Source organism: Bacillus cereus group sp. Bce019, assembly GCF_051781745.1.
GTDB lineage: Bacteria > Bacillota > Bacilli > Bacillales > Bacillaceae_G > Bacillus_A > Bacillus_A cereus.
Map to the genome: position 1 here is coordinate 1 of NZ_JBPWJX010000029.1, position 48,348 is coordinate 48,348.

Genomic DNA, 48,348 nt, shown 5'->3' on the forward strand with positions numbered 1-48,348 from the left:
CGGAAGTTAAGCTCTCTAGCGCCGATGGTAGTTGGGACCTTGTCCCTGTGAGAGTAGGACGTCGCCAAGCAACTAAAAACACAAGTCATTTGACTTGTGTTTTTTTGTATTGTTAAAAAGAATGGGAAAGAAGTAATGGAAATACAAACACGTTGCCCAAGAGTTAATCATATTATATAAAAGATGGGTGTATATTTTTCTGTAAATTGTTAAGGATTAGAAGTATAAAATAGGTTCACTTAAATAGGGAGGGAAGATTATGAAATTACAAAGTGAAGTTTGTATTGTTTGTGAGACAAAAAGAAAAGAAGGTATATATGTTTATAATAATTTAATATGCCATGAATGTGAAAAGGATATGGTGAATACAGAGACAGATGATCCGAAATATATATATTATTTAAAGCAGCTTCGAAAATTAGAAGTATCATATTTTTAAATAGGCATATGCCTATTATTTTTTTTGTTCTGTATAATAGATAGAGAATGAATAATAAGGAAGAGATGTAGATGAATCAAAATCGTATGCCTTTATATGAGGCGTTAATAGAGTTTAAAGAAAGAGGGCCGTTATCCTTTCATGTTCCTGGTCATAAGAATGGTTTAAACTTCCCTCAGGAGGCAATAAGAGAGTTTAAAGGTATTCTATCTATTGATGTAACTGAATTAGCAGGACTAGATGATTTGCATAGTCCGTTTGAATGTATAGATGAGGCACAACAATTATTGGCTGAAGTTTATAATACAAAGAGAAGTTATTTTTTAATTAATGGTTCAACAGTCGGGAACTTAGCAATGATTTTGTCTTGTTGCGGGGAACATGATATTGTTCTTGTACAAAGAAATTGTCATAAATCAATTATTAATGGTTTAAAACTTGCGGGAGCAAATCCCATTTTTTTAGATCCATGGATTGATGAAGCTTATAACGTACCAGTGGGAGTTCGTAATGAAATTATTAAGAACGCAATTGGAAAGTATCCAAATGCGAAAGCACTTATTTTAACGCATCCTAATTATTATGGTATGGGGATGGATCTAGAGGCAAGCATCGCTTTTGCACATGCACATAAAATCCCTGTTTTGGTAGATGAGGCACATGGGGCACATCTATGTTTGGGAGAACCATTTCCGAAGTCAGCATTAACATATGGTGCAGATATTGTAGTTCATTCTGCACATAAAACATTACCCGCAATGACAATGGGTTCCTATTTACATATAAATAGTCATTTAGTAGACGAAGATAAGGTTACTACTTATTTAAGTATGCTACAATCTAGTAGTCCATCGTATCCAATTATGGCTTCCTTGGATATAGCACGCTTTACAATGGCGCGTATAAAAGAAGAAGGTCACAGTGAAATTGTTGAGTTTTTACGAAGATTTAAGGAACAATTACGTTCTATTCCCCAAATCACCATTTTAGAATATCCGTTGCAAGATGAGTTAAAGGTCACCGTACAAACTCGTTGTCAGTTATCAGGGTACGAATTACAGTCTGTATTTGAAAAGGTCGGTATATATACAGAGATGGCTGATCCGTACAATGTCCTATTTATTTTACCCTTACAAGTAAATGAGGGATATATGAAGGTTATAGAGATGATCCGAGTAGCATTGCAACATTATGAGGTGAAAGACAACAGGGAATCTATTCGTTATACTTATAATGGTGAATTCTCTCTTTTACCGTATACGTATAAACAACTAGACGGATATGAAACAAAGATAGTATCTATAGAAGAGGCTGTTGGAATGATAGCGGCGGAAATGGTGATTCCGTATCCACCTGGAATTCCATTAATTATGTATGGAGAGAGAATTACTTCAGAGCATAAAGAGCAAATTATGTATTTAGAAAGAGCAGGAGCTCGTTTTCAAGGTAATACGAAATATATGAAAGTGTATGATATAGAAAGTAGGTTTTAGGATGAAGGGATTATTTGTAACAATTGAGGGCCCAGAAGGTTCAGGTAAAACAACGTTAATTAAAAGCTTATTGCCATATTTTGAACAAAAAGCACAGAAGGTAATGGCGACAAGGGAACCAGGCGGTATTGCAATTTCTGAGGATATTAGGACGATTTTACATAAACAAGAATATACGATGATGGAAGCACGTACAGAAGCGCTTCTTTATGCTGCTGCGCGCAGACAACATTTAGTAGAAAAAGTTATGCCAGCACTTAATGAGAACTACCTCGTGTTATGTGATCGTTTTATAGATAGCTCTTTAGCATACCAAGGCTATGCAAGAGGATTGGGTATGGATAAGGTATTTGAAATAAATCGTTTCGCAACAGAGGACTGTATGCCTAGTTTAACAATTTATCTAGACATTGAGCCTGAGGTTGGTTTGGCTCGGATTGAAAAAGATGCAGGACGTGAAGTAAATCGACTAGATATGGAAGATATCTCTTTCCATAAACGTGTGCGCGAAGGGTATTTACAAGTTGTAGAACGTTTCTCGGATCGTATTGTATTGGTAAATGCTGATCAACCGATGGAAAAACTTATAGAAGAAGTTGTTCAGATTATAGAAGATAAATTGTTATAATAGAAGGAAAGAATGAAATAAGTGAGGTATGCATTATGACGAAGACGTGGGAGCAGCTTTCTGCTATACAACCCATCGGTGTAAAAATGTTGATGAATAGCATTGCAAAAGAGCGTATATCCCACGCTTACTTGTTAGAGGGAGGGAAAGGGACAGGAAAGTTTGCGACAGCAATTCAAATGGCAAAGAGTTTCCTCTGTTCTGAGCGGAATGGAGTAGAGCCCTGCCATGTATGTACAAACTGTAAGCGAATTGATTCAGGTAACCACCCTAACTTACATATTGTAAAACCAGACGGATTATCTATTAAGAAGCAGCAAATTCATGATTTACAAGAAGAGTTTTCCAAAACAGGATTAGAGGCAAATAAAAAAATATATATTATTGAGCACGCAGATCGTATGACAGCAAATGCGGCAAATACACTTTTGAAATTTTTAGAAGAACCAAGTAGTGATACAACTGCTATTTTACTTACTGAACAAAGTCATCAAATTTTAAATACGATTTTATCTCGCTGCCAAGTTGTTACGTTTAGACCGTTACCTACGGAATCTTTAATTAGAAGATTACAGGATGAAGGGATTACAGCATCTTTATCGACACTTGCTGCTCAACTTACAAATAGTTTTGATGAAGCTTTAGCTTTATGTAGTGATGAATGGTTTGCACAAGCACGAGCTTTAGTGATAAAATTATGTGAAGCGCTCGAAAAAGATAAAACCTCTATTTTTTTTGTACAAGAAAAATGGGGAAAACACTTTGGAGAGAAAGAACAATTACAGCAAGGTTTAGATATGTTACTCCTTATTTATAAGGATTTATTATATGTTCAACTTGGAGAAGAAGATCGTCTTGTTTTTCATGAGCAGAAAGAGATGTTTGAATCGTTTTCCTATGCTCAGAAGCGCATTGTATCAGCTCTCTTTAATATATTAGAGGCAAAAAATAGAATCAACGCTAATGTAAATGCGCAGCTTGTGTTCGAACAGTTAGTGTTGCGGTTGCAGGAGGGATGACCGTTTTGTATGATGTAGTAGGTGTTCGCTTTAAGAAGGCCGGAAAGGTATATTACTTTGATCCAAACCAGTTCGATATCTCTGAAAATGAGTTTGTCATTGTAGAAACGGTAAGAGGTATTGAATACGGAAAAGTAGTTATTACCAAAAAACAAGTTGATGAAAACGATGTTGTATTACCGCTAAAAAAGGTTATTCGTATTGCAAATGAAAATGATCGTACCATTGTTGAAGAGAACAAACATGCTGCCAAAGAAGCATATCAAGTCTGTCAACAAAAGGTAGTAGAGCATAATCTTGATATGAAACTTGTAGATGTAGAGTATACATTCGATCGTAATAAGATTATTTTCTATTTTACTGCGGATGGTCGGATCGATTTCCGCGAACTAGTGAAGGACTTAGCCGCAATTTTTAGAACAAGAATTGAACTAAGACAAATTGGTGTTCGTGATGAAGCGAAGATGCTAGGTGGTATTGGTCCATGTGGTCGTATGCTTTGTTGTTCTACTTTTTTAGGGGATTTTGAACCTGTATCCATTAAAATGGCAAAGGATCAAAATTTATCATTAAATCCTGCAAAAATCTCTGGTTTATGTGGTCGCTTAATGTGTTGCTTAAAATATGAGAATGATGAATATGAGGCAGCAAAGGAACAACTTCCTGATTTAGATCAACGTATACAAACCCCGCATGGTACTGGCCGTGTTATCGGATTAAATATTTTAGAAAGATTAATTCAAGTGGAACTAGTAGACAAGGAACGGATAGTAGAATATACGTTAGATGAGTTAGTGAATAAAGGGGTCGTTTCGAGTCAAACCACAGATTAATGAGGTGGGTGCTTGTGGAGAAAAAAGATATTTTTGAATCGGTTTCTAGTATGGAAGAGCAAATTGGACATTTATATAAACAGTTGGGAGAGTTAAAACAGCATCTTGCAGAGTTGTTGGAAGAAAACCAGCATATAAAAATGGAAAATAACAATTTGCGACACCGTTTTGAAGAAGTGCAGAATAAAGAAAAACAAAAAACTCAAAAACGTAAAGAAGTGAAGCCGAAAACAGATATTGGTGAAGGCTATGACAATTTAGCGAGACTATATCAAGAAGGTTTTCATATTTGCAATCTACATTATGGAAGTGTACGTAAAGAGGGAGATTGTTTGTTCTGTCTTTCATTCTTAAATAAAAAGTGAAATTACCTTTCCAATTATAATTGGAAAGGTAATTTTTTATACATGAAATAGGGTAGGTTAAGGGTAAGAAAAGGAGCAGTATATGAATTTATATGAAGATGAACGTTTAGATTACTTATTAGCACAAGACATGAAGATTATACAAAGCCCATCAGTATTTAATTTTTCTTTAGATGCCGTTTTACTCGCAGATTTTGCATGGGTACCAATTCAAAAGGGAAATTTACTTGATTTGTGTACAGGTAACGCGGTTGTTCCCCTTCTATTAAGTACAAGAACAAAAGGAAATATTACTGGTGTGGAAATTCAAGAACGCTTATATGATATGGGAGTAAGAAGTGTTCAATACAATGGGTTGGAAGAAAGAATTCACCTCATACATGGAGATTTGAAAGATATGCCAGAGAAACTTGGGCGTCATCAATATGATGTTGTTACATGTAATCCACCATATTTTCAAACACCTCAAACTTCAGAGAAAAATATGAATGAACATTTAGCGATAGCTCGTCATGAAATTATGTGTACATTAGAAGATGTTGTATCTGCAAGTAGTCAGTTAGTAAAACAAGGTGGGAAAGTAGCGTTTGTACATCGTCCAGGGCGATTACTAGACATTGTCACATTAATGCGTAAATATAAAATTGAACCAAAGCGTGTGCAATTTGTTTATCCTAAGGTTGGAAAAGAAGCAAATACATTGTTAATTGAAGGAATTAAGGATGGAAATGCAGATTTGAAAATTTTACCGCCTCTCGTTGTATATGAGAACAATAACGAATATACAAAGGAGCTACGTTCAATTTTATATGGAGGAGAATAAGCACTTTTTTTATGTGGTAGAGTGCTCTGATGGAAGTTATTATGCTGGATATACAAACCATATAGAAAAGAGAATTCAGACTCATAATAGCGGCAAAGGGGCTAAGTATACACGCGTCAGGCTTCCTGTCGTTTTAAAATATGTAGAGGCCCACGATGATAAGCGTACAGCTATGCAAGCGGAGTATTACTTTAAGCAATTAACGAGAAAACAAAAAGAGGCATATATGCAAAAAGGAGAACGCTATGTGGCAACAAAAAAGCTTTCAACAAAATGAAAAGGGAGTTTTATATTTAGTACCAACTCCTATTGGAAATCTAGAAGATATGACATTTCGTGCAATCCGAATTTTAAAAGAAGTTGATTTAATTGCTGCTGAAGATACGAGACAAACGAAAAAACTTTGTAATTATTTTGAAATTGAAACACCTGTCACGAGTTATCATGAGCACAATAAAGAAGTAAGTGGGAAGAAACTATTAGAGAAATTAGAGGATGGAAAGAATGTAGCACTTGTTAGTGACGCTGGTATGCCGTGTATTTCTGATCCAGGTTACGATATTGTCGTTGAGGCAGTAGCTGAGCAATATCATGTAATTCCGCTTCCTGGAGCAAATGCAGCCCTTACAGCATTAATTGCATCCGGTCTTGAAACAAAGCAGTTTTATTTCTATGGTTTCTTGCAGAGAAACAAAAAGGAACGGAAGATGGAGTTAGAAAAGCTTCGTTATGTACAAACTACAATGATGTTTTATGAAGCACCTCATCGTTTAGATGATACTTTAATTTCGATGCAGGAAGTGTTGGGAAATAGAGAGATTGTATTATGTCGAGAGTTAACGAAAAAATTTGAGGAATTTATTCGAGGAACAATCGAAGAAGCAATTGAGTGGACGAAGCAAAATGAAGTACGTGGTGAGTTTTGTATTTTAGTAGCTGGTTCAACAGAAGAACCTGCTCCAGAAGAACAATGGTGGGAATCTCTTTCGGTATATGATCATATTGAATATTATATAAATGAAAAAAGTATGAATTCAAAAGAAGCGATTAAAACAGTCGCTAAAGATCGAGATTTGTCGAAAAGAGATGTATATCAAATCTATCATGTCGATAAAAAATAAGCTTCTCATAATTGAGAAGCTTATTTTGCTGTTTCGATATAATCTTGAAGTTCGTTTAAGATTTGCTCAGCGCCTTCTTTGCTTAAGATGATTTTACCTTCAGCTAAAGAAAGGTTACCGTCAGATACTTCACCAGTTACTTGGCAAGTCATGTTTGGTTTATATTTCTTTAAGATGATTTTTTCGTCATCAACATAGATTTCAAGAGCGTCCTTTTCTGCAATACCTAAAGTACGGCGTAATTCGATTGGAATTACTACACGACCTAATTCATCAACTTTACGAACAATACCAGTAGATTTCATAATTTTTTTCCTCCTAAATAAATAGTTTATAAGTTTCGAGTCTATTTTTAGATTCGTCATTTTTCGACAAAATACCCTATGGACATATGATACCAATCATTTACATTTCCGTCAATTCTTAAATTCTATATTTTTTAAAAAGATTTATAGATTTCTTATTTCTTATATATAATAGATTGAGAGGAAATTCCACTTTTAATTTATTATTTTCTGAAAAAATAATAAATTAAAAGTGGATATTGTATATTTTTTTGAAATATGAGCAATAGATGATAAAGATATTGAGCATTAAGACCTAAATTGAAAATTAGGTTGGCGTAAAGAAGATAAGTTAGATTTGGGCTGCTCGTAAAAGCCCAATTAACGTGGGCTAATAATTAGTGGGGAGGAACAAAAACCCTACTGATTAAAGTTTCACTTTATATATGAGTTTTTGATATACTGTTTATAAATACATATGAGGTTATTCGGGAGGTCCAAAACAATGACAGAGGAAAATAAGTCCTTTTATATTACTACCCCAATTTATTATCCAAGTGGAAAATTACACATTGGACATGCTTATACGACAGTAGCAGGAGATGCGATGGCACGATATAAGCGTATGCAAGGTTATAATGTGCATTATTTAACAGGAACTGATGAGCATGGACAGAAGATCCAAAAGAAAGCAGAAGAGTTAAATATTACGCCACAGGCATATGTTGATAACATTGTTGCAGGAATTAAAGAGCTTTGGGAGAAGATGGATATTTCTTATGATGATTTTATTCGTACAACTGAAGATCGTCATAAAGATGTTGTCGAAAAAATCTTTAAACAATTAGTAGATCAAGGTGACATTTATCTTGATGAATATGAAGGTTGGTATTCTGTACAAGATGAGACGTTCTATACAGAGCATCAATTAGTAGATCCAATTATGGAAGGCGACAAAGTAGTTGGAGGAAAAAGCCCAGATAGTGGTCATGATGTAGAACTTGTTCGTGAAGAATCTTATTTCTTTAGAATGGGTAAATATGTCGACAGACTATTAAAGTTCTATGAAGATAATCCACATTTCATTCAGCCGGAGTCTCGTAAAAATGAAATGATTAATAATTTTATTAAACCGGGATTAGAAGATTTAGCAGTTTCTCGTACTTCATTTGACTGGGGAGTTCGTGTTCCTGGTAACCCAAAACACGTTATTTACGTATGGGTTGACGCATTATCTAACTATATTACGGCGTTAGGTTATGGAACAGCAAATGAAGAGAAATATAAAAAATTCTGGCCTGCAGATGTGCATTTAGTTGGGAAAGAAATTGTTCGTTTCCATACAATTTATTGGCCGATAATTTTAATGGCATTAGATTTACCTCTTCCGAAGAAAGTCTTTGCTCATGGCTGGATTTTAATGAAGGATGGAAAGATGAGTAAGTCAAAAGGAAACGTAGTAGATCCAGTTACATTAATCGATCGTTACGGATTAGATGCATTACGTTATTACCTACTTCGTGAAGTTCCATTTGGATCTGATGGCGTATTTACACCAGAAGGATTTGTGGAGCGTATTAATTTCGACTTAGCAAATGACTTAGGTAATTTATTAAATCGTACAGTAGCTATGATTGATAAGTACTTTAACGGAGAAATCCCTGCATTTAAAGCAAATGTGACGGAATTTGATGAAACGTTAGTAGCGTTTGCACAAGATACTTTGAAAAAAGTAGAAGAAGCAATGGAGAATATGGAGTTCTCTGTAGCGTTAGGATCTATTTGGCAACTAGTTAGTCGTACGAATAAATATATTGATGAAACACAACCATGGGTATTAGCAAAAGATGAGAATGATCGTGAAAAGTTAGCCTCTGTAATGGCTCATTTAGCAGAAGTACTTCGTCAAACAGGTATTATGCTTATGCCATTCTTAACAGTAGCACCAAGCAAGATGTTTGCTCAGCTTGGCCTTACTGATGAAGCTCATAAATCTTGGGAAAGTCTATCTACAATTGGCTGCATTCCAGCTGGAACAAAAGTAGAAAAAGGAACCCCAATTTTCCCTCGTTTAGAAATGGAAGTGGAAGTAGAGTACATTAAAGAACAAATGAAAAGCTCTGTTCCTAAAGTAGAAGAGAAAAAAGAAGAAGAACCGAAGGCAGAAGAAATTACAATTGATGATTTCTTTAAAGTAGAATTACGCGTAGCTGAAGTACTATCTGCTGAACCTGTGAAAAAAGCAGACAAGCTGTTAAAAATTCAACTAGACTTAGGTACAGAAAAGCGTCAAGTTGTTTCTGGAATTGCAAAATTCTATTCGCCGGAAGACTTAAAAGGTAAAAAGGTTATTTGTGTAACAAACTTAAAACCTGTAAAATTACGCGGTGAATTATCGCAAGGTATGATTTTAGCGGGTGAAGAGAATGGCGTATTGTCATTAGCATCAATTGACCAGAATCTACCAAATGGTACAAAAATCAAGTAATTAAGACAAGAAAAGAGATGTTTCACGTGTAACATGTGTGAAGCGTCTTTTTTCTTTTTACACTCTCTATTTTTGCATTAAGATTGTAGTATTGTTATCGTTAAGTTATTAAAGAACTTATTTTTGTAGAATAAACTTGATTTCAATATAAAAGGAGTTATGTATTATGTTGTTTGATACACATTCACATTTGAATGCAGAGCAATTCGAAGGAGATTTGCAAGAGGTTATTGCCCGAATGAAAGAAGCGGGAGTTACTTATACAGTTGTTGTTGGTTTTGATGAAGTAACGATAAAAAAGGCGATGGAATTAGCTGAAGCTTATGATTTTATTTACGCTGCGGTTGGGTGGCACCCAGTTGATGCAATTGACATGACAGAAGAACATTTAGCTTGGTTAGAAGAACTTGCTTCTCATCCTAAAGTCGTTGCACTTGGAGAAATGGGCTTAGATTATCACTGGGATAAGTCTCCAAAAGAAATACAGAAAGAAGTATTCCGTAAACAAATTGCATTAGCGAAAAAAGTAAAATTGCCGATTATTATACATAACCGCGATGCAACTCAAGATATTGTTGATATTCTAGAAGAAGAGAATGCAGCTGAAGTAGGAGGCATTATGCATTGCTTTAGCGGCAGCGTAGAGGTAGCAGAGCGATGTGTTGATATGAACTTTTTAATTTCGTTAGGTGGACCAGTTACATTTAAAAACGCTAAGAAGCCGAAAGAGGTTGCTACGGAGATTCCATTAGAGAAATTGTTAATAGAGACGGATTGTCCGTATTTAACACCGCATCCATTTCGAGGGAAACGAAATGAACCGAGTTATGTAAAACTCGTAGCAGAAGAAATTGCGAATTTAAAAGGAATTTCTTATGAGGAAGTAGCAGAAATGACAACTAAAAATGCAAAAGTTTTATTTGGTGTTGAATAAAAAAGAATGGGGAAACCTGTTCTTTTTTATTTTGAGAAAAACTAGTAGAAGTGATGAAGAAAATAAATGTGAATGATGAAGTGTTACAATAAGGACAGAGAACAAAGATTTTTCTATTCTATTTTTTAAAATATAAGAATGGGGAAAATAATAATGGAAAAGTCGTCATTTTTTTGTTTTACTAAGTAGAGACGAAATGAGTGTGGAGGCAAGCATGAAAATAAAAGAGATTATCGTTGTAGAAGGTAAAGATGATACAGTTGCGATTAAGCGTGCTGTTGATGCGGATACAATTGAAACGAACGGTTCAGCAATCGGTGATCATGTTATTGAGCAAGTTAAATTAGCGCAGCAAAAAAGGGGCGTTATTATTTTCACAGATCCGGATTATCCTGGAGAGCGTATTCGAAAAATTATTTCTGACAAGGTTCCTGGCTGTAAGCATGCCTTTTTACCGAAGGAAGAAGCGCTTGCTAAAAGGAAAAAGGGTGTTGGGATCGAACACGCTTCTAATGAGTCGATTCGCCGCGCTCTAGAGAATATACATGAAGAAATGGAAGCTTACACAAGTGAAATTAGTTGGAGTGATTTAGTCGATGCAGGCTTAGTGGGCGGAGAAATGGCAAAGAGCCGCAGAGAAAGAATGGGTAAGCTATTAAAGATTGGTTATACAAATGCAAAACAGTTACATAAACGATTACAGATGTTTCAAGTTTCAAAGGAATCATTTGCAGAAGCTTATAAGCAAGTAATACAGGAGGAAAAAAAATGAAGGATATCGCAACGCCAAATCGTACAAAAGACATTGTTGAAAAGTATGGATTTTCATTCAAAAAAAGTTTAGGACAAAACTTTTTAATTGATACAAATGTATTAAATCGTATTGTCGATCATGCAGAAATTGGTTCAGAAAGTGGTGCAATTGAAATTGGACCAGGTATTGGTGCATTAACAGAGCAATTAGCAAAGCGTGCTAAAAAAGTAGTGGCTTTTGAAATTGATCAAAGACTATTACCAATTTTAGATGAGACGTTAGCGCCATATGGTAACGTTACAGTTATTAATAAAGACGTACTAAAAGCAGATGTACATGAAGTATTTAATGAGCAATTTGAAGAAGGGCAAGATGTAATGGTAGTAGCTAACTTACCATACTATATTACAACGCCAATTTTATTTAAATTGCTTGAAGAAAAGTTACCAGTTCGTGGATTTGTTGTTATGATGCAAAAAGAAGTTGGAGATCGTTTAGCTGCTAAACCTGGAACGAAAGAGTATGGTTCTTTATCGATTGCTATTCAGTATTATACAGAGGTTGAAACAGTTATGACTGTACCGCGTACAGTGTTTGTACCACAGCCAAATGTTGATTCTGCAATTATTCGCCTTCTAAAGCGTCCGAAACCGGTTGTAGAGGTAACAGATGAAACGTTCTTCTTTGAAGTAGTACGAGCAAGTTTCGCACAGCGCCGTAAAACTTTAATGAATAATTTATCAAATAATTTAAATGGTTTCCAAAAAGATAAGGAGTTATTGGATCGAATTTTAACAGAAGTAGGAATTGATCCAAAGCGAAGAGGTGAAACGCTATCTATTGAAGAGTTTGCAACATTAAGTAATGCATTAGTTCTTCATAAATTATCATAAGAATATGAAAGGGACAGTTCAAGTTGAACTGTCCCTTTTGTCACCTTTCTTCCCCTAAATTCATACTTTAAAAACAGGTAAGATGGCCTAATGAGTTTGGAGGTAGGAGAATGGTTTTGCATGTTGGAGAATTAGTGGAACGATATTCTCATAAGAGGGATATTCTTTTTCGTATTATAGAAATAAAAGGTGAGATAGCTATATTGTTTGGAGAGGAAATTAGACTGGTGGCGGATGCGCCGCTTGAAGATTTAATTAGTATAGATCAAAGAGAACATAAAAAAAGGGTGAAGCGTGAGAAAGAAACAATGGAGCGCACGTATCGTTTGTTTCAACAAGATTATGTACTGATGAAACAAAGACATGAACATACTTCAACTGGTGGATACACAAGTGAGGTGAATTATTTTCAAATGCCGGGACGTGTATTGCATATAGATGGAGACCCTTTATATTTGCGCAAGTGCTTAGATTTATATAATAAAATTGGCGTTCCTGTTCAAGGTATTCATTGTAAAGAAACGGAGATGCATGAAAAAGTAGTAGACTTAATAGATCACTTTCGCCCAGACATTCTCGTTATTACAGGGCATGATGCATATACAAAATCAAAAGGAGTGAAGGGAGATTTAGCGGCATATAGGCATTCAAGACATTTTGTACAGGCTGTTCGTGAAGTGCGAAAAAAATATCCATCATTGGATCAACTTGTTATTTTTGCTGGGGCATGTCAATCACATTTTGAGGCACTAATTCGTGCAGGGGCCAATTTCGCTAGTTCACCATCTAGAATTAATATTCATGCACTAGATCCTGTATATGTAGTTGGTAAAATTAGTTTTACTTCATTTATGGAGAGAGTCAATGTATGGGATGTCGTACGTAATACAATTACTGGTGAAAAGGGACTAGGTGGAATTGAAACGAGAGGGATTTTACGAACGGGATTACCTTTTCAACATTACGAAGAGTAAGCAGGATACATATGTATCTTGCTTTTTTGTATGGAAGGATTTAAATGAATTTGGATAAAAAGAGGTAAGAACGTGCAGACTACGTAATGATACTTTTACAATATAGTATTTCTTCTATCTATTCAAACGCAGGATGATATTAGCTGTGAATCGCGGTTAATAATTAGGATAGATATATCGTGCTTTAAGTGTTCAATCTAAATTACAGCGAGGTGTAGCGAAGTATATGTCAAAACGTTTAGATGAAATTAAAAGCGAATTAGATCACCATCTTGGACAGCGACTTATGTTAAAAGCAAATAGTGGAAGAAGAAAAACTGTGGAGCAATCAGGTGTACTAGCAGAAACATACCGTTCCGTTTTTGTTGTACAATTAGATCAACAAGAAGATGCGTTGCAACGTGTATCTTATAGTTATGCAGATGTTTTAACAGAGACAGTAGAGTTAACATTTTATGGAGACCCTCATAATGAGGTCATTTTATAATCCGTACATCATTACATATATTCCCATAAATGAAAAGCTATATTATTTTGCATACTAACTATACCGTAGCAAAATAAGGAGGGACTCTGCATTGAGTAGACGAAGAGGTGTCATGTCAAACCAATTTAAAGAAGAGCTAGCAAAAGAGCTTGGCTTTTATGATGTTGTTCAGAAAGAAGGATGGGGCGGAATTCGTGCGAAAGATGCTGGTAACATGGTGAAACGTGCTATAGAAATTGCAGAACAGCAATTAATGAAACGAAACCAGTAGTTGTAAGATACTTTCTATGCTACGGTAGCCGAGGAGACATTCCTCGGCTTTTTGTACTCTAAAAGGTGCCATCATTTTACATAAGTAGTTTCATTCTGAATGCTTTTCGTTATAATTAGGGAAGTGTCATCGTCTTACTATAAATTTATGGTAAAATAAACGATAAAAGATTGAGTACATAGAGTGGGTGAATAGATTGAAGCTACTAGTGAAAGCACCAGCAAAGATTAATCTGTCGTTAGATGTACTGGGAAAAAGACAAGACGGATATCATGAAGTGAAAATGATTATGACAACCATTGATTTAGCAGATCGTCTAGAACTAACGGAATTAGCAGAAGACCGTATTGAAATTTTATCCCATAATCGGTATGTCCCAGACGACCAACGAAATTTAGCTTATCAGGCAGCGAAATTATTAAAAGAGAAGTTTAATGTAAAAAAAGGTGTATCTATTACTATTGAAAAAACGATTCCAGTAGCAGCTGGATTAGCAGGTGGAAGTAGTGATGCAGCAGCGACATTACGTGGTCTTAATAAATTATGGAATTTAGGGCTTACAATTGATGAGTTAGCAGAGCTTGGCGCAGAAATTGGATCAGATGTATCGTTCTGTGTATACGGAGGCACAGCAATTGCCACTGGAAGAGGAGAGAAAATTGAGCATATAAAGACTCCGCCTTCTTGTTGGGTTATTTTAGCGAAACCACATATAGGTGTATCTACTGCTGATGTGTATGGAAATTTAAAGTTAAATCGAGTTACACATCCAAATGTAGATAAAATGGTTGATGTCATAAATTCTGGTGATTATAAAGGAATTTGTGATACTGTTGGTAACGTTTTAGAAGATGTAACATTTGGAATGCATCCTGAAGTTGCCCGTATTAAATCACAGATGAAGCGATTTGGAGCGGATGCTGTATTAATGAGTGGAAGTGGTCCAACTGTATTCGGACTTGTACACCATGATTCACGAATGCATCGCATTTATAACGGATTAAAAGGATTTTGTGAACAAGTCTATGCGGTACGTTTATTAGGAGAGCGAGAAACGCTTGAATAAAGACGTATAATAAGTTATGATTTGTTTAGAATATTCGTGATTTGAGGTGAGAGTATGAAAATTAGAAGAAGTACAAGATTAGTCGATATGACTTATTACTTGCTACAAAACCCTCGTCAGCTAGTATCTCTCACTTTTTTTGCTGAAAGGTATCAATCGGCTAAGTCTTCCATTAGTGAAGATTTAGTTATTATTAAGCAAACGTTTGAACAACAAGGGGTCGGCACATTGCAAACGATACCAGGAGCAGCAGGAGGAGTGAAATATATACCGTATATAAGTGAAGAAGAGGCAGATCTAATTATTGATGAGCTTTGTGGCTTATTTGAAAACCCAGATCGTATTTTGCCTGGCGGTTACTTATACATGACAGATTTATTGAGTAATCCTCGCCATATTAATGGCGCAGGTCGTTTGTTTGCTTCTGTTTTTGCTAGGCAACCAATTGATGCAGTTATGACGGTGGCAACGAAAGGGATTCCACTTGCTTATGCAGTGGCAAATTACTTAGATGTACCAGTTGTAATTGCAAGGAAAGATAATAAGGTAACAGAAGGTCCGACTGTTAGTATTAACTATGTGTCGGGTTCTTCTAAACGAATTCAAACAATGACGTTAGCAAAACGCAGTCTTCCAGAAGGGTCGAATGTTTTAATTATTGATGACTTCATGAAAGCTGGCGGAACAATTCAAGGTATGATGAGTATGTTAGAAGAGTTCAAGGCTAATGTTGTTGGTATTGGTGTATTAGTAGAATCCACAGATATTGAAGAACGATTAATTAATAATTTTGTATCATTAATTCGTCTATCGGAAGTTGATGTGAAAGAAAAAACGATTCAAGTGGAAAAAGGGAATTATTCTCTTGCGCCATTTGATGAAGGGCTTGTAGAGGCGGAATAAAAGATAGAGCAGATAGCTCTATCTTTTTTTATTTTATTTATAGATTATAAAATAGGTGGACAAACTGCCTTTCGTACACTATTTTTAAAGAGTAAAATAAATAATAAAAGGGTGAAAAGTATGAAAGTTGTTCAAACAAGCAAGGCACCACAAGCAATTGGACCTTATTCACAGGGGATTATTGTAAATAACATGTTCTATAGCTCAGGACAAATTCCATTGACGGCAAATGGGGAGCTTGTAACAGGAGATGTAACAGTACAAACAGAACAAGTATTTCAAAATTTACAAGCGGTATTAGAGGAAGCAGGTGCTTCATTTGATACAGTCGTAAAAACAACAGTATTTTTAAAGGACATGGATGATTTTAATGCTGTGAATGAAGTATATAGCTCTTATTTCTCTACTCATAAACCAGCTCGATCTTGTGTGCAAGTAGCAAAATTACCGAAAGATGTTTCCGTTGAAATTGAAGTAATCGCCCTAGTTAAGTAACCTTTTGTAAGCGATAACCTCTACTAATCTCTATATTCAACTACATTAAAAATTTTTATCTTAAAAATTTTTAAAAAATTAAAGGGAAAATAGAAAATTTGTGGAATTTATACAAATATATCGCTTATTTAGAAAAGGGTGGTGAACACAAGATGGAAGTGACTGACGTAAGATTACGCCGCGTAAACACAGAAGGCCGCATGAGAGCAATTGCCTCTATTACTCTAGACCATGAATTTGTTGTTCATGATATTCGTGTAATTGATGGTAATAATGGATTATTTGTAGCAATGCCAAGTAAACGTACTCCAGATGGAGAGTTCCGTGACATTGCACATCCAATTAATTCTGGTACACGCTCTAAAATTCAAGATGCGGTTTTAACAGAGTATCATCGTTTAGGCGAGTTAGAAGAGGTTGAGTTTGAAGAAGCAGGTGCTTCGTAAAATTCGAATGAAAAGGGCTTTTGACAAAAAGCCTTATAATTTTGTAGCAAACTCCTGTAAGCATTTACAGGAGTTTGTTTTTTTTGCTTTATATTTGGAAACTGCATAATTTATTAACATAAAAAGAAGAAACTACTAATTTTTTCAAAATCATTTTAAATAGTATAGCTTATTTCTTAAAAAAGATACTAAAGAGTAAAACATCTTATAAGAATTATGGTAAAATTTAATAGTTAAAATGTGTTTCTTGAAATATATGATGATTTAGGATAATATCTTTAATGGATAAATAGGTTGCGATGGAGGGTCTATATGTCAAACAGATTTGCAGTGATTCTAGCTGCAGGTAAAGGCACACGTATGAAGTCTAAGCTATACAAAGTGCTGCATCCTGTATGTGGAAAACCTATGGTACAACACGTAGTCGATCAAGTATCTCAATTAGGATTGCAGAAACTTGTAACGGTTGTTGGACATGGTGCTGAAATGGTACAAGAACAGCTAGGGAACGTAAGTGAATTTGCATTACAAGCAGAACAACTTGGTACAGCACATGCTGTAGATCAAGCTGCAAGTGTACTTGCAAATGAAGAAGGAACAACTTTAGTTATTTGTGGTGATACGCCTCTAATAACTGCTGAAACAATGGAAGCATTACTTCAGCAACATAAAGAAGCAGGAGCAATGGCGACGGTGCTAACAGCATACATAGAAGAGCCTGCTGGATATGGCCGTATTGTTCGTAATGAGAATGGTCATGTTGAAAAGATTGTTGAGCATAAAGATGCAAATGAGAAAGAATTAGCTATTAAAGAAATCAATACAGGTACGTATTGTTTTGATAATAAGGCTTTATTTGCTTCACTTTCTAAAGTTTCAAATGATAACGTGCAAGGTGAATATTACCTTCCAGATGTTATTGAGATTTTAAAAAATGAAGGTCATATCGTATCAGCTTATCAAACAGAGCAGTTCGATGAAACGTTAGGTGTTAACGACAGAGTCGCTCTATCGCAAGCGGAAATTATTATGAAAAATCGTATCAACCGAAAGAACATGGTAAATGGTGTTACAATTATTGATCCAAGTAACACTTATATTTCTGCTGATGCAATTATCGGTAGCGATACAGTTCTTCATCCAGGAACAATTATTGAGGGGAACACTGTAATTGGTTCTGATTGTGAAATTGGACCGCATACAGTAATTCGCGATAGTGAAATTGGAGATCGTACGACAATTCGACAATCTACTGTACATGATAGTAAGCTTGGTACAGAAGTATCGGTTGGTCCATTTGCACATATTCGCCCAGATTCAGTTATTGGAGACGAAGTACGCGTTGGAAACTTCGTGGAAATCAAAAAAACTGTCTTTGGTAATAGAAGTAAAGCTTCACACTTGAGTTATATCGGGGATGCACAAGTTGGAGAAGACGTGAATCTTGGTTGTGGTTCAATTACGGTGAACTATGACGGTAAGAATAAATTCAAAACTGTGATTGGTAATGGGGTATTTATTGGATGTAATTCAAACCTTGTTGCTCCAGTAACAGTTGAAGATGGTGCTTATGTGGCGGCAGGCTCTACAATTACAGAGAATGTTCCATCAAAAGCATTATCGGTAGCACGTGCACGTCAAGTTAACAAAGAAGACTATGTTGATCAATTGCTGAATAAGAAAAAATCATAATAATGTGGAGGGTTAATCTAGATGTCGACTCAATATCTAAATTCTAATTTGAAAGTATTCTCTTTAAACTCTAATAAGGAACTTGCTGAGCAGATTGCAAAGCATATTGGAGTAGGACTAGGAAAATGTTCTGTTGATCGTTTTAGTGATGGAGAAGTTCAAATTAACATTGAAGAAAGTATCCGTGGTTGCGATGTATTCATTATTCAATCTACAAGCTTCCCAGTAAACGAACATATCATGGAATTACTTATTATGATCGATGCATTAAAACGTGCATCTGCGAAAACAATTAATATTGTTATTCCTTACTATGGTTATGCGCGTCAAGACCGTAAAGCGCGTTCTCGTGAACCAATTACATCGAAACTTGTAGCAAACTTGCTTGAAACAGCAGGTGCAACTCGTGTAATCACTCTAGATTTACATGCTCCACAAATTCAAGGGTTCTTTGATATCCCAATCGACCACTTAATGGGTGTACCGATTCTTTCTGATTACTTTGAAACAAAAGGTCTTAAAGATATCGTAATCGTGTCTCCTGATCATGGTGGTGTAACTCGTGCGAGAAAAATGGCAGATCGTCTAAAAGCGCCAATCGCTATTATTGATAAGCGTCGTCCTCGCCCGAACGTTTCAGAGGTAATGAATATTATCGGTAATATTGAAGGCAAAACAGCGATTTTAATTGATGACATCATTGATACAGCTGGTACAATTACATTAGCAGCAAACGCTCTTGTTGAGAACGGTGCTTCTGAAGTATATGCTTGCTGTACACACCCAGTATTATCTGGTCCAGCAATTGAGCGTATTCAAAATTCAAATATTAAAGAGTTAGTTGTAACGAACTCTATCGTATTACCAGAAGAGAAGAAAATCGACAAAGTACATGAACTTTCAGTTGCTCCATTAATCGGAGAAGCAATCATTCGTGTATACGAAGAAGAATCTGTGAGTGTATTATTCAATTAATTGGATAGAATGAGACGTAACCAAAATTGGTTACGTCTTTTCGTATCGAAAAAAGAAAGTAGTGGTACAAGAATGAAATTGATAGTAGGACTTGGGAACCCAGGTAGAGAATATGAATTAACAAGGCATAATATTGGATTTATGGCCATTGATGAACTTGCAAAGCGTTGGAACATTTCTTTGAATGAACAAAAATTTAAAGGTGTATTTGGTGCAGGGTTTGTTAATGGAGAAAAGGTAATCTTATTAAAGCCGCTAACATACATGAATTTATCTGGGGAAAGTATTCGTCCACTCATGGATTATTATAAAATTGATGTTGAGGACTTCGTTGTTATGTATGACGATTTAGACATTCCTGTAGGTAAATTGCGTCTTCGCATGAAAGGTAGTGCCGGTGGACATAATGGTGTAAAGTCAACGATTTCGCACTTAGGAACACAAGAATTTCAACGTATCCGTATGGGAATTGATCGCCCGAAAAATGGAATGAAGGTAGTCGATTATGTATTAGGACGCTTTACATCTGAAGAGATTCCGGATGTTAACCATTCTATTGAAAAAGCAGCGGATGCATGTGAAGAGTGGCTAAATAAGCCTTTTCTTCAAATCATGAATACTTTCAATAGTTAAAAATGAGATTGGGAATATTTCTCTTTTGTTTTACCCATACTAGTAGTAATTGAATTTTTAGGAGGCTAGTATGGAAGGGTATTATTATTGCAGACACTGCGGAGGTAATGTAGGCTCCATTAACGCAGAAAAAGTATATAGCGACGTTTTATTTCAACTAACGGAGCAAGAAGTAGTAGAAATGATTCATTTTCATGAGAATGGAAATATATATATAAAAACGATTTGTGAATCGTGTCAAGAAACGCTCGCATCTTATCCTGAGTATTATGAGTATGAAAAATTTCTGCAATAAAATGTTGTCGCTTTGGCATGTCCAAAGCATTTTTCTGTTTTCTTTTTCCAAAATATTTGCATAAAATAGAATGACTTGCTCTTTATGTTGAGAGGAGTTTTAAAAATGATAGGTTTATTAGAGCAATTTTATAAAAATGAAGAGATACAATCGGTTATTAATGGGTTAGAAGATGGGTTAAAAGAACAACTTATATCAGGGATGGCAACGTCTTCTCGTTCATTATTAATGGCGGCTTTATATAAAAAAACAAAAAAATCACAATTAATCGTGACACATAACTTATACCAAGCACAAAAAGTACATGAAGATTTAGTGGCGTTACTTGGTGAAAAAGATGTGTGGTTATATCCAGTGAATGAACTGATAGCATCGGAAATTGGAGTTGCAAGTCCAGAATTGAAGGCGCAACGTATAGAAGTGTTAAATCGCTTGGCTGCGGGAGAGAATGGAATCATTGTAGCGCCAGTGGCAGGATTGCGTAGATTTTTACCAATAAAAGAATTGTGGAAGCAAAAGCAAGTTGAAATCAATCTAGGGCAAGAGGTTGATTTAGATGCGCTCTTGCATACTTTACATCATATTGGCTATGAACGTAAGTCGATGGTAGAAGCTCCAGGGGAGTTCAGTTTGCGTGGGGGAATATTAGATATTTATCCTTTAACTGAAGAACTACCATTTCGTATTGAATTCTTTGATACAGAAGTCGATTCTATTCGATTATTTGATGTGGATGAACAGCGTTCTCAAGGTAAAAAAGAAAGCGTTAGGTTTGGTCCGGCAACAGAGTTTTTATTTTCACAGGAAGAATTAAAATCAGGAATTCAGCATCTTGAAGAAGGCTTGACTAAGACGATGCAAAAACTTTCTGATGATAAACTAAAGACTAAAGTGCTTGAGACGGTAAGTCATGAAATTGAGGTGTTGAAAAACGGGCAAAGTATAGAACAGATGTTTAAATACTTATCTATTTTCTATAAAGAACCTGCTAGTCTGATAGATTATTTACCAGAAGATGGTGTTGTAATTTTAGATGAGATTTCCCGTATTCAAGAAACAGCATCACATCTTGAAACAGAAGAGGCGGAATGGTATATATCACTTCTTGGTGAAGGAACAATTATTCAAGATTTATCTTTCTCTCACCCATTCGAGGGGTTTCTTCATCATAAAAAAAGAAGTTTTGTATATTTAACGTTATTCTTGCGTCATATCGCACACACACATCCGCAAAATATTGTTAATGTAACATGTAAAACAATGCAAGATTTCCATGGACAGATGAATTTGTTAAAAACAGAAATTGATAGATGGAATGAAGGGCATTTTACGACTGTTGTACTCGGAACAGATGATGAACGTGTGAAAAAATTACAACATATTTTAAGTGATTATGATATTGAGGCAGATATTGTAGAAGGTACAGATATTTTATTGCCTGGAAGGTTACAAATTGCTGTAGGTGATTTACATGCAGGATTTGAAATGCCGATGCAAAAGCTTGTTGTCATTACTGAAAAGGAGCTTTTTCATAAGAAAGTTAAAAAATCACAACGTAAACAAAAGCTATCGAATGCTGAACGTATTAAAAGTTATTCGGAATTAAAAGTTGGAGATTATGTAGTTCATGTAAATCATGGTATAGGTAAATTTTTAGGTATTGAGACATTAGAGATTAATGGTGTTCATAAAGATTATTTAAATATTAAATATCAAGGTAATGATAAGCTATACGTTCCAATTGAACAAATTGATCAAGTTCAAAAATATGTAGGATCTGAAGGTAAGGATCCGAAAGTTTACAAATTAGGTGGGAATGATTGGAAAAAGGTTAAAACGAAAGTTGAAAAATCTGTACAAGACATTGCGGATGACCTAATTAAACTATATGCTGAGCGCGAAGCTTCAAAAGGCTATGCATATACGCCAGATACGGCAGAACAACAAGAGTTCGAATCATCTTTCCCATACCAAGAGACAGAGGATCAGTTACGTTCTATTGACGAGATTAAAAAAGATATGGAACGCGGACGCCCGATGGATAGGCTCCTTTGTGGTGATGTAGGGTATGGAAAGACTGAAGTGGCTATTCGTGCGGCATTTAAAGCGATTATGGATGAAAAACAAGTTGCAATTTTAGTACCGACAACGATTCTTGCGCAGCAACACTATGAAACAATTCGAGAGCGTTTTCAAGATTATCCAATCAATATAGGCTTATTAAGTAGATTCCGTACGAGGAAACAACAAAATGAAACAATTAAGGGCTTAAAGGATGGAACAGTAGATATTGTAATCGGAACACATCGTATTTTATCTAAAGATGTTACTTATAAAGATTTAGGGCTTCTTATTATTGATGAAGAACAAAGATTTGGTGTGACACATAAAGAAAAAATTAAACAATTGAAGGCGAATGTTGACGTATTAACATTAACGGCAACTCCGATTCCGCGGACGCTTCATATGTCTATGCTTGGTGTGCGCGACTTATCTGTTATTGAGACACCACCAGAAAATCGTTTCCCAGTCCAAACGTATGTAGTCGAGTATAATCCAGCGTTAATGCGAGAGGCGATAGAGCGAGAGCTTGCAAGAGGTGGTCAAGTTTACTTCCTATATAACCGTGTAGAGGATATTGAAAGAAAAGCAGATGAAATTTCGATGTTAGTTCCAGATGCCCGCGTAACGTACGCACATGGGAAAATGAACGAAAGCGAATTAGAGTCTGTTATGCTATCATTTTTAGAAGGACAGCATGATGTTCTTGTAAGTACAACAATTATTGAGACGGGTGTAGATATTCCGAATGTAAATACGTTAATTGTATTTGATGCAGATCGTATGGGATTATCACAGTTGTATCAGCTTCGTGGGCGTGTTGGACGTTCTAATCGTGTTGCATATGCATACTTTGCATATAAACGTGACAAAGTGCTGTCAGAGGTTGCAGAGAAGCGTCTACAAGCAATTAAAGAGTTCACGGAACTTGGATCTGGTTTCAAAATTGCGATGAGAGATTTATCTATTCGTGGAGCAGGTAATTTGTTAGGGGCAGAACAGCATGGATTTATTGATTCTGTCGGATTTGATCTATATTCTCAAATGTTAAAAGATGCAATTGAACAGCGTAGAGGAACAGATGGGGCTGAAAATATAGTTAATGTTGAAATTGACTTAGAGGTAGATGCATACTTACCAGATGCTTATATTTCAGATAGTAAGCAAAAAATTATGATGTATAAACAATTTAGAGGTGTTTCTGCAATTGAGGATATTGAAGAATTGCAGGAAGAAATGATCGATAGATTTGGCGATTATCCACAAGAAGTTGGTTATTTATTACAAATTGCAAATATTAAAGTGTTGGCAATGAAAGAACAAATTGAATTAATTAAGCAGAATAAATTTGAAGTAACATTCCTGTTTTCTGAACAAGCAAGTCAAAATATTGATGGTGGAAAATTATTCATGCTCGGAAATAGTTTTGGACGTATGATCGGTTTAGGAATGGAAGGATCACAATTGAAAATTGTTATGAAAACAAATGGCCTAGAGACATCGAAGTGGTTAACGATTGCTGAAAATTTATTAAAAGGCTTACCAGATGTAAAAAAAGAAGTAATAAATGCCTAAAATAAGATAAAAAAATACAATTCGACGTGCATAGAAGAACTAATGTGTAAAATACTATATCTAACAGTTGGTGATTTTTACATGAACAGGTAAATTCACCACTTTGATCATCAGTAGAAAGTGAGGCAGCATTAGAATGAAAGCAACTGGAATCGTACGTCGAATTGATGATTTAGGCAGGGTCGTAATCCCGAAGGAAATTCGTAGAACTTTACGTATTCGAGAAGGAGACCCACTAGAAATATTTGTTGATCGCGATGGAGAGGTAATTTTAAAGAAGTATTCTCCAATTAGTGAGCTAGGTGATTTTGCGAAAGAATATGCTGATGCTTTATATGACAGCTTAGGACATAATGTGCTTGTGTGTGATCGAGATTCTATCATCGCAGTATCAGGCGTATCGAAAAAAGAATACTTAAATAAAAGTGTTGGCGATCTAATTGAAAAAACGATGGAAGAACGAAAGTCTGTTATTATGACGGATGAAAGTGATATTTCCATTATTGATGGTGTAACAGAAAAGGTTCATTCTTATACAGTTGGACCGATTGTTGCAAACGGAGATCCGATTGGAGCCGTCATTATTTTTTCAAAAGAAGCCATTATAAGCGAGATCGAGCATAAAGCGGTTAATACTGCTGCCAGTTTCTTAGCGAAACAAATGGAACAGTAAGGGTATATTGATTTTAGAAGTAGCAATCTTTCCTAATTATGATCTTTCTTTTTGAGAAATCAATTATTTGGAGATATATGTATATTGAATGAAGGTAGCACTTTGCTACCTTTTTTCGTTGAATATTTTTAACATTTAGGAACTCATTATTACCCGTGTTGGTAAGGGAGTTTGTTCTTTTCTTTATGATATAATACGAGAGGTGAGAATAGAAAAAGGAGTTTTCTTGTATGGAAGCGAAGAAGTATCAAGCCTTTTGGCGTGGGGCTATTATATTAACGATTGCAAGTTTCGTTACAAAAGTATTAAGCGCTTTTTACCGTATTCCATATCAAAATATAGCGGGGGATATTGGGTTTTATATTTACCAACAAATTTACCCATTTTATGGATTTTGTTTAATTTTAGCTACTTATGGATTTCCTGTTATCATTTCGAAAATGGTTGCAGAACGACTAGAGCGGGGAAAACAAAAAGAAGCAGAAGAAATTATTTGTGTATCTTTTTGGTTCTTATTAGGAATTGGTTTTATAGGCTTCTTTACATTGTTTTTTGGGGCCGAAACAATTGCGGTAGCTATGGGCGATATACACTTAGATAAGTTACTACGTGTTATTTCATTTTCATTCTTATTGATGCCATTTTTGTCTGTAGCAAGAGGGTATTTTCAAGGATTTAATAATATGATGCCAACGGCTGTTTCGCAAGTAATAGAACAAACAATTCGAGTTTCTATTATTGTGTTTTTATCACTATTCCTAATTGCTCACGGATTTGATTTATATACAGTTGGTGCAGGGGCTATGTTAGGCTCAATTGCGGGTGGACTTATTGGGATTATTGTACTTATATTGTATATGCGTCAAGATTTTCGTTCTATATTCTTCAAAAGTGCAGCGAGAATTAAGGGTAAAAGGAAGATAGTTAAAATCCTTTTTTGGCAGGGGTTAGCGATTTGTGTTAGTAATTTAGTGCTTATTTTTATACAGATGGCTGATTCAGTGTCCTTTTACAGCTTACTTATTGGTGCGGGAGAACAGGCTGAAAATGCAAAGGTATTAAAGGGTGTTTATGATAGAAGTATTCCGCTAATGCAATTAGGTACTGTTGTGACGACTTCTTTCTCGTTGTCACTTATTCCGATTATTACAGCGGCGAAGGAAAGAGGAGATCTTTCCTTTATTCAAGAAAAGGTAAAGTTAGCAATGAAAATAACATTTGTTATTGGACTTGCAGCAGCTATTGGACTAACTTGTATTATTCAACCTACCAATATTATGTTGTTTGAAAACAGTGATGGATCAGATGTTTTATCTATTTTATCGTTATCTATTTTATTTAGTTCATTGTCAATTACGACAGCTTCTATTTTACAAGGATTAGGGCAAACGTTTAAGCCAGCGTTATTTGTTGTATTTGGAGGTTGCTTAAAGTTAGCGTTAAATTATATATTCATGCCTTATTTTGGTGTGAAAGGTGCAGCTTTTGCGACTTTATGTGCGTTAATTATAATCTCTGGATTAAATAGTTTGTTGCTTACGAGAGCTGTATCAGGGGCACTTATCAATAAGCGAAATATGTTAGGGATAGTAATTAGTGGTATCTGTATGGGGTTTGTATTAATGATGTTCACACGTGTGTTACAGATGTCTGGATTAGTAATTAATACGGAACATAGAGGAAGCGCGACGCTTGAAGCGTTGTTAGGTGTAGCCATCGGCGGATTGACATATATGTTTTTTATTTTGAAATTACGTGTATTTACAAAAAAAGAATTAGGAACCGTTATGAAACAAGAGAAAAAAGAAGGTTCATTGAAGAAGAGTGGATAGAGGTGACTGGTTGTGAGTGGAATCATTACTATTTTAGGTTTAGGAGCTGGTGAATTAGATCAGCTAACGATGGGTGTATATCGAAAAATAAAAGAAGCAGACCATCTGTTTGTTAGAACGAAGGAACATCCAGTTATAGAAGAATTGGAGAAAGAAGGCGTACAATATACGTCTTTTGATGCTGTATATGAAGCGCATGATACGTTTGAAATTGTATATGAAACAATTGCGAATAAATTGCTAGAACAAGCTGAAGGTACAGAAATTATCTATGCTGTTCCCGGGCATCCACTTGTAGCAGAAAGAACAGTTCAGCTGCTGTTAGAAAAAGGAGAAGTTTCAAATGTTGAAGTGCGAATTGAGGGTGGACAAAGTTTCCTTGATCCTATGTTTGCAAGTCTAAAGATTGATCCGATTGAAGGATTCCAATTACTTGATGCTACATCATTTGAAAGAGGGCAATTAGAACTGCGTCAACATTTAATCTTTTGCCAAGTATATGATGCATTCGTTGCATCTGATGTGAAATTAACATTAATGGAGATGTTACCAGATGATTATGAAGTGTATATCGTAACAGCTGCAGGAACTTCATTTGAACAAGTAAAGAAGGTACCGTTGTACATGTTAGATCATGAAACGGAATTGAATAATTTAACGAGTGTGTACGTGCCGCCAGTTCAGGAGCGTGCGTCCTTGTATCAACAGTTTGATGTTCTTAGAGAAATTATTGCGGAACTTCGTGGTCCAAATGGTTGTCCGTGGGATAAAAAGCAAACACATCAATCATTAAAGAAATATTTAATTGAGGAAGCTTATGAAGTGTTGGAAGCAATCGATGAAGAGGATGATGATCACTTAGTAGAAGAATTAGGTGATATATTATTACAAGTTATGCTTCATGCTCAAATCGGAGAAGATGAAGGTTGGTTCTCTATAGATGATATCATTCGAGCTCTATCTGAGAAAATGGTTCGTCGCCATCCGCATGTGTTTGGAAATACGGATGTAAACAGCGCTGATGAAGTGATTGCAAATTGGGAAGAAATTAAAAAACAAGAAAAAGGATTCGTGAAAGAATCTGTTTTAAATGGCGTTCCCAAAAGTTTGCCACAGTTACTACGCGCCTATGAAATTCAGAAGAAAGCTGGTAAGGTTGGATTTGATTGGGTTGATGTGCAACCGATGATAGAGAAAGCTTTGGAAGAATGGCAAGAGTTCCAACAAGAGGTTACAAATATGGATGAGGAAAAGATGCTGGGTGAGTTTGGTGATTTACTATTTGCATTTGTTAATATAGCTCGTCATTACAAAATAGATCCAGAAGAGGCGTTACGTTCAACTAATGAGAAATTTACTGGTCGTTTTTTATACATGGAGGCAAAAGTAGCTGAAATGAATAAAGAGATGAAAGATTTATCATTAGAACAGTTAGATGTTTTATGGGAAGAAGCGAAACAAACAGAGCGTTAATAGGGGGATTTGATATGCGTCTAGATAAGTTTTTAAAAGTATCACGTTTAATTAAAAGAAGAACATTAGCGAAAGAAGTAGCTGATCAAGGAAGAATATCTATTAATGGTCAAGTGGCAAAAGCGAGTTCTGATGTGAAAGTAGCTGATGAATTAACAATTCGTTTTGGTCAAAAAATAGTGACTGTAAAAATAAATGAATTAAAAGAAACAACTAAAAAAGAAGATGCAGCAAATATGTATAGCTTAGTTCGTGAAGAAAAAGTAAAAGCGGAAGAAGGCTTGTTCTAAAATCATGTATCCCCTCATACATTACTATTAGCTAGTAAAAACCTATGGGGGGATTTACGTGAATAATGGTTACTCACCTACGTCTTCTAATCAACAAAATGTTTCTGTAGAGCATGACATTATTATGCGTGGCAGGCGTATAATTGATATTACCGGTGTGAAGCAGGTAGAGAGTTTTGATAGCGAAGAGTTTTTACTAGAGACCGTAATGGGTTTTTTAACGATTCGTGGTCAAAATTTACAAATGAAAAATTTAGATGTGGAAAAAGGTATTGTGTCGATTAAAGGGAAAGTTAATGAGATGCTGTATATCGATGAAAATCAAGGGGAAAAAACTAAAGGTTTCTTTAGTAAGTTGTTTAAATGAGCTTAACAATTCAGTTGTATACAATGCTTTCAATGATTGGAATGGGTGCTTGGATTGGAGCGTCTTTAGATACATATCAACGTTTTTTAAAGCGCCAAGAACGTAAACGTTGGCTTGTATTTATACATGATATATTATTTTGGATTGTCCAAGCATTATTCGTCTTTTATGTATTGCTTCTCGTAAATGAAGCTGAGCTACGTATATATGTGTTTTTGGCATTATTATGTGGTTTTGCGGCATATCAAAGCTTATTGAAGGCACTATACATGAAGCTGTTAAATTTTCTCATCTATATTTTTATGCAAACAACATATTTTTTTGTTCGAATTATACAGCTACTCATGATAAAACCTGTTATTATTATAGCGCAGCTATTTATTGCATTTATATTATTCTTATTTCGTATACTGCTTTCAATTGGACATGTGTTATGGAAAATGGTGATTTGGATATTACTTTTCATATGGAAAGTTTTTTTCTGGCCTGTTCGATTTATTGCTTCGCTCATATGGAAACTTCTCCCTAATCGTGTTAAACTTTTTATAGTGAAACATATAGGGTTCCTGCAATATATAGCAAAATTGAAGGGACATATCTTCCAACTATGGGAGCATATAAAAAAGAAGTTAGGGGGACCTCGGAAATGAGGGAACTGAGACAAAGAACAATCGAAAAACAGAGTCCAAATCCTGTTAAAGAGCATATAATACAAACGGATGAGAACAGGAAGCGACTTTATCGCCGTTTAGCGGTTTTTCTTGTCTTTACTTTTACAATTATTGCGAGTATTAGTGTAACGTTTTATCAACAAAACAGTTCCATTAAAGCAAAAGAAGCAAAAGTTAAGGACATGAAAAAAGAACTGGATTCATTAACGAATAAAGAAAAAAGTCTAAAAGACGAAGTTCAAAAGTTAAATGATGAAGAGTACGTATTAAAGATTGCTAGAAGGGATTATTTCTTCTCTGGTAAAGGGGAGATAATTTTTCCTGTTTCTAAGTAGAGTATGTCTTATTGACACTATATTTTAGGATTATATATAATAAAGTAAAATTTGACTTTTTAACCACTAAGGAGGAGCATTTTTTTTATGTCAATCGAGGTAGGCAGCAAGTTACAGGGTAAAGTAACAGGTATTACAAATTTTGGGGCTTTTGTGGAGCTGCCAGAGGGCTTAACGGGTCTTGTTCATATTAGTGAAGTTGCTGATAACTATGTAAAAGATATTAACGATCACTTAAAAGTGGGCGACCAAGTAGAAGTAAAAGTTATTAATGTTGAAAAAGATGGAAAGATTGGTTTATCTATCAAAAAAGCGAAAGAACGTGAAAAAACAGAAGGAGATCGTCCACGTGGTGAATACCAACGCGGTGGTGATCAACAACGTTCTGGACGTCCACAACGTAATAATCGCTCTTTCAACAGAGATAATCGCGGTGGCGGTAACGACCGAGCTCCGAAAGAAACATTTGAGCAAAAGATGGCACGCTTCTTAAAAGATAGCGAAGATCGCTTAACTTCTTTAAAGCGTAACACAGAGTCTAAACGTGGTGGCCGTGGCGCGCGTCGCGGATAATAAGGACGTTTAGTTTTTAACATATAGAGAGGTACCCAGAGTGATGGCTCAGGGTGCTTTTTTATATGTAAAAATATATTTTTAAAAAAGTTTTTGAGATGTGTTGACTTTAATTAGTATCTGATGTAAGATACTAATTGTCCGTTAAATAAGACGACATGGCGGTGTAGCTCAGCTGGCTAGAGCGTACGGTTCATACCCGTGAGGTCGGGGGTTCGATCCCCTCCGCCGCTATATTTAATTTAACGGCCCGTTGGTCAAGTGGTTAAGACACCGCCCTTTCACGGCGGTAACACGGGTTCGAATCCCGTACGGGTCATCTAAAAAGATCATGCAAATTTGCATGATCTTTTTTTGTTAAATAAATGAAGATATACAACAATTCTACAAAATCACCCTATATTTTCTGAATATTTAATTAAAATCCCGAAAATAACTTACATACCGTGTATATCTGTAGAGTTATTTCGAATAAAAAGTCGAACGATTATAAAAGTGAAAACTGTTGTTTTGACAAAAAAACCAACAATCATCTTTTATAATGACAGTAATTAAACTATGCAGGTGGTGTTAAAAATATGCCTAAAGCAGGAAGGAATACTATGAATACAAGTGCATTGGCAATGAATGAGAGTCAGCTTGGTGGAATAAAGTGGACGAGTAAGTTGCGAATGAAATTTGAGCAAGTTTTCTTTAGATGGGGATTTATTATTGTTGTTATTGGTTTTCTTTTGGGACGAGCATATATATTAACAAATATTTTACCGTTTGCACTGCCATTTTTTGCTGCTGTTTATGTTATGAAGCGGGATAAGATGCCGCTAGCATTTTTAGCTCTAATGGGAGGAGCTCTTTCAGTATCGATAGATAATTTGTTTTTTACCTTTGCATCTATCTTTACCTTCTTCATTTATAATATCTTCTTTAGTCGATTTACACGTAAAACTGTTGGACTTGTTCCATTTCAAGTATTTATCTCCGCATTAACCGCACACTTAGTTGTTGTATATTTTGCGCAACAAACTGTCACCATGTACGATTTACTCGTTAGTACCATTGAGGCTGGGCTTAGTTTCGTATTAACTATGATATTTTTACAAAGTGTCCCACTTTTAGTGGAAAGGAAAGGAAAACAACAGGCATTAGAGACGGAAGAAATTGTTTGTTTGATTATATTACTAGCATCTGTTTTAACGGGTACAACAGATTGGTTTGTATATGATGCTTCTATTCAACATATTTTTACAAGGTATTTAGTGCTAGTATTTGCATTTATTGCGGGTGCTGCCACAGGATCTACAGTGGGGGTTGTAACAGGACTAATATTAAGTTTAGCAAATGTGTCTAGCTTGTCTCAGCTTAGCCTTCTTGCTTTTTCTGGATTGCTTGGTGGATTGTTAAAAGAAGGAAAGCGTTTAGGTGTTAGTTTAGGTTTATTAATTGGGACAAGCTTAATTACATTATATGTAGACAAACAGACAAATATTGTAACAACTTTAATTGAGTCAGGTGTAGCGATTGTTATCTTCTTATTAACACCGAAGCTTGTTTTGGATCGTATTGCTAAATTTATGCCAGGTACACAAGAGCATTCGCAAGATCAACAACAATATTTAAGAAGGATGCGTGATGTTACAGCAAATAAAATCAACCAATTTGCAAATGTATTTGCTGCTTTATCTAATAGCTTTTCTGTATATGGGTATGTAGAGGAAGAAGATAAAGAGACAGAAGCAGATTTGTTTTTGAGTACAATTACTGCGAAAACATGTCAAACATGCTTTAAAAAGGATCAATGCTGGGTAGTGAATTTTGATAAAACGTACGATTATATGAAACAAATAATGAATGAAACGGAAGAAGGAACCCTGCAACATAATCGTAAATTAGTTCGTGAGTGGGACAAGCATTGTGTGAGAGGGAAAAAAGTGACGGATTTAGTAGCCGGTGAATTAGATCACTTCTATGAGGGACAAAAGTTACGAAAACAAATGAAGGAAAATCGTAGAATAGTAGCGGAGCAACTATTAGGTGTATCAAAGGTTATGGAGGATTTTGCTAAGGAGATACAACGAGAGCGTGAAAATCATCAAGTGCAGGAAGAACAGATTATGCAAGCGTTTCGAGATTTTGGTGTCGAAGTAGAGCATGTTGATATTTATTGTTTAGATAGAGGAAGTATTGATATTGAAATGTTAATTCCAGTTGCATCTAATGAACATGGTGAGTGTGAAAAGTTAGTTGCACCGATGCTTTCAGATATCCTTAAAGAAAATATTGTCGTTAAACATGAAGAAAAGTCTTCTTATCCAAATGGCCATAGTTTAATATCATTTGGTTCGGCGAAGACGTATTCTCTTGATACAGGATTGGCTACAGCTGCAAAAGGCGGTGGATTTGTTTCGGGTGACTCTTATGCGATGATGGATTTAAGTGTTGGTAAATATGCACTTGCGATTAGTGATGGTATGGGTAATGGGCAAAGAGCTCATATGGAAAGTAAGGAAACGGTGAAATTATTACAAAAAATACTCCAATCAGGCATTGATGAAGAAATAGCAATTAAGTCTATCAATTCAATTCTTTCTTTGAGAACGACAGAAGAAATGTTTACGACATTAGATTTAGCTATGGTAGATTTGCGGGATGCGAGTGCAAGGTTTTTAAAGATTGGATCGACGCCGAGTTTTGTTAAACGCGCAAATAATATTTTGAAAATTGAAGCAAGTAATTTGCCGATGGGAATCATCGAAGATGTTGAAGTTGATGTGGTGGGTGAACAATTAAAAACGGGCGATATTCTTATTATGATGAGCGATGGGATTTTTGAAGGAGCACAGCATGTGGAGAATCATGAATTGTGGATGAAACGAAAAATTAAAGAATTGCAAACCGAAGACCCGCAAGAAATTGCTGATATCATTATGGAAGAAGTGATTCGCTCTTGTGATGGTTATATAAATGATGATATGACTATTGTAGTGGCAAAAGTGAAGAAAAATATGCCGAAGTGGGCTACGATTCCGATTGTAGGAATGCAGGCGCAGTAAAATGTAAGTGGAATGTTTATCTATAATTTGATTTTAAAAACCTAGGTGAAATACCTAGGTTTTTTTGTGGGAAAAGGTAATGTTATTAATTTTTTGAATATACACGGAGGATGTAAGATAAAAATGTAATTTTTGTATATCTTTTTTTTGCACAATGTTTGTAAAAGTTGTACCATTGTAGACAAGGCGACTAAGGTTGCTGTTCTTGTTTAATGAAAGGTGATTGCGAAGTTGAAAGATACATTTGTTGAAAAAGTAGATGACTTTGTAAAGCAGCATGATGTATTAAAGAATGATTCAACAATTGTTGTGGGAGTTTCTGGTGGCCCTGACTCGTTAGCGCTTTTATATTATTTATTAGAAAAAAGAGCGGAAAAACAGTTGGAAATTGTAGTTGCTCATGTGGATCATATGTTTAGAGGTGATGAATCTTATGAGGATTTACAGTTTGTGCAGGGCCTTTGTGAAGAACTGGGAATTATTTGTGAAACGATAAGGATTAATGTATCACAATATCAACAGCAATACGGAATGAATGCACAGGTTGCTGCGAGAGAATGCAGATATGCATTTTTGGAAAGAATAATGAAGAAATATGATGCGAGATATGTTGCTCTTGGACATCATGGAGATGATCAAGTCGAGACAATTTTAATGCGTCTTGTAAGAGGGAGTACTCCGAAAGGATATGCAGGAATTGCAGTGAAGCGTCCTTTTCATAATGGATATTTAATTAGGCCGTTACTTGGCGTAACGAAGGAAGAAATTGTTGATTACTGTAATAAGCTAAATTTAATGCCACGTATAGATCCGAGTAATAAAAAGGAAGTATATACAAGGAATCGATTACGTAAATATGTCCTTCCTCATTTGAAAGAAGAAAATCCACAAATGCATGAGAAATTCCAAAAATTTAGCGTGCAGATGCAAGAGGATGAGGCTTATTTGCAGGAATTAGCTTTTGAGAAAATGAATAAAGTAATTACAAAAAAAAGTGATAAACAAATTAGCTTATCAATTCCTGCCTTTGAATCCATGTCTATGCCTTTACAAAGAAGAGGGATTCAACTAATATTAAACTATCTTTATGAATATAAGATTCCATCTTCTCTTTCTTCTATACATATTGACAAGTTGATTGAGTTTTTTAAGCGGACACAACCTTCAGGTTCACTTGATTTTCCAGGTGATTTGAAAATTGTTCGTTCATACGAGGAGTGTAGCTTTAGATTTAAACAAGAAATTGTCTCTCCTTTTTCACAAGATTTATCAGTACCCGGGACCATTACGCTATTGAACGGGGATGAATTTGTAACAGAGGTGAGCGAAGATATACCAAGTAACATGAATGAAACAGTATTTGTTGCTAAGTATAATGATATATCATATCCACTTCGTATTCGTTCTAGAGAAAATGGAGATCGCATGTCAATACAAGGTATGAATGGCACGAAAAAGATAAAAGCTATTTTTATCGAAGCGAAAGTACCGAAAGAAAAAAGAGAAGAATGGCCGGTCGTTTGTGATGCAAGTGGGACTATTATTTGGGTACCCTTGTTGAAACGATCTGCATTTGCAATTTCGAAAGAGATGGCAAAGAAGGATAAATATATGATTATTCACTACAAAAGCAAGGAGTCTTCCGGGAGGATAATGAAATGATGAATCAAGATATCGAAAAAGTATTAATTTCTGAAGAGCAAATACAAGAAAAGGTGCGCGAACTAGGTGCAATTATTGCAGAGGATTATAAAAACACAGTACCTCTTGCAATTGGTGTATTAAAAGGCGCAATGCCATTCATGGCAGATTTATTAAAGAGAACAGATACATATCTTGAAATGGATTTTATGGCTGTATCTAGTTACGGTCACTCTACAGTTTCAACAGGCGAAGTGAAAATTTTAAAAGATCTTGATACTTCTGTAGAAGGTCGCGATATTTTAATCGTCGAAGATATTATTGATAGTGGTCTTACACTAAGCTACTTAGTAGACTTATTCAAATATCGTAAAGCGAAGTCTGTAAAAATTGTTACATTATTAGATAAGCCAACAGGCCGTAAGGTTGATCTGAAAGCGGATTATGTTGGATTTACTGTTCCACATGAATTTGTAGTAGGGTATGGATTAGATTATAAAGAGCAATACCGTAATCTTCCTTATGTAGGCGTATTAAAACCAAGCGTTTACTCAAATTAATTAAATATAGGCTTCACAATTGTATAGGAAAGTTTTTCTATGTTACGATTTACTATAGTGTTTATGCCGTGAGAGGAGGTTAGGAATGAATCGTATCTTCCGTAATACCATCTTTTATTTACTGATATTCTTAGTAGTAATTGGAATCGTGAGCTATTTTAATGGTTCGACACAAAAAACGACATCAGTTAGCTACGACAAATTCATTACTAAACTAGAAAGCGGTGAAGTGCGTAATGTGCAACTTCAACCGAAAAATGGTGTATTTGAGGTAAAAGGACAATTTAATAACTCTAGCCAAGGAGAACAATTTGTTACTTATGCACCAAATACTGAGGAATTACAAAAGAAAATTAATGATAAAGCGAAAGGTGCCGAAGTTAAGTATCAACCAGCAGAAGAAACAAGTGCTTGGGTAACATTCTTTACTTCAATCATTCCATTTGTCATCATCTTCATTTTATTCTTCTTCTTATTAAACCAAGCTCAAGGCGGCGGTAGCCGTGTTATGAACTTCGGGAAAAGTAAGGCGAAGTTATATAATGATGAAAAGAAAAAAGTTCGTTTCAGAGATGTTGCTGGTGCGGATGAAGAGAAACAAGAACTTGTTGAGGTAGTTGAATTCTTGAAAGACCCTCGTAAGTTCTCTGAAGTTGGTGCTCGTATTCCAAAGGGTGTCCTATTAGTTGGACCTCCAGGTACAGGTAAAACTTTATTAGCACGTGCTGTTGCAGGTGAGGCTGGCGTTCCATTCTTCTCTATCAGTGGTTCTGACTTCGTAGAGATGTTTGTCGGTGTCGGTGCATCACGTGTACGTGATTTATTTGAAAATGCAAAGAAAAATGCTCCTTGTATCATTTTCATTGATGAAATTGATGCAGTAGGTCGTCAACGTGGCGCAGGTCTTGGTGGTGGTCATGATGAGCGTGAGCAAACATTGAACCAATTACTTGTTGAAATGGATGGATTCGGTGCAAACGAAGGTATTATTATCGTTGCTGCGACAAACCGTCCAGACATTCTTGACCCAGCGTTATTACGTCCAGGTCGTTTTGACCGTCAAATTACAGTAGATCGTCCAGATGTAAATGGCCGTGAAGCTGTACTGAAAGTACATGCGCGTAATAAACCACTTGATGAGCATATTAATTTAAGAGCAATTGCGACTCGTACACCAGGATTCTCTGGTGCGGATCTTGAAAACTTATTAAACGAAGCTGCTTTAGTAGCTGCACGTCAAGATAAGAAGAAAATTGATATGAGTGATATCGATGAAGCGACGGATCGTGTTATTGCAGGTCCAGCTAAGAAAAGTCGTGTTATCTCTGAAAAAGAACGTAATATCGTTGCTTTCCATGAAGCAGGTCATACTGTAATTGGTGTTGTTCTCGATGAAGCAGATGTCGTTCATAAAGTAACAATTGTCCCTCGTGGTCAGGCTGGTGGATATGCGGTAATGCTTCCGAAAGAAGATCGTTACTTCATGACGAAACCAGAGTTACTTGATAAAATCACTGGTTTACTTGGTGGCCGAGTAGCTGAGGAGATTGTATTTGGTGAAGTGAGTACAGGTGCTCATAATGACTTCCAACGTGCGACTGGTATTGCAAGACGTATGGTTACGGAATTTGGTATGAGTGACAAACTTGGACCGATGCAATTTGGTAGCTCGCAAGGTGGTCAAGTGTTCTTAGGAAGAGACTTCCACTCAGAACAAAACTATAGTGATGCGATTGCACATGAAATCGATATGGAAATGCAATCAATTATGAAAGAATGTTATGCTCGTGCAAAACAAATTCTTACTGAAAACCGTGATAAACTAGATATTATCGCACAAACGTTACTTGAAGTAGAAACGTTAGATGCAGAGCAAATCAATCATTTATGTGATTACGGCAGATTGCCAGAACGTCCAACATCTTCAGATGATGTGAAAGTAAACATCAACATGAAGAAAGACGATGAAGATAAAGAAGATAAGTAAGAAGTGAAGGAGTGACTATCGTCACTCCTTTTTTGTTTGTTAAAATCTTTGTTAATTACTATTGAGAACTTAGTGGATAAAGTAATTTAAGTAAAACTAGTATTAAAAATTGAAATAGAGAGCAATCTTTTTGTAAAATGATGAGGATAGGAAAGCTGATTATATAAGTATGTGTGATATGATGTTTTTATAAGTTTTATACATACTGCACAAATATAGATTAAATAAGATAAGTGGTGAGAATATGATTTTTGTATTGGATGTAGGGAACACAAATGCTGTACTAGGTGTGTTTGAAGAGGGGGAACTTCGTCAGCATTGGCGCATGGAAACAGATCGTCATAAGACAGAAGATGAATATGGAATGCTTGTAAAGCAATTGCTTGAGCATGAGGGTCTTTCGTTTGAAGATGTGAAAGGTATCATTGTATCTTCAGTCGTACCACCAATTATGTTTGCTTTAGAGCGCATGTGTGAAAAATATTTTAAAATTAAACCGCTTGTAGTAGGACCTGGGATAAAAACAGGACTAAATATTAAATATGAAAATCCGCGTGAAGTAGGCGCAGACCGAATTGTAAATGCAGTAGCAGGAATCCACTTATATGGAAGTCCGCTCATTATTGTTGATTTTGGTACGGCTACTACATATTGTTATATTAACGAAGAAAAACATTATATGGGTGGAGTTATTACGCCAGGAATTATGATTTCAGCAGAGGCTTTATATAGCAGAGCAGCAAAACTTCCTCGTATCGAAATTACAAAACCAAGCAGTGTTGTTGGGAAAAATACAGTAAGTGCGATGCAATCTGGTATTCTTTATGGTTATGTTGGACAAGTGGAAGGTATTGTTAAGCGTATGAAAGAAGAAGCTAGACAAGAACCTAAAGTTATTGCAACAGGTGGATTGGCAAAATTAATTTCCGAAGAATCGAATGTAATTGATATTGTAGATCCGTTTTTAACGTTAAAAGGTTTGTATATGTTATATGAACGTAATGCAAATTTACAGCATGAGAAAGGTGAATAAATACGTATGAAAGATTATTTAGTAAAAGCGTTAGCATTTGATGGAGAAGTGCGTGCGTATAGTGTGCGTACAACAAATACAGTAAGTGAGGCGCAAAGACGTCATGATACATGGAGAACAGCTTCAGCGGCACTAGGGCGTTCTTTGACTGCGGGTACAATGATGGGCGCAATGTTAAAGGGCGAGCAAAAGTTAACGATTAAGGTAGAAGGTAACGGCCCAATTGGCCCTATCTTAGTAGATGCTCATGCAAATGGAGATGTACGTGGTTATGTAACGAATCCGCATGTTGATTTTGAAGGAACAGAACAAGGGAAGTTACGTGTATATCAAGCGGTAGGTACAGAGGGGTTTGTAACTGTAATTAAAGATATTGGAATGCGTGAGCCGTTTATTGGTCAATCTCCAATCGTTTCAGGAGAATTAGGAGAAGACTTTACGTATTATTTTGCAGTTTCTGAACAAACGCCTTCTTCTGTAGGTGTTGGTGTTCTTGTAAATGGAGATGATAGCATATTAGCGGCAGGTGGATTCATCCTTCAAATTATGCCGGGTGCGCAAGATGAAACGATTTCATTTATTGAAGACCGTTTACAAAAGATTCCACCTGTATCAACGTTGATTGAACAAGGTCTTTCTCCGGAAGAGCTACTATATGCAGTTCTTGGAGAAGATAAAGTAAAAGTATTAGAAACAATGGATGTTCAATTTAATTGCACATGCTCACGCGAGCGTATTGAGAGTGTATTAATTAGTTTAGGTAAAACAGAGTTAGAGCAAGTTCGTGAAGAAGAGGAAGAGACAGAAGTTCACTGTCATTTCTGTAATGAACGATACAAGTTCTCTAAAGAAGATATTACAAATTTAATCGAGAATTTGTAATAAGGGAATTAAGAGGAGCAATCCTCCAAATGAATTGACAAACAGGGAATTTTCTGACAAAATCTAAATATAGATAAAACCAATAAAAATACTCGGTGTTAGGAGTGACAGGAATGCGAGTGGCACAATCAGTTTCAGAATTAATCGGGAAAACGCCGATCGTTAAGTTGAACCGCATCGTAGAATCAGACAGCGCAGATATATACTTAAAATTAGAATTTATGAATCCGGGGAGTAGTGTTAAAGATCGTATCGCATTAGCTATGATTGAAGATGCTGAAAAAAAGGGATTATTAAAAGAGGGCGATACAATCATTGAGCCGACAAGTGGTAACACAGGAATTGGTTTAGCGATGGTAGCGGCTGCTAAAGGATATAATGCAATCTTAGTAATGCCAGAAACAATGAGTATTGAGCGTCGTAATTTATTACGTGCTTACGGTGCGGAATTAGTATTGACTCCAGGGCCTGAAGGAATGGGTGGAGCAATTCGTAAAGCGACTGAATTAGCAAAAGAACATGGCTACTTTATACCACAACAGTTCAAAAACCAATCGAATCCAGAAATTCACCGTTTAACAACAGGTCCAGAAATTATTGAACAAATGGGCGACCAATTAGATGCGTTTATTGCAGGTATTGGTACAGGTGGAACGATTACTGGTGCTGGTGAAGTACTGAAGGAAGCGTATAAAGATATTAAAATTTATGCAGTAGAACCTGCAGATTCACCAGTATTATCTGGTGGGAAGCCAGGTCCACATAAAATCCAAGGAATTGGTGCGGGATTTGTTCCGGAGACGTTGGATGTAGAAGTATATGATGAAATTATTCAAGTGAAAACAGAGCAAGCATTTGAATATGCGAGAAGAGTGGCTAAAGAGGAAGGTATTTTAGTTGGTATCTCTTCAGGCGCAGTTATTTATGCAGCAACAGAGGTTGCGAAAAAGTTAGGTAAAGGGAAAAAGGTACTTGTTATTATCCCGAGTAACGGTGAACGTTATTTAAGTACACCACTTTATCAATTTGAATCCTAATTAAACGCGATTGAAAAAGCATCCTTGAAAAAGGGTGCTTTTTCTTTTGGGATTGGAAATAGGAAAAGAGTGAATGACTAGAAAACTTCATGTAAAATAAGAGGTAGTATAATTAAATTATTTTCACTAGCCTTCGAGTATAATCAATCTCTATATAAATAACTTATGTAGTTTGAGCTGGTTTATCTAAGAGGGTGGGATAAAAGAAGACGGGGTGTTGATATGCAACGAAGAAAATCTTTAGCGCTTTCTATTCCATATCAGTTAGATTTCTTTAAGCAATATAAATTTCTTTCTCAGGGTAAATCGCAACATATTTTGTTAGAAAGCGGCCGTGGCGGTCGTTATAACATTGTAGGACTGAACCCAGTAGCGGTAATCCGAGGGAAGGATGAAACGTTACATATAAGTGAAAGTGGTAAGGAAACAATAAAACGAGGGAATCCGTTAGATTTAATGCAAGAATATATGGAACAATGGAAGACGGACTATAACCCAGAGTATCCGCCTTTTCAAGGTGGTGCAATTGGCTATTTCAGTTATGACTGTATCCGTTATATTGAAAAGCTGCCTTCTCTTGCGGAAGATGATATTGATATACCTGACATCTTCTTTTTATTATTTGATGACGTATTTGTCTATGATCAAAAAGAACAAGTGTTATGGGTTATTACGCATTATGTAGATAAATATGAAGAGGCGAAAGAACGGCTAAATGAGTGGAAGAGTCTTTGGATGACAGAAGCGCCTGAAGTGACCGTGCCCTTTGAAAGTCCTGAAAAGAAAAGTGAAGCAGTTGCTTTTACTGAAGCTGGCTTTATGAAGGCAGTTGAATGTATTCAAGAATATATTGGAGCGGGTGATGTGTTCCAAGTAAACTTGTCGACGAGACAAGAAAGAACGTTACAGACACACCCACTAGAAATTTATACAAGTCTTCGTGAAATTAATCCATCTCCATATATGGGTTACCTGGAGCTTGGGGATTTTCAAATCGTTAGTGGATCGCCAGAGTTGTTAATTAAGAAACAAGGAACTGAAGTAAGTACAAGACCAATTGCTGGAACGAGATCTAGAGGCGCGGATGAGCAAGAGGATGAAGAATTAGCAAGAGAATTAATTGAGAACGAAAAAGAAAGAGCAGAGCATGTAATGCTTGTGGATTTAGAAAGAAATGATTTAGGACGTGTTTGTAAATATGGCACTGTAGAAGTAGATGAATTTATGGTAATTGAGAAATACTCGCATGTTATGCATATTGTTTCTAATGTACGTGGTGAGGTGGAAGAAGATAAAGATGCTTTTGATTTAGTGAAGGCTGTATTCCCTGGGGGAACAATTACTGGTGCCCCAAAAATACGTACGATGGAAATTATTGAGGAATTAGAACCTGTTCGAAGAGGGATTTATACAGGGTCAATCGGTTGGATTGGTTATTCTGGAGATACAGAATTGAATATTGTAATTAGAACACTTCTTGCTAAAGATGGAAAAGCTCATGTACAAGCAGGGGCGGGAATTGTAATTGATTCAAATCCGGAAAATGAATATAAAGAGTCGTTAAAAAAGGCGATTGCTTTATGGCGTGCAAAAGAACGTAGTGAAGAAACGGTTAGGTGAGAGAAATGATATTAATGATTGATAATTATGATTCTTTTACATTTAATTTAGTGCAGTTTCTTGGAGAACTTGGACAAGAGCTCGTTGTTAAACGTAACGATGAAGTGACCATTTCATATATTGAGAATATGAAACCAGATTTTCTAATGATTTCTCCAGGTCCGTGCAGTCCTAATGAAGCTGGGATTAGTATGGAAGTTATTAAATACTTTGCTGGAAAGATTCCGATTTTTGGTGTTTGTCTAGGGCATCAATCCATTGCACAAGTGTTTGGTGGAGAGGTTGTCCGTGCAGAGCGATTAATGCATGGAAAAACGTCGCTTATGCATCATGATGGAAAGACGATTTTTTCGGATATTCCTAATCCGTTTACTGCGACGCGCTATCATTCCCTTATTGTTAAGAAAGAGACGTTACCCGATTGCTTAGAGGTAACATCTTGGACAGAGGAAGGGGAAATTATGGCACTTCGTCATAAGACATTGCCGATAGAGGGTGTGCAATTCCATCCAGAATCTATTATGACTTCTCATGGGAAAGAGCTGTTGCAGAATTTCATTCGTAAATACAGTCCAAGTGCGACATTATGTTAATTTACGTAAATGGTCAGTATGTAGAAGCAAGTGAAGCGAGAATTTCTCCTTATGATCATGGTTATTTATATGGTCTTGGAGTTTTTGAAACGTTTCGTATTTATAATGGTCATCCTTTCTTATTGGATGATCATTATAACCGTTTAATAGAGGCGCTGGATACATTGCAAATTAAATGGACAATGACAAAAAATGATGTGATGCTTATTTTGAAAGATTTACTCGCTAAGAATGAATTGAAGCATGCATATGTACGTTTTAATGTATCGGCGGGTATAGATGAAATAGGATTACAAACGGAAATGTATGAAGAGCCTTCTGTTATTGTTTTTATAAAACCTTTAACAGCTCCAGGGGATGTAGTGGAAAAAGAAGGTGTTATTCTAAAACAAGTGCGAAATACACCGGAAGGGACATTTCGCCTGAAGTCTCATCACTATTTAAATAATATTTTAGGGAAGCGTGAAATTGGAAATGTTGTGAGTAAGGAAGGTATTTTCCTCACTGAAGCAGGTTATGTTGCAGAGGGCATTGTTTCGAATCTATTTTTTGTGAAAGGTGATGTTTTATATACACCTTCGTTAGAGACAGGGATTTTAAATGGTATCACTCGTGCGTTTATTATAAAGAGTGCTGAAGAATTAAATATAGAAGTAAAGGAAGGTTTCTTTACAAAAGATGAGCTACTTTCAGCGGATGAAGTCTTCGTAACAAACTCCATTCAAGAAATTGTTCCGCTTTATCGTATAGAAGCGCAGGATTTCCCGGGTAAAGTAGGAGTGGTTACAAAAAGTTTAATGTACCTTTATGGAATGCAAAGAGAGAAATTATGGAGCAGAAATGAACTACGAAGAGGAGATGTGTAGTTTGAAGTGGGATTATGATTTGCGCTGCGGCGAATATACATTGAATTTAAATGAAAAAACATTAATTATGGGGATTTTAAATGTAACACCAGATTCGTTTTCTGATGGTGGGAGTTACAACGAGGTAGATGCTGCGGTACGTCACGCAAAAGAAATGCAAGGTCAAGGTGCTCATATTATTGATATTGGTGGCGAATCTACTCGCCCAGGTTTTGCTAAAGTATCAGTAGAAGAAGAAATAAAGCGAGTTGTCCCGATGATTCAAGCAGTTTCAAAAGAAGTAAAATTGCCTATATCTATCGATACATATAAAGCTGAAGTTGCAAAGCAAGCAATTGAGGCTGGTGCTCATATTATTAATGATATTTGGGGAGCGAAGGCGGAGCCAAAAATTGCTGAAGTCGCAGCTCATTATGATGTACCCATCATTTTAATGCATAACCGCGATAATATGAATTATCGTAATTTAATGGCGGATATGATTGCTGATTTGTATGACAGTATTAAAATTGCTAAAAATGCTGGTGTGCCAGATGAGAATATTATTTTAGATCCAGGTATCGGTTTTGCTAAAACACCTGAGCAGAACTTAGAGGCGATGCGTAATTTAGAACAGTTAAATGTGCTAGGTTATCCAGTTCTCTTAGGTACTTCGAGAAAGTCCTTTATTGGGCACGTATTAGATTTGCCAGTGGAGGAACGCCTTGAGGGAACAGGAGCTACCGTTTGTCTTGGTATTGAAAAGGGCTGTGAGTTTGTTCGTGTCCATGATGTGAAAGAAATGGCGCGTATGGCTAAAATGATGGATGCGATGATTGGTAAGGGGGTAAGGTAATTGGATAAAATTTATATCCATGATATGGAGTTTTATGGTTATCATGGTGTGTTCCCAGAGGAGAATAAATTAGGTCAGAGATTTAAAGTTGACTTAACGGTGGAGTTGGATTTAAAGCGTGCAGGGGAAAGTGATGACTTAGAGCATTCGGTCAATTATGGAGAGCTTTTCGAATTATGTAGAAAAGTTGTTGAGGATAGAAAGTATAAGCTTGTGGAGAGTATCGCTGAAAATATTGCTGCAGATATATTAAAACAATATGAAAGTATTTCACGCTGTACAATTAAGGTAATTAAGCCGGATCCACCGATACCGGGTCATTATCGTGCTGTAGCAGTAGAAATTACGAGAGAACGTCCATGAACAATATAGCTTACATTGCATTAGGGTCAAATATTGGAGAGCGTTATACGTATCTAACTGAAGCGATTCAGTTTTTAAATAAAAATCCTTATATTCAGGTTGATGATATTTCATCTGTATATGAAACTGAGCCAGTTGGCTATACTGACCAAAGTTGCTTTTTAAATTTAGTTATAAAAATTTCTACCAATTTATCACCACAAGAGTTATTGAAAGTAACACAAAAAGTAGAAAATGACCTAGGAAGAAAAAGGGAAATTAGGTGGGGGCCGAGGACTATCGACCTTGACATTTTACTTTATAATCAAGAGAATATTGAAGCAGAGAATCTTATTGTTCCGCATCCGCGGATGTTTGAAAGAGCTTTTGTTATCGTTCCGTTGTTAGAGATTAATCAAGACATAAAACAAAACATTTCACGTTCACAAGTAGAAGAAATGAAAAGGCGAGAGGGAGTAACGGTATGGAAGCAGAAAAATGGGGAAGACGCATTCGTGCTTTTCGAAAGCTAAAAGGCTATACACAAGAAGGTTTTGCTAAAGAACTAGGGGTATCTGTATCTGTTTTAGGTGAGGTTGAGAGAGGGAATAGATCGCCTTCTCAAGATTTTGTAGTAGAAGTTGCTAAGGCATTAAATGTTTCGATAGAGGAATTAATGCCAAAGTGATTGTACAGGAAGGAGTAGGTTGATTGTTAAAGATTGCAAATATCGAGATGAAAAATCCGGTTGTACTAGCACCGATGGCGGGAGTGTGTAACTCTGCATTCCGTTTAACAGTAAAAGAATTTGGTGCCGGCTTAGTTTGTGCTGAAATGGTAAGTGATAAGGCAATATTACTTAATAATAAAAGAACATTAGATATGTTATATATCGACGAGAGAGAAAAGCCATTAAGTTTACAAATTTTTGGTGGAGAGAAAGAAACTCTTGTAGATGCTGCGAAATATGTAGATAAATATACGACAGCAGACATAATTGATATTAATATGGGTTGTCCAGTGCCGAAAATCGTTAAATGTGATGCGGGGGCAAGGTGGCTTTTAGATCCGAATAAAATATATGAAATGGTAGCAGCGGTTGTAGATGCTGTAGAAAAGCCGGTTACAGTTAAAATGCGTATCGGTTGGGATGAAGAACATATTTTCGCAATAGAAAATGCTAGGGCTGTTGAGCGTGCTGGTGGCCAAGCTGTGGCGGTTCACGGACGTACACGAGTGCAAATGTATGAAGGAAAAGCGGATTGGGATATTATTAAACAAGTAAAACAATCTGTAAATATCCCGGTTATCGGAAATGGTGATGTCGCAACGCCGCAAGATGCAAAGCGTATGCTTGATGAAATTGGTGTAGATGGTGTTATGATTGGTCGTGCGGCTCTTGGAGATCCGTGGATGATTTATCGTACGGTAAAGTATTTGGAGACAGGTGAATTAATGCCGGAACCAACAGTGCGCGAGAAAATTGATGTATGTATGTTACATCTAGATCGTCTTATTGACTTAAAGAACGAAAGTGTCGCTGTAAGAGAGATGAGAAAACATGCAGCTTGGTATTTAAAAGGTGTTCGTGGTAATGCGAGTGTACGTAATGGTATTAATGCTTGTAACACACGGGAAGACCTTGCGAATGTGTTAGGTACATTTGTAGAAGAAGTGGAAGCGAAACAACAAACAATTTACGTTGGTTAATAATGGACATAGGAGATTGACATTCTTCTATACACTTCCTATAATTACGTGAAAGAAAGAAGAGCTGCCAGTTAGTTGCTGGCAGTTTTTCTAGTTGAGTAGAAAATGCTATACTGTATATATTGTAAAATTAAATAGAGCTGGAGTGATATCAATATCATGGATAACATGAACCACGAAGAATTAAACGACCAATTGATTGTTCGTCGTGAAAAGCTACATAATTTACGTGAACAAGGAATTGACCCGTTCGGTAAAAGATTTGAACGCACAAATTCAACAACTGATTTAGTGAGTCTATATGGAGAGTTCTCTAAGGAAGAATTAGAGGAGAAGGAAATCGCTGTTTCTATCGCTGGTCGTATTATGACAAAACGCGGAAAAGGGAAAGCTGGATTTGCACACGTTCAAGATTTACATGGACAAGTTCAAATTTATGTTCGTAAAGATGCTGTTGGAGATGACGAGTACGAATTATTTAAAACAGCAGATTTAGGTGATTTAGTAGGTATTGAAGGTAAAGTGTTCAAAACAAACGTTGGAGAACTTTCAGTAAAAGCAACAGGCTTTACGCTATTAACGAAATCTCTTCGTCCATTACCAGATAAATACCATGGATTAAAAGATGTTGAACAACGCTACCGTCAACGTTACTTAGACTTAATTACAAGTATGGAAAGTCGTGAAACGTTCGTTACTCGTAGTAAAATCATTCGTGAGATGAGAAGATACCTAGATGACAACGGTTATCTTGAAGTGGAAACACCTATGATGCATGCAATTGCAGGTGGAGCTTCTGCGCGTCCCTTCACTACACATCATAATGCGTTAGATATGGAATTATATATGCGTATCGCAATTGAGCTACATTTAAAGCGTCTTATTGTGGGTGGTTTGGAAAAAGTATATGAGATCGGCCGTGTATTCCGTAATGAGGGTGTATCAACTCGTCATAACCCTGAGTTTACGATGATTGAATTATATGAAGCATACGCTGATTATAAAGATATTATGAAGTTAACAGAAGATATGGTTGCTCATATCGCGAAAAAAGTACTGGGTACAACAACAATCCAGTATGGTGATTATGAAATTAATCTAGAACCCGAATGGACACGTCTTCATATGGTAGATGCGATTAAGCAATACTCTGGAGCTGATTTCTGGAATCCGATGAGTGTAGAAGAAGCACGTGAGCTTGCAAAAGAACATAATGTAGAAATTAAAGATACAATGGAAGTTGGTCATATTATAAATGAATTCTTCGAACAAAAAGTAGAAGATGAATTAATCCAACCAACATTTATTTACGGTCATCCGGTAGAAATCTCGCCGCTTGCGAAAAAGAATGATGAAGATCCAAGATTTACAGATCGTTTCGAATTATTTATCGTTGCGCGTGAACATGCAAATGCATTCACTGAGTTAAATGATCCAATCGATCAAAAAGAACGTTTTGAAGCGCAATTAAAAGAGCGCGAACAAGGTAATGATGAAGCTCATATGATGGATGACGATTATATTGAAGCTCTTGAGTACGGTATGCCTCCTACGGGTGGATTAGGAATCGGTATTGATCGTCTAGTTATGTTATTAACAAATGCACCATCTATTCGTGATGTATTATTATTCCCTGCTATGCGCCATAAACAAGACTAAGCTTTGGAGATTTCTCCAAAGCTTTTTTTATTTGAGCATGAGTTGCGTGGGTATAGTAAGTCTTGATAGTGCGAGAAATTATATTTATATAGAAGAAATGTGCTGTTTTTATACTTTTTTACTAAGTTAAAAATTTTATTAGAAAAACTATTGCATTTTAATAATCAAACTGGTATATTTATATTCGTTGCCACGAAAGGTAACAAACAAAACAAACGAAAAACAACTTATTGAAAAAAGTTGTTGACGAAAATATAACGAAATGTTATATTGATAAAGTCGCTTCTGAGCGACGAAGTAGTTCTTTGAAAACTGAACGAAACAAACAACGTGAAACGTCAATTTTTATTTTAGATGCTAGACAAACTAACT

50 protein-coding genes and 2 tRNA genes are annotated in these 48,348 nt (G+C 36.0%); 51 read left to right on the forward strand and 1 reads right to left on the reverse strand.

Translation table 11 applies throughout. The features are described from left to right. Window positions 1–259 precede the first annotated feature (259 nt). The 9 genes from ACS2QP_RS25270 (at window position 260) to rsmI (ending at window position 6,721) form a co-directional block, all read left to right on the forward strand. Complete coding sequence (locus tag ACS2QP_RS25270) at window positions 260–439, forward strand: sigma factor G inhibitor Gin (RefSeq protein ID WP_000776278.1); 180 nt, start codon at window positions 260–262, stop codon at window positions 437–439. A gap of 71 nt (window positions 440–510) precedes the next feature. After that, the gene (locus tag ACS2QP_RS25275; RefSeq protein WP_326235420.1) at window positions 511–1,932 is read left to right on the forward strand and encodes an aminotransferase class I/II-fold pyridoxal phosphate-dependent enzyme; all 1,422 of its coding nucleotides are present in this window, start codon (window positions 511–513) and stop codon (window positions 1,930–1,932) included. A 1-nt stretch (window position 1,933) separates the two neighbouring features. Then, window positions 1,934–2,560, forward strand: a complete 627-nt coding sequence (tmk, locus tag ACS2QP_RS25280; RefSeq protein WP_000677218.1) for a dTMP kinase — start codon at window positions 1,934–1,936, stop codon at window positions 2,558–2,560. 35 nt (window positions 2,561–2,595) lie between these two features. Further along, window positions 2,596–3,579 (forward strand): DNA polymerase III subunit delta', encoded by a 984-nt coding sequence (holB, locus tag ACS2QP_RS25285; protein ID WP_000169561.1) that lies wholly within the window; start codon window positions 2,596–2,598, stop codon window positions 3,577–3,579. A 5-nt stretch (window positions 3,580–3,584) separates the two neighbouring features. Further along, window positions 3,585–4,412 carry a PSP1 domain-containing protein gene (locus ACS2QP_RS25290; RefSeq protein WP_000272429.1) on the forward strand — a complete coding sequence of 276 codons (828 nt, stop codon included), beginning with the start codon at window positions 3,585–3,587 and terminating at the stop codon, window positions 4,410–4,412. Between the two features lie 14 nt (window positions 4,413–4,426). Beyond that, window positions 4,427–4,777, forward strand: a complete 351-nt coding sequence (yabA, locus tag ACS2QP_RS25295) for a DNA replication initiation control protein YabA (protein ID WP_000412063.1) — start codon at window positions 4,427–4,429, stop codon at window positions 4,775–4,777. 82 nt (window positions 4,778–4,859) lie between these two features. Further along, window positions 4,860–5,600 carry a tRNA1(Val) (adenine(37)-N6)-methyltransferase gene (locus ACS2QP_RS25300; RefSeq protein WP_438882957.1) on the forward strand — a complete coding sequence of 247 codons (741 nt, stop codon included), beginning with the start codon at window positions 4,860–4,862 and terminating at the stop codon, window positions 5,598–5,600. Continuing rightward, on the forward strand, window positions 5,587–5,877 hold the full coding sequence (locus tag ACS2QP_RS25305) for a GIY-YIG nuclease family protein (protein WP_438882958.1): 291 nt from the start codon (window positions 5,587–5,589) through the stop codon (window positions 5,875–5,877). The genes ACS2QP_RS25300 and ACS2QP_RS25305 overlap by 14 nt, the downstream gene beginning before the upstream one ends. After that, on the forward strand, window positions 5,846–6,721 hold the full coding sequence (gene rsmI / locus ACS2QP_RS25310) for a 16S rRNA (cytidine(1402)-2'-O)-methyltransferase (RefSeq protein ID WP_000267821.1): 876 nt from the start codon (window positions 5,846–5,848) through the stop codon (window positions 6,719–6,721). Before ACS2QP_RS25305 ends, rsmI begins: the two co-directional genes overlap by 32 nt. Window positions 6,722–6,741: 20 nt before the next feature. Here rsmI and ACS2QP_RS25315 read toward each other — a convergent pair whose 3' ends face one another. Beyond that, entirely contained in the window at window positions 6,742–7,026 is a 285-nt protein-coding gene (locus tag ACS2QP_RS25315; RefSeq protein WP_000843036.1) for an AbrB/MazE/SpoVT family DNA-binding domain-containing protein, read from the reverse strand. A gap of 484 nt (window positions 7,027–7,510) precedes the next feature. Here ACS2QP_RS25315 and metG point away from each other — a divergent pair, with 484 nt between their 5' ends. The 42 genes from metG (at window position 7,511) to lysS (ending at window position 47,976) form a co-directional block, all read left to right on the forward strand. Beyond that, window positions 7,511–9,493 (forward strand): methionine--tRNA ligase, encoded by a 1,983-nt coding sequence (metG, locus tag ACS2QP_RS25320; RefSeq protein WP_438882959.1) that lies wholly within the window; start codon window positions 7,511–7,513, stop codon window positions 9,491–9,493. Between the two features lie 166 nt (window positions 9,494–9,659). After that, window positions 9,660–10,427, forward strand: coding sequence for a TatD family hydrolase (locus ACS2QP_RS25325; RefSeq protein WP_000895851.1), 768 nt, complete (start codon window positions 9,660–9,662; stop codon window positions 10,425–10,427). A gap of 214 nt (window positions 10,428–10,641) precedes the next feature. Further along, entirely contained in the window at window positions 10,642–11,199 is a 558-nt protein-coding gene (gene rnmV, locus ACS2QP_RS25330; RefSeq protein WP_000692835.1) for a ribonuclease M5, read from the forward strand. Beyond that, window positions 11,196–12,074, forward strand: a complete 879-nt coding sequence (gene rsmA / locus ACS2QP_RS25335; protein WP_438882960.1) for a 16S rRNA (adenine(1518)-N(6)/adenine(1519)-N(6))-dimethyltransferase RsmA — start codon at window positions 11,196–11,198, stop codon at window positions 12,072–12,074. The genes rnmV and rsmA overlap by 4 nt, the downstream gene beginning before the upstream one ends. Window positions 12,075–12,184: 110 nt before the next feature. Beyond that, entirely contained in the window at window positions 12,185–13,048 is an 864-nt protein-coding gene (yabG, locus tag ACS2QP_RS25340) for a sporulation peptidase YabG (protein WP_000242868.1), read from the forward strand. 226 nt (window positions 13,049–13,274) lie between these two features. Further along, window positions 13,275–13,535 (forward strand): biofilm formation stimulator Veg, encoded by a 261-nt coding sequence (gene veg, locus ACS2QP_RS25345; RefSeq protein WP_000044347.1) that lies wholly within the window; start codon window positions 13,275–13,277, stop codon window positions 13,533–13,535. Window positions 13,536–13,626: 91 nt separating this feature from the next. Continuing rightward, entirely contained in the window at window positions 13,627–13,806 is a 180-nt protein-coding gene (sspF, locus tag ACS2QP_RS25350) for an acid-soluble spore protein SspF (RefSeq protein ID WP_002094215.1), read from the forward strand. Between the two features lie 196 nt (window positions 13,807–14,002). Beyond that, on the forward strand, window positions 14,003–14,872 hold the full coding sequence (gene ispE / locus ACS2QP_RS25355; RefSeq protein WP_000772104.1) for a 4-(cytidine 5'-diphospho)-2-C-methyl-D-erythritol kinase: 870 nt from the start codon (window positions 14,003–14,005) through the stop codon (window positions 14,870–14,872). 54 nt (window positions 14,873–14,926) lie between these two features. Continuing rightward, window positions 14,927–15,775, forward strand: coding sequence for a pur operon repressor (gene purR / locus ACS2QP_RS25360; RefSeq protein WP_000702466.1), 849 nt, complete (start codon window positions 14,927–14,929; stop codon window positions 15,773–15,775). Window positions 15,776–15,895: 120 nt separating this feature from the next. Continuing rightward, entirely contained in the window at window positions 15,896–16,270 is a 375-nt protein-coding gene (locus ACS2QP_RS25365; RefSeq protein ID WP_000869815.1) for a RidA family protein, read from the forward strand. A 152-nt stretch (window positions 16,271–16,422) separates the two neighbouring features. Then, window positions 16,423–16,716 carry a septation regulator SpoVG gene (gene spoVG, locus ACS2QP_RS25370; RefSeq protein ID WP_000454041.1) on the forward strand — a complete coding sequence of 98 codons (294 nt, stop codon included), beginning with the start codon at window positions 16,423–16,425 and terminating at the stop codon, window positions 16,714–16,716. Between the two features lie 312 nt (window positions 16,717–17,028). Then, window positions 17,029–18,408 carry a bifunctional UDP-N-acetylglucosamine diphosphorylase/glucosamine-1-phosphate N-acetyltransferase GlmU gene (gene glmU, locus ACS2QP_RS25375; protein WP_000071039.1) on the forward strand — a complete coding sequence of 460 codons (1,380 nt, stop codon included), beginning with the start codon at window positions 17,029–17,031 and terminating at the stop codon, window positions 18,406–18,408. 21 nt (window positions 18,409–18,429) lie between these two features. Beyond that, window positions 18,430–19,383: a ribose-phosphate diphosphokinase gene (locus ACS2QP_RS25380; RefSeq protein ID WP_000107420.1), complete on the forward strand. Its 954-nt coding sequence runs from the start codon at window positions 18,430–18,432 to the stop codon at window positions 19,381–19,383. Between the two features lie 72 nt (window positions 19,384–19,455). Further along, window positions 19,456–20,016, forward strand: a complete 561-nt coding sequence (gene pth, locus ACS2QP_RS25385) for an aminoacyl-tRNA hydrolase (RefSeq protein ID WP_000767702.1) — start codon at window positions 19,456–19,458, stop codon at window positions 20,014–20,016. Window positions 20,017–20,086: 70 nt separating this feature from the next. Beyond that, the gene (locus ACS2QP_RS25390) at window positions 20,087–20,311 is read left to right on the forward strand and encodes an anti-sigma-F factor Fin family protein (protein ID WP_000399438.1); all 225 of its coding nucleotides are present in this window, start codon (window positions 20,087–20,089) and stop codon (window positions 20,309–20,311) included. 105 nt (window positions 20,312–20,416) lie between these two features. Then, window positions 20,417–23,947 (forward strand): transcription-repair coupling factor, encoded by a 3,531-nt coding sequence (gene mfd / locus ACS2QP_RS25395; protein ID WP_438882961.1) that lies wholly within the window; start codon window positions 20,417–20,419, stop codon window positions 23,945–23,947. Between the two features lie 136 nt (window positions 23,948–24,083). Then, entirely contained in the window at window positions 24,084–24,620 is a 537-nt protein-coding gene (gene spoVT, locus ACS2QP_RS25400; RefSeq protein WP_000648302.1) for a stage V sporulation protein T, read from the forward strand. Window positions 24,621–24,850: 230 nt separating this feature from the next. Beyond that, window positions 24,851–26,452 (forward strand): putative polysaccharide biosynthesis protein, encoded by a 1,602-nt coding sequence (locus tag ACS2QP_RS25405; RefSeq protein WP_410980029.1) that lies wholly within the window; start codon window positions 24,851–24,853, stop codon window positions 26,450–26,452. A gap of 12 nt (window positions 26,453–26,464) precedes the next feature. Continuing rightward, window positions 26,465–27,925, forward strand: coding sequence for a nucleoside triphosphate pyrophosphohydrolase (gene mazG, locus ACS2QP_RS25410; protein WP_326235422.1), 1,461 nt, complete (start codon window positions 26,465–26,467; stop codon window positions 27,923–27,925). A 14-nt stretch (window positions 27,926–27,939) separates the two neighbouring features. After that, window positions 27,940–28,215, forward strand: a complete 276-nt coding sequence (locus ACS2QP_RS25415) for an RNA-binding S4 domain-containing protein (RefSeq protein ID WP_001234876.1) — start codon at window positions 27,940–27,942, stop codon at window positions 28,213–28,215. A 58-nt stretch (window positions 28,216–28,273) separates the two neighbouring features. Then, a complete protein-coding gene (gene yabP, locus ACS2QP_RS25420) occupies window positions 28,274–28,582 on the forward strand; it encodes a sporulation protein YabP (protein ID WP_001059104.1) in 309 nt (102 codons plus the stop codon). Next, window positions 28,579–29,232, forward strand: coding sequence for a spore cortex biosynthesis protein YabQ (gene yabQ / locus ACS2QP_RS25425; RefSeq protein WP_000059772.1), 654 nt, complete (start codon window positions 28,579–28,581; stop codon window positions 29,230–29,232). The genes yabP and yabQ overlap by 4 nt, the downstream gene beginning before the upstream one ends. Beyond that, a complete protein-coding gene (gene divIC / locus ACS2QP_RS25430; RefSeq protein ID WP_001208739.1) occupies window positions 29,229–29,588 on the forward strand; it encodes a cell division protein DivIC in 360 nt (119 codons plus the stop codon). Before yabQ ends, divIC begins: the two co-directional genes overlap by 4 nt. Window positions 29,589–29,675: 87 nt before the next feature. Beyond that, entirely contained in the window at window positions 29,676–30,161 is a 486-nt protein-coding gene (locus ACS2QP_RS25435; RefSeq protein WP_000021451.1) for a S1 domain-containing RNA-binding protein, read from the forward strand. 160 nt (window positions 30,162–30,321) lie between these two features. Beyond that, window positions 30,322–30,395 (forward strand) — tRNA-Met (locus tag ACS2QP_RS25440). A gap of 13 nt (window positions 30,396–30,408) precedes the next feature. Further along, window positions 30,409–30,480: transfer RNA gene (locus tag ACS2QP_RS25445), tRNA-Glu, on the forward strand. 259 nt (window positions 30,481–30,739) lie between these two features. Then, window positions 30,740–33,211, forward strand: coding sequence for a stage II sporulation protein E (spoIIE, locus tag ACS2QP_RS25450; protein WP_001123552.1), 2,472 nt, complete (start codon window positions 30,740–30,742; stop codon window positions 33,209–33,211). Between the two features lie 231 nt (window positions 33,212–33,442). Further along, window positions 33,443–34,873, forward strand: a complete 1,431-nt coding sequence (tilS, locus tag ACS2QP_RS25455) for a tRNA lysidine(34) synthetase TilS (protein ID WP_153582601.1) — start codon at window positions 33,443–33,445, stop codon at window positions 34,871–34,873. Then, window positions 34,870–35,412, forward strand: a complete 543-nt coding sequence (hpt, locus tag ACS2QP_RS25460) for a hypoxanthine phosphoribosyltransferase (protein WP_000981842.1) — start codon at window positions 34,870–34,872, stop codon at window positions 35,410–35,412. Before tilS ends, hpt begins: the two co-directional genes overlap by 4 nt. Window positions 35,413–35,497: 85 nt before the next feature. Further along, complete coding sequence (ftsH, locus tag ACS2QP_RS25465) at window positions 35,498–37,399, forward strand: ATP-dependent zinc metalloprotease FtsH (RefSeq protein ID WP_001079674.1); 1,902 nt, start codon at window positions 35,498–35,500, stop codon at window positions 37,397–37,399. Between the two features lie 244 nt (window positions 37,400–37,643). Further along, window positions 37,644–38,432 (forward strand): type III pantothenate kinase, encoded by a 789-nt coding sequence (locus tag ACS2QP_RS25470; RefSeq protein ID WP_000578368.1) that lies wholly within the window; start codon window positions 37,644–37,646, stop codon window positions 38,430–38,432. Window positions 38,433–38,438: 6 nt separating this feature from the next. Next, on the forward strand, window positions 38,439–39,314 hold the full coding sequence (gene hslO / locus ACS2QP_RS25475) for a redox-regulated molecular chaperone HslO (protein ID WP_000656372.1): 876 nt from the start codon (window positions 38,439–38,441) through the stop codon (window positions 39,312–39,314). Between the two features lie 113 nt (window positions 39,315–39,427). Beyond that, complete coding sequence (gene cysK, locus ACS2QP_RS25480) at window positions 39,428–40,351, forward strand: cysteine synthase A (protein WP_001261712.1); 924 nt, start codon at window positions 39,428–39,430, stop codon at window positions 40,349–40,351. Window positions 40,352–40,573: 222 nt separating this feature from the next. Beyond that, window positions 40,574–41,971 carry an aminodeoxychorismate synthase component I gene (gene pabB / locus ACS2QP_RS25485; RefSeq protein WP_199631015.1) on the forward strand — a complete coding sequence of 466 codons (1,398 nt, stop codon included), beginning with the start codon at window positions 40,574–40,576 and terminating at the stop codon, window positions 41,969–41,971. Window positions 41,972–41,976: 5 nt separating this feature from the next. Continuing rightward, complete coding sequence (gene pabA / locus ACS2QP_RS25490; RefSeq protein WP_438882962.1) at window positions 41,977–42,564, forward strand: aminodeoxychorismate/anthranilate synthase component II; 588 nt, start codon at window positions 41,977–41,979, stop codon at window positions 42,562–42,564. Further along, window positions 42,558–43,430, forward strand: coding sequence for an aminodeoxychorismate lyase (gene pabC / locus ACS2QP_RS25495; protein WP_000909884.1), 873 nt, complete (start codon window positions 42,558–42,560; stop codon window positions 43,428–43,430). The genes pabA and pabC overlap by 7 nt, the downstream gene beginning before the upstream one ends. Then, a complete protein-coding gene (gene folP, locus ACS2QP_RS25500; RefSeq protein WP_002164656.1) occupies window positions 43,405–44,265 on the forward strand; it encodes a dihydropteroate synthase in 861 nt (286 codons plus the stop codon). Before pabC ends, folP begins: the two co-directional genes overlap by 26 nt. Next, the gene (folB, locus tag ACS2QP_RS25505) at window positions 44,266–44,628 is read left to right on the forward strand and encodes a dihydroneopterin aldolase (protein WP_000358062.1); all 363 of its coding nucleotides are present in this window, start codon (window positions 44,266–44,268) and stop codon (window positions 44,626–44,628) included. Further along, the gene (folK, locus tag ACS2QP_RS25510; RefSeq protein ID WP_001059450.1) at window positions 44,625–45,140 is read left to right on the forward strand and encodes a 2-amino-4-hydroxy-6-hydroxymethyldihydropteridine diphosphokinase; all 516 of its coding nucleotides are present in this window, start codon (window positions 44,625–44,627) and stop codon (window positions 45,138–45,140) included. Before folB ends, folK begins: the two co-directional genes overlap by 4 nt. After that, the gene (locus ACS2QP_RS25515; RefSeq protein ID WP_000387031.1) at window positions 45,092–45,295 is read left to right on the forward strand and encodes a helix-turn-helix domain-containing protein; all 204 of its coding nucleotides are present in this window, start codon (window positions 45,092–45,094) and stop codon (window positions 45,293–45,295) included. Before folK ends, ACS2QP_RS25515 begins: the two co-directional genes overlap by 49 nt. Before the next feature lie 23 nt (window positions 45,296–45,318). After that, window positions 45,319–46,317, forward strand: a complete 999-nt coding sequence (gene dusB / locus ACS2QP_RS25520; RefSeq protein WP_000912251.1) for a tRNA dihydrouridine synthase DusB — start codon at window positions 45,319–45,321, stop codon at window positions 46,315–46,317. A 159-nt stretch (window positions 46,318–46,476) separates the two neighbouring features. After that, window positions 46,477–47,976 carry a lysine--tRNA ligase gene (lysS, locus tag ACS2QP_RS25525; RefSeq protein ID WP_438882963.1) on the forward strand — a complete coding sequence of 500 codons (1,500 nt, stop codon included), beginning with the start codon at window positions 46,477–46,479 and terminating at the stop codon, window positions 47,974–47,976. Window positions 47,977–48,348: the final 372 nt, after the last annotated feature.

Bases quoted from the DNA above. Each gene is read 5' to 3' on its own strand.
- ACS2QP_RS25270 (WP_000776278.1), top strand. From the start codon at position 260: ATGAAATTACAAAGTGAAGTTTGTATTGTTTGTGAGACAAAAAGAAAA.
- ACS2QP_RS25275 (WP_326235420.1), top strand. From the start codon at position 511: ATGAATCAAAATCGTATGCCTTTATATGAGGCGTTAATAGAGTTTAAA.
- tmk (WP_000677218.1), top strand. From the start codon at position 1,934: ATGAAGGGATTATTTGTAACAATTGAGGGCCCAGAAGGTTCAGGTAAA.
- holB (WP_000169561.1), top strand. From the start codon at position 2,596: ATGACGAAGACGTGGGAGCAGCTTTCTGCTATACAACCCATCGGTGTA.
- ACS2QP_RS25300 (WP_438882957.1), top strand. From the start codon at position 4,860: ATGAATTTATATGAAGATGAACGTTTAGATTACTTATTAGCACAAGAC.
- ACS2QP_RS25305 (WP_438882958.1), top strand. From the start codon at position 5,587: ATGGAGGAGAATAAGCACTTTTTTTATGTGGTAGAGTGCTCTGATGGA.
- rsmI (WP_000267821.1), top strand. From the start codon at position 5,846: ATGTGGCAACAAAAAAGCTTTCAACAAAATGAAAAGGGAGTTTTATAT.
- ACS2QP_RS25315 (WP_000843036.1), bottom strand. From the start codon at position 7,026: ATGAAATCTACTGGTATTGTTCGTAAAGTTGATGAATTAGGTCGTGTA.
- metG (WP_438882959.1), top strand. From the start codon at position 7,511: ATGACAGAGGAAAATAAGTCCTTTTATATTACTACCCCAATTTATTAT.
- ACS2QP_RS25325 (WP_000895851.1), top strand. From the start codon at position 9,660: ATGTTGTTTGATACACATTCACATTTGAATGCAGAGCAATTCGAAGGA.
- rnmV (WP_000692835.1), top strand. From the start codon at position 10,642: ATGAAAATAAAAGAGATTATCGTTGTAGAAGGTAAAGATGATACAGTT.
- rsmA (WP_438882960.1), top strand. From the start codon at position 11,196: ATGAAGGATATCGCAACGCCAAATCGTACAAAAGACATTGTTGAAAAG.
- yabG (WP_000242868.1), top strand. From the start codon at position 12,185: ATGGTTTTGCATGTTGGAGAATTAGTGGAACGATATTCTCATAAGAGG.
- veg (WP_000044347.1), top strand. From the start codon at position 13,275: ATGTCAAAACGTTTAGATGAAATTAAAAGCGAATTAGATCACCATCTT.
- purR (WP_000702466.1), top strand. From the start codon at position 14,927: ATGAAAATTAGAAGAAGTACAAGATTAGTCGATATGACTTATTACTTG.
- ACS2QP_RS25365 (WP_000869815.1), top strand. From the start codon at position 15,896: ATGAAAGTTGTTCAAACAAGCAAGGCACCACAAGCAATTGGACCTTAT.
- spoVG (WP_000454041.1), top strand. From the start codon at position 16,423: ATGGAAGTGACTGACGTAAGATTACGCCGCGTAAACACAGAAGGCCGC.
- glmU (WP_000071039.1), top strand. From the start codon at position 17,029: ATGTCAAACAGATTTGCAGTGATTCTAGCTGCAGGTAAAGGCACACGT.
- ACS2QP_RS25380 (WP_000107420.1), top strand. From the start codon at position 18,430: ATGTCGACTCAATATCTAAATTCTAATTTGAAAGTATTCTCTTTAAAC.
- pth (WP_000767702.1), top strand. From the start codon at position 19,456: ATGAAATTGATAGTAGGACTTGGGAACCCAGGTAGAGAATATGAATTA.
- ACS2QP_RS25390 (WP_000399438.1), top strand. From the start codon at position 20,087: ATGGAAGGGTATTATTATTGCAGACACTGCGGAGGTAATGTAGGCTCC.
- mfd (WP_438882961.1), top strand. From the start codon at position 20,417: ATGATAGGTTTATTAGAGCAATTTTATAAAAATGAAGAGATACAATCG.
- spoVT (WP_000648302.1), top strand. From the start codon at position 24,084: ATGAAAGCAACTGGAATCGTACGTCGAATTGATGATTTAGGCAGGGTC.
- ACS2QP_RS25405 (WP_410980029.1), top strand. From the start codon at position 24,851: ATGGAAGCGAAGAAGTATCAAGCCTTTTGGCGTGGGGCTATTATATTA.
- ACS2QP_RS25415 (WP_001234876.1), top strand. From the start codon at position 27,940: ATGCGTCTAGATAAGTTTTTAAAAGTATCACGTTTAATTAAAAGAAGA.
- yabQ (WP_000059772.1), top strand. From the start codon at position 28,579: ATGAGCTTAACAATTCAGTTGTATACAATGCTTTCAATGATTGGAATG.
- divIC (WP_001208739.1), top strand. From the start codon at position 29,229: ATGAGGGAACTGAGACAAAGAACAATCGAAAAACAGAGTCCAAATCCT.
- ACS2QP_RS25435 (WP_000021451.1), top strand. From the start codon at position 29,676: ATGTCAATCGAGGTAGGCAGCAAGTTACAGGGTAAAGTAACAGGTATT.
- spoIIE (WP_001123552.1), top strand. From the start codon at position 30,740: ATGCCTAAAGCAGGAAGGAATACTATGAATACAAGTGCATTGGCAATG.
- hpt (WP_000981842.1), top strand. From the start codon at position 34,870: ATGATGAATCAAGATATCGAAAAAGTATTAATTTCTGAAGAGCAAATA.
- ftsH (WP_001079674.1), top strand. From the start codon at position 35,498: ATGAATCGTATCTTCCGTAATACCATCTTTTATTTACTGATATTCTTA.
- ACS2QP_RS25470 (WP_000578368.1), top strand. From the start codon at position 37,644: ATGATTTTTGTATTGGATGTAGGGAACACAAATGCTGTACTAGGTGTG.
- hslO (WP_000656372.1), top strand. From the start codon at position 38,439: ATGAAAGATTATTTAGTAAAAGCGTTAGCATTTGATGGAGAAGTGCGT.
- cysK (WP_001261712.1), top strand. From the start codon at position 39,428: ATGCGAGTGGCACAATCAGTTTCAGAATTAATCGGGAAAACGCCGATC.
- pabB (WP_199631015.1), top strand. From the start codon at position 40,574: ATGCAACGAAGAAAATCTTTAGCGCTTTCTATTCCATATCAGTTAGAT.
- pabA (WP_438882962.1), top strand. From the start codon at position 41,977: ATGATATTAATGATTGATAATTATGATTCTTTTACATTTAATTTAGTG.
- pabC (WP_000909884.1), top strand. From the start codon at position 42,558: ATGTTAATTTACGTAAATGGTCAGTATGTAGAAGCAAGTGAAGCGAGA.
- folP (WP_002164656.1), top strand. From the start codon at position 43,405: ATGAACTACGAAGAGGAGATGTGTAGTTTGAAGTGGGATTATGATTTG.
- folK (WP_001059450.1), top strand. From the start codon at position 44,625: ATGAACAATATAGCTTACATTGCATTAGGGTCAAATATTGGAGAGCGT.
- ACS2QP_RS25515 (WP_000387031.1), top strand. From the start codon at position 45,092: ATGGAAGCAGAAAAATGGGGAAGACGCATTCGTGCTTTTCGAAAGCTA.
- lysS (WP_438882963.1), top strand. From the start codon at position 46,477: ATGGATAACATGAACCACGAAGAATTAAACGACCAATTGATTGTTCGT.